We start from the raw sequence: 56,133 nt of genomic DNA on the forward strand, positions 1-56,133 counted from the left end.
TGACCGAACCGGAGCGGTCGGCGACCAGCGAACCGTTGTTACGGGTCACCAGCTGGCCGAACCACGGCTCGTGGCCCTCGTGGATCGAGTGGGCGATACCCGTACCGCGGGTGTTCGTCAGGAACTCCGTACGGAAGCCGATGAGGCCGCGGGACGGGACGACGAACTCCATGCGGACCCAGCCGGAGCCGTGGTTCGACATGTTGTCCATGCGGCCCTTGCGGACGCCCATGAGCTGCGTGACCGCGCCCATGTGCTCCTCGGGGACGTCGACCGTCATGCGCTCGACCGGCTCGTGCACCTTGCCGTCGATCTCCTGCGTGACGACCTGCGGCTTGCCGATGGTCAGCTCGAAGCCCTCGCGGCGCATCTGCTCGACCAGGATGGCGAGCGCGAGCTCACCACGGCCCTGGACCTCCCAGGCGTCCGGACGCTCGGTGTCCAGGACGCGCAGCGAGACGTTACCGATCAGCTCGCGGTCCAGGCGGTCCTTGACCTGGCGGGCGGTGACCTTGCGGTCCTTGACCGCGGACTTGGCGTCCGCGCCCTTGCCCGTGCCGCCGCGGCCGACCATCGGGGAGGTGTTCGTACCGATGGTCATGGAGATCGCCGGCTCGTCGACCGAGATCAGCGGGAGCGCGATCGGGTTCTCCGGGTCGGCCAGGGTCTCGCCGATCATGATGTCGGGGATACCGGCGACCGCGCAGATGTCACCCGGGCCCGCCACCTCGGCCGGCTTGCGGGTGAGCGCCTCGGTCATCATCAGCTCGGTGATGCGGACGTTCGACTGGGTGCCGTCACGCTTGATCCAGGTGACGGTCTGGCCCTTGCGCAGCTCGCCCTGCTCGACGCGGAGCAGCGCGATACGGCCGAGGAAGTTGTCGGCGTCCAGGTTGGTGACGTGGGCCTGGAGGGGCGCCTCGTCGTCGTAGACCGGGGCGGGGACGTGCTCCAGGATCGTGGAGAAGAACGGCTCCAGGCTGTCGCTGTCCGCGGGGACGGTGCCGTCCTCCGGCTTGGTCAGCGAGGCGATGCCGTCACGGCCGCAGGCGTAGACGATCGGGAACTCGATCTGGTCCTCGGTGGCGTCCAGGTCCAGGAAGAGGTCGTACGTGTCGTTGACGACCTCGTCGATCCGGGAGTCCGGGCGGTCGGTCTTGTTGATGCAGAGGATGACCGGCATGTTCGCCTGCAGGGCCTTGCGCAGGACGAAGCGGGTCTGGGGCAGCGGACCCTCGGAGGCGTCCACCAGCAGGACGACGGCGTCCACCATCGACAGACCGCGCTCGACCTCACCACCGAAGTCGGCGTGGCCGGGGGTGTCGATGATGTTGATCGTGATCGGGGCCCCGCCGTCCTTGGGGTGGTACTTCACCGCCGTGTTCTTGGCGAGGATCGTGATGCCCTTCTCACGCTCCAGGTCGTTCGAGTCCATCATGCGGTCGTCGAGCTGCTGGTGGGCGGCGAAGGCACCGGCCTGCTTGAGCATGGCATCGACGATGGTCGTCTTGCCATGGTCGACGTGGGCGACGATGGCGACGTTACGGATGTCGTGGCGCGTGGGCACTTCGGCGCTTCTCCCGGGATAGTGGATGGCGTCGCGTACGGCCTGGCACGCTCGCCTCGGCCGGGCGAAAACCTGCCACGGCCTTACCCCATGGTACGTCGCGTGGCGGGAACCGCCTGCCGGGGGGTCTGTCAAGAGGCCGGACGAATGAGAGGGGCCGGGTGCGGTGTGGGGTGCTCCGGCCGCCTGTCCTGCCTGTATTCATGCGGGTCAACGGGTGTCCACGACCTTGCCCGCCGGGGGATCCGGCGGGCAAGCGACTTGAGTCACATCTGAGCTTGGGATCCCGAGGTCAACCTGACAGGCACCCCTTTGTCACCACATCTTCTCCTGCTCTCCTCCTCGCGCCGCCCCTCCTCGCGTCACTTCTTCTTGTCCTTGGCGGCCGGGGGCTTCTTCCAACCGATGTCCTGGAAGCGGGGAGTCCCGAGCCCGAAGGCCCCCGCGTTGACCAGGGCCGGCTTGACGGCCACCAGCTCCGGGCGCTGGTAGAGCGGGACGGAGCCCGCGGCGGCCCAGATCCGGGCGTCCGCCTTGCGCATCAGCTCACGGGACTGCTCCTCGTCCAGCTCGCCGGCCGCCTGGTCGAAGAGCTGGTCGATGTGGTCGGTGCCGACCCGTGTGTAGTTCTGTTCGACGAGGAGCGAGCCGTCCGCGGCCGGCTCCGGCTTGGCGAAGATCGGCCGGGCGTCGGTGGCCGGGTAGGCGGTCGCCGGCCAGGAGTAGAGGGCCAGGTCGTACTGGCCCGAGGCGATGTGGTCCTTGAAGAAGCTCTCGTCGGCCACCTTGGTGATCTCGGTGTTCACGCCGATCTTCTTGAGCATCGCGGCGATCCGCTCGCCGACCGTCCGCAGGGACTCCGATCCGGGGCCCGACGGCAGGACGAAGCGCAGGCTGAGCGCCTTGCCGTCCTTCGCCAGCATGGAGCCGGAGGTCCGTACGGCCTGCTTGGCCGGGGGCGCGGAGCCCTTGGCGGGCTCGGCGGGCTCCGCCGCCTCGCCGTCGCGGGCCGGACTGCGCTTGCCGTCCTCGACGGCTCCCGCGGCGGCGGCCTGGGCGCGCAGGGCCGTCTCCTGCCCCTGCGCGAACGGCGCGGGGGCCAGCACCGGCGACCGGTCGGCGTCGACGATCTCGCCGTCGGGACCGTCGGCGGCGCCCTCGGCGAGGGCGCCGTCGCCGCTGTGCCCCTCGGGGCCCTCGGGGCGGCTGCCGCGTGCGCCTGGGCGGTCGCCGTTGCGCTCGTCGTCCTGGCCCACGATGTAGAGGCCGTCGTTGCCGGTGCCGGGGCCCGACGGGGTCTTCCCGTCGTCCTGCGGCGTGCTCTGCGGGCCGGCCTTCGCGCCCGGCGGCTCGGTGAGCTTGCCGCCCCGGCGCCAGCCCGCGTCCGCGAGGAGGGCCTGGGCCGCCTTGGCGTCCTGGCCGCCGAGGGCCTCGCTGTTGTCGGCGTACGCCCGCTGCCCGGCCAGTGCCAGGTGGCTGCCGACCGGCTTCGCGGGCAGGCCCAGCGGCTTCAGCACGATCTCGGCCAGCTCCTTGCGGTCCAGCACCCGGGCCACCGCCCGGCGGACCCGCTCGTCGGCCAGCGGGCCGCCGGAGCCGTTCATCGCGAGCTGCGTGTAGGCCGGCTCCAGGGACTTGCGGACGGTGAAGTTCCGCAGGGCCTCCTGCTCGTCGGCGTACCTGCTGACCGCCTCGGCGTGCTTCTGCCGGGTCGCCTGCTCCGCCTGGGCCTTCTCCTCGTCCGTGCCGAAGGCGGTCGCCCACGACAGGGTGGCCTCCGCGGCCGTCATCGAGGCGCCGGGGCCTTGGGCCGGGGCTCCGCCCGAGCCCGCGCCGCTCGCGCCCTGCTTCTTCGCATCCCGGTGGGCGAGTGCGATCCGGTCGGCGCCGGTACGGTCGATCTCCGCCATGTCGAGCTTGCCGGCGGCCAGCGCGGCCGGGCGCTCCGCCCGGGACACCGCCGTCAGGACCAGGGTGTCCAGCTTGGCCGGCCGGCCCCACCAGCGCGGATTGCGGTTCAGGGCGGCGGTGCCGGTCTTCTTGTCGATCGCCCCGAGGCCGAAGGGCCCGGCGGTGACCTTGAGGGTGCCGCGGGCCCCCTCGTTGAAGGCGTCCGGGGTGCCGGTGACCTGCTTGGGGTAGAGGGGACTGAAGAGGGAGCGCCAGTCCGCGTACGGCTTGGCGAAGGTGACCCTGACCTCCAGGTCGGTCTTGCCCCGCTCGATCTTCTCGATCCGCTCGTAGCCGGCGTTGCGTGCGGTCCAGTACGCCGAATCCTTGCCGTTCAGGGCCCGCCACTGCGCGACGAAGTCGGGGGCGCCGATCTCTCGGCCGTCGCTCCACACCGCCTGCTGGTTCAGCTTGTACAGGACGACCTGCTTGGGCTCCCGCTCGACGACCTCGGCCTTCTCCAGGTAGTCGGGATTGGCCACCGGCCGCCCCTTGGCGTCCATCACGAACAGGTGCGGCAGCACGGCCGCGGCGATCCGGTTGGTGGTGGCGTCCGCGTCGGCCTGGAAGGTGTTCAGCGTCTCCGGGAGGGCGTCCACCGCCCACCGCAGGACGCCCCCGTCGGCGACCTTGTCTCGGGCGGTCGCGGCGATGTCCTGTCCGGCTGCGACCGGACCGCCCTCGTCGTCACCCGCGCCGCAGCCCGTGAGGAGCGGCAGTGCGAGGACTCCCGAGGTCAGAAGCGCCAAGGACCTGCGCCTTCTCTGGGACATGGGTGGTACCTCCGGGGCGGGGCGTGGGGGAAGCATGATCACGTTCGGCGGTATATGGAGCTGATCACACCGGTTGCCGGAACCCACTGAAATCGACCGCCCGCCGCACCCCCAGCAGCCGCCTCACGCCACGCCGCGAACCCCACCCGTGCGGACCAATCCGGCTTGCGCGGCAAACAGGCATTCCCTCGGAAGAGGGATGACAATGGGGTCCAGGGAGGGGCGCACAGTTCACGCCTGCGCGCCCGCAATCGCTGCACGTCCCTTCACAACCGGGGACGTGAGGCGCGACACTCGCAGGCGCACATGAGCGTTGCCACCGCACCTGCGGAAGTGAGGGCAAATCATGTCCCTGCAAGACGATCTGAGTGCCGTACGGCGCAACCTGGACGAGCTGACCCGCAAGGTCGAGCAGCTGGAACAGCAGGCGAAGCGGCAGCAGCCGACGTCGTCGGGTGCGCCGGATCCGTCCCGGATGGTGACCATCCCGGACACGCCGTACGACACCGCGCTGTGGACGGACACCGACGACGAGGGCCTGGGCGCGCGCGACCGCCACGCCCCCTGACGCCGGACGCCCCGCCCCCAGCCGTACACAGCTCCAGCCGTACGACCCGCTCCCCCATCTGGCCCGGCCGCCCGAGGCGGCCGGGCCTCCTGGGCCACCCCTCATCACTCCTCCCGGAGTCCCCTTTGGCCACAGGCACACAACCACCCCAGCAGCGGCCCGGCGGCGTCCACGACGCCTCCCGGGCCGCGATCGCTGCCCGGCACCTGCGTACCGACCGGTGGTGGCTGGCCCCCGCCGGCACCGCGGCCGGGCTGCTCGCCTTCATCGTCTACTCGACCTGGCGGGCCTTCGCGAACGCCGACTACTACGCGGCCCCGTACGTCTCCCCCTTCTACTCCCCGTGTCTCGCGGAGAACTGCCAGGAGATGCGCGGCGGCCCCAACTGGGACCTCTTCGGCAGCTGGTGGGGCCTGTCCCCCGCACTGCTGATCCTGGTCTTCCCGCTCGGCTTCCGGCTGACCTGCTACTACTACCGCAAGGCCTACTACCGGGGCTTCTGGGCCTCGCCGCCCGCCTGCGCCGTCGCCGAACCGCACGCGGGCTACACCGGCGAGACCCGCTTCCCGCTGATCCTCCAGAACGCGCACCGGTACTTCTTCTACGCGGCGATCCCGGTCGCGGGCATCCTCACCTACGACACCGTGCTGACCTTTCGCGACGAGCACTACGAGTGGGGCCACATGGGCCTCGGGACGCTGCTGTTCCTGGTCAACATCACGCTGATCTGGGCGTACACGCTGTCCTGCCACTCCTGCCGCCACATCATGGGCGGCCGGCTCAAGCACTTCTCGAAGCACCCGGTGCGCTACCGGCTGTGGGGCTGGATCAGCCGGCTCAACTCCCGCCACATGCAACTGGCGTGGGCCTCCCTGGTCAGCGTGGCCCTGTGCGACTTCTACGTGTACCTGCTGGCCACCGGCGCGTTCACCGACCCGAGGATCTTCTGAGATGGCTCAAGTGGAACGGCAGCAGTGGGACGTGGTGGTGGTCGGCGCGGGCGGCGCCGGGCTGCGGGCCGCGATCGAGGCCCGCGAGCGCGGTGCCCGTACGGCCGTGATCTGCAAGTCCCTCTTCGGCAAGGCCCACACGGTGATGGCGGAGGGCGGGATCGCCGCCTCCATGGGCAACGTCAACGAGGGCGACAGCTGGCAGGTGCACTTCCGCGACACCATGCGCGGCGGCAAGTTCCTGAACCAGTGGCGGATGGCGGAGCTCCACGCGAAGGAGGCGCCGGACCGGGTCTGGGAGCTGGAGACCTGGGGCGCGCTCTTCGACCGCACCCCGGACGGGAAGATCTCCCAGCGCAACTTCGGCGGCCACGAGTACCCGCGCCTCGCGCACGTCGGTGACCGCACGGGCCTGGAGCTGATCCGCACCCTCCAGCAGAAGATCGTCGCCCTCCAGCAGGAGGACTTCAAGGAGTACGGGGACTACGAGGCCCGGCTCAAGGTCTTCCAGGAGTGCACGGTCACCAGGGTCCTGAAGGACGGGCAGAGGGTCTCGGGGACCTTCTGCTACGAGCGCGAGTCCGGCCGCTTCTTCGTCCTGGAGGCCCCCGCGGTGGTACTGGCCACGGGCGGGATCGGCAAGTCCTTCAAGACGACCTCCAACTCCTGGGAGTACACGGGCGACGGCCACGCGCTGGCCCTGCTCGCGGGCGCGCCCCTGCTGAACATGGAGTTCGTCCAGTTCCACCCCACGGGCATGGTCTGGCCGCCTTCGGTGAAGGGCATCCTCGTCACCGAGTCGGTCCGCGGCGACGGCGGCGTGCTGCGCAACTCCGAGGGCAAGCGGTTCATGTTCGACTACGTCCCCGACGTCTTCAAGGAGAAGTACGCCGAGTCGGAGGAGGAGGGCGACCGCTGGTACGAGGACCCGGACCACAACCGGCGTCCGCCCGAGCTGCTGCCGCGCGACGAGGTGGCCCGGGCTATCAACTCCGAGGTGAAGGCGGGCCGCGGCTCCCCGCACGGCGGGGTCTTCCTGGACGTGTCCACCCGGATGCCGGCCGAGAAGATCAAGCGGCGGCTCCCGTCGATGTACCACCAGTTCAAGGAGCTGGCGGACGTGGACATCACGGCGGAGCCGATGGAGGTCGGCCCGACCTGCCACTACGTGATGGGCGGGATCGCGGTCGACTCCGAGACCGCGGCCACCGTCGGGGTGCCCGGACTGTTCGCGGCGGGCGAGGTCGCTGGCGGGATGCACGGCTCGAACCGGCTCGGCGGGAACTCCCTCTCCGACCTGCTGGTCTTCGGCCGGCGGGCCGGGCTGCACGCCGCGCAGTACGCCGCCTCCCCCGCCGCGCGCCCGGCCGTCTCCCAGGCGCAGATCGACGCGGCCGCCGCCGAGGCGCTGGCTCCGTTCCACGCCGCCGAGGGCGCGGAGAACCCGTACACCCTCCACCAGGAACTCCAGACGACCATGAACGACCTGGTCGGCATCATCCGCCGGGCGGGCGAGATGGCCGAGGCCCTGGAGAAGCTGGCCGGCCTGCGCGAACGTGCCTCCCGGGCCGGTGTCGAGGGCCACCGCCAGTTCAACCCGGGCTGGCACCTGGCGCTCGACCTGCGGAACATGCTGCTGGTCAGCGAGTGCGTGGCCCGCGCGGCCCTGGAGCGCACCGAGAGCCGGGGCGGTCACACCCGCGAGGACTGCCCGGCGATGGAGCGGAGCTGGCGCCCGGTGAACCTGCTGTGCCGCCCGGTGGACCCGGTGCCACAGGATCCGGCGGCCGACCGGATCGAGCTCACCAGGGTCCGCACCGACCCCGTCCGTCCCGACCTGCTCGCGCTCTTCGAGAAGGAAGAGCTGGTCAAGTACCTCGCCGAAGAGGAGCTCTACGATTGACAATTCCCACTCCTCATGGGGAGGGGATCCCCACCCTCACGGGTGGGGTTTCCTGCTTCGACACGGACCGCCCCGACCGAGAGAAGGACTCTCGTTGAGGTCTTGCATCCGTTCCACAGGCAGTGACCGCCAGCCCGGTGGCCAGGAGATTCACAGCTGCGTTCTCGTCCCTGTCGTGGGCCGTTCCGCAGTTCCCACACGTCCACTCACGGACATCGAGGGGCATCTTCTCGGCAAGTGCCCCGCAGACGGAGCACAGGCGTGTGCTGGGGAACCAGCGGTCGATGGCGATCAACTCACGTCCGAACCAGGCGGCCTTGTACTCCAGCATGGTCCGCAGCTCACGCCAGGCCGCGTCATTGATGGCGCGGGCAAGCTTGTGGTTCTTGAGCATGTTGGTCACTCGCTCCCCGGTGGAGAGCGTGACCAGGGCCGTCAGCCCAGCATCAATACCGACTGCTGTCGTGGTGGTGGGCATCGACGCGGGGGTGTCCTCGCACAGCAGCGAAACGAACCAACGTCCCGCACTGTCCCGGGACACTGTGACCGTCGACGGCACCACGCCTACGGGCAAAAGCCGGGACCACACGATGGCGAGCGGCTCGGCCATCTTCGCCAGCACCAGCCGTCCGTCGGCATACCGGAACGCACTGCGCGTGTACTCCGCAGAGGCCCGCGACTTGCGCTTCGACTTGAACCGCGCAAACCACAGCATCACGCGGCGACCTTTCGCCGTTTCGCGACTCCGGGCCGCGGATGCGTTCCTCCCCGGGCCAATGCCGGGATTTCCCCACACGAGGAGAACGGGATGAGTACGTACGACGCGAGCTTCCGGATCTGGCGGGGCGACGCCGAGGGCGGATCGCTCAGGGACTTCACCGTCGAGGTGCACGACGGTGAGGTGGTGCTGGACATCGTCCACCGGCTCCAGGCCACCCAGGCCTCGGACCTCGCGGTGCGCTGGAACTGCAAGGCCGGCAAGTGCGGCTCCTGCAGCGCGGAGATCAACGGGCGGCCGCGGCTGATGTGCATGACGCGGATGTCGACCTTCGAGCGGTCCGAGACGATCACGGTCACCCCGCTGCGTGCCTTCCCGGTCATCCGCGACCTGGTCACGGACGTGTCCTTCAACTACGCCAAGGCGCGGGAGGTCCCGGCCTTCGTGCCGCCGGAAGGGGTGGCGCCGGGCGCGTACCGGATGCAGCAGATGGATGTGGAGCGCTCGCAGGAGTTCCGCAAGTGCATCGAGTGCTTCCTGTGCCAGGACACCTGCCACGTCGTGCGCGACCACGAGGAGAACAAGCCCGCCTTCGCCGGTCCGCGCTTCCTGATGCGGGTGGCGGAGCTGGACATGCACCCCCTGGACGCGGCGGCGGAGGCGGGCCTGGACCGCAAGCGCACCGCGCAGGAGGAGCACGGGCTCGGCTACTGCAACATCACCAAGTGCTGTACGGAGGTCTGCCCCGAGGGCATCAAGATCACCGACAACGCGCTGATCCCGCTGAAGGAGCGGGCGGTGGACCGCAAGTACGACCCGCTGGTGTGGCTCGGGAACAAGATCCGGCGCCGTTCCGACAGCGGGTCACAGCCCGCGACTCCGGGTGCGGAGGGGTGAATCCACCCATAATCTCCGATATGTGATTCCGCCGAGAAGCGAGACGAGAAGCAGGCCTCCGAGCAGGCCGTTCGCACGGGCCGGGCTCGCCCTCGCCACCGCGCTGCTGGGTTTCGGCGGCTGGGGCGTGGCCTGGGCGCCGCCCGTGCGGGCCGACGATCCCGTCACCCTTTCGCAGCAAGGCCAGATCACCGACCGGGTCGGCGCACTGGGTGACCGCAAGGCCGCGGTCACCGCGGCGCTCGACAAGCTGTACGCCGACCGGAAGATCCAGCTCTTCGTGACGTACGTGCGCGACTTCTCCGGGCGCTCGGCCCAGAGCTGGGCCGACGCCACCGCGGAGAAGAACGGCCTGGGCCAGAACGACGTCCTGCTGGCGGTCGCGACCGGGGCCCGCCAGTACGCGTACTCCGCCGCCGTCGACTCCGGTTTCACCGAGCAGCAGCTGGCGACCGTCGCGCGGACCGCCATCGAACCGGCCCTGAGGCAGAACGACTGGGCGGGCGCCGCCATCGGCGCGGCCAACGGCTACAACGCCGTGCTCGGCGGGCAGCCCGTACCCGCGCCCAGCATCACCCCCGGCCCGGCCGACCCCGGCGGTGAGCCGAGCGGTGAGAACGGGGCCGGGGACTTCGTGCTCCCGGTGGTCGCGGTCGGCGCGGCCGGAGCCCTCGGGGTGTACGCGTACCGCCGCCGCAAGCGAAAGGACGCCGTCATCGGCCCCGGCGGCCGCGGTACGACGACCGGGCCGGGCTGGCCCGAAGGAGCGCCGGACCGGCTCCCGCTGCCGGAACTGGACGCCAGGGCCAAGGCGCTGCTGGTGGAGACCGACGACTCCGTCCGCACCAGCACGGAGGAACTCGGCTTCGCCTCCGCGCAGTTCGGGGAGGAGACGGTCGTCCCGTTCACCGCGGCCGTGGAGTACGCGAAGGGCGAGCTGACGCACGCCTTCCGGCTGCGCCAGCAGCTCGACGACGCCTACCCGGAGGACGACGCGACCCGGCGCCGGATGCTGGACGAGATCGTCGCCCGGTGCGCCGAGGCCGGCCGGCGGCTCGACGCGGAGGCGGCCGGCTTCGACAGGCTGCGGGACCTGGAGAAGAACGCCCCGCAGGCGCTGGCCACCGTGGAGGAGCACTTCCGGGACCTGACCGGGCGCACCTCGACGGCCGAGGCGACCCTGACCGCGCTGACGCGCAGGTACGCGGACTCCGCGTCCGCGCCCGTCGCCGCCCATCCCGAACAGGCCGAGGACCGGCTGCTGTTCGCCACCACCCACCTCGGTGAGGCCCGCGCCGCGGTCGACGGCGGCGACAACGGCAGGGCTGCCGTGCACGTACGGGCCGCCGAGGGCGCCGTGGACCAGGCCGCGACCCTGGTCGACGCGGTGGAGCGGCGGGCGCAGGAGCTGGCGGAGGCGGCCGGGAAACTGCCGGGCGCGCTGAACGAGACGGAGACCGACCTCGCCGACGCGCACGGACTGCTCACCGGTACCGCGGAGGGCACCTCGACGGCGGACCTGAGCGGCCGCATCGGCCGGGCCGAGTCCGTACTGGCCGACGTACGGCGGGAGATGGCGGCCGGCCGGTACGACCCGATCGACGCCCTGCGCCGTGTCGAGGAGGCCGACGCGGCGCTGGACGAGTCCCTGTCCGGGGCGCGGGAGCGGGAGTCGGGCCGACAGCGGGCGGTCGCCCTGCTGGACCAGGCCATGCTCTCGGCGCGCAGTGCCGTCGGGGCGGCCACGGACTACGTCACCACGAGCCGGGGCGCGGTCGGCAGCCAGGCCCGCACCCGGCTGGCGGAGGCTGGGCGGCACCTGGAGCGGGCGGTGTCCCTGGCGGCCGCGGACCCGGCGGGCGCGCTGGCGGACGCGCAGCAGGCGGATGCGCTGGCACGGCAGGCGCAGCAGCTGGCGGAGCAGGACGTACGGGCGTACCAGGACCCGTACGGCGGCGGACGCGCGGGCGGCGGCCAGGGCGGCGCCGTACTCGGCGGGATCATCCTCGGCGAGATCCTGCGGGGCGGTGGGGGCGGCTTCGGCGGGGGCGGGGGCGGGGGCTTCGGGGGCGGTTTCGGCGGCGGCGGCCCCGGTTCCTTCGGCGGCGGCGGCACCCGCGGCCGGATGGGCGGAGGCGGTCGCTTCTGAACGCAACGGCACACCATCCCTCACCAGGAGCACCGGGAGAGACCCCTCATGAGCAAGCAGACCATCCTCGGCCGCGTCACCCAGCTCGCCAAGGCCAACATCAACGCGCTGCTGGACCAGGCCGAGGACCCGCAGAAGATGCTGGACCAGCTGATCCGCGACTACACGAACAACATCTCGGAGGCCGAGCAGGCGGTCGCGACGACGATCGGCAACCTCCGCATGATGGAGGCGGACCACAAGGAGGACGTGGAGGCGGCCGCCGAGTGGGGCGGCAAGGCGCTCGCGGCGAGCAGGAAGGCGGACGAGCTGCGGGCGGCGGGCTCGGCGGCGGAGGCCGACAAGTTCGACAACCTGGCGAAGGTGGCGCTGGGCCGGCAGATGCAGTCGGAGAAGGAGGCGAAGACGGCGGAGCCGGCGATCGCCGCCCAGACGCAGGTTGTCGACAAGCTCAGGTCCGGCCTGGACTCGATGAAGAACAAGCTGACGGAACTTCAGGCGAAGCGCGACGAACTGGTGGCCCGGGCGAAGACCGCGCAGGCGCAGAACGCGATGCTGGACGCCGTGAAGAGCATCGACGTGATGGACCCGACGAGCGACCTGAACCGCTTCGAGGAGAAGGTCCGCCGTGAGGAGGCCATGGTGATGGGCAAGCAGGAACTGGCCGCCTCCTCGCTGGACGCGCAGTTCGAGTCCCTGGAGGACCTCGGCAAGGCCTCGGAGATCGAGGCCCGCCTCGCCGCCCTGAAGGCCACCGCCTAGAGCTGTGACCGGGCCTCCTCGAACCGCGCCCCGGCTGCGGCCCGGACCTCGGCTTCCTCCATCGGGTCGTCGCGCAGCATCACGATCCGGTCCAGGGTCTCGGGGTGGTCCGGCGCTTCGGCGATGCCCAGCAGCCGTGCCTGCTCCTCGCAGTCCCAGAGCGACTCGGTGTGCGCGTAGTCCAGACCGCCGCGGTCGATGGCCGCGAGTGCTTCCAGATAGACGGGCCGCTCCCACGAGTGCGGGGTGTGCAGCCAGAACCGGCGCAGCACCGGCACCGCCTCGGCCGCATCGGGCCCGAACCGGGCGAGCCGCTTCGCGGTGCTGTCGGGGCCGCACCAGGCGCGCTCCCGCCACTGGTCGCGCAGTTCCGACACGAGCTCGGGGATCACCTCCGGCCCGAGGTGGTCGGCCAGTACGTCGGCACCCAGCCGGGCCAGCCACTCCCGCTCGTCCTGCGCCCACCGGCGCGCGGCCGGCACGGCGAGGGCGCCGAGGCCCTCGACCACCCGCGTGAGGGCGGGCAGCGAGCGCCTGCCGTCGGAGGTCCCGAGCGAGGGCACGAGCGGGATCAGCGCTTCGTCCGGTGCCCGGCGGGCCAGTTCGCGGAGCGCGCCGCTCTTCGTGCCGTCGCCGCTGCGGGTGTCGGCCAGCAGGGCGAGCAGCTCCTCGCCGCTGCGCTCATCCAGTGCCTCGGCGGGCAGGGCCGGGAAGACCCGTGTCTCGACCCCGAACCGGATCCACGGCTCGCAGGGCCACGGCAGGTCCTCCTCCGCGCGGATCCGGTACCGCGCGGCCTCTTCCAGGTCCTCCCACCATGCGACGGGCCAGCGGTCCGCGACCGACTCCAGTACGCGGATCCAGTGCGCGCCCTCGCGGACGTGGGCGCGCAGTCCCTCCCGGGCTTCGTCGCATCCGCCGAGCGCGAGCAGCTCCAGCACGTCGATCGCCCGCATGCACGCGTCCTCGTCCCCCGCCAGCTGCGCCACCACGGGCGCGGGTGACAGTCCCAGGTCCCGGAGCAGCCGCGCGTGGAACAGGCCCCGGTCGTCGACCCCGTCCCAGCGCCAGTCCCGCCGGATCACGTCGTACACCAGCGGTGCGGCCGCCGCAGGGTCCTGCCGGGCGCGTACGGCGCCCAGGCCGCGGCCGCGCTGGAGCAGCCCCAGCAGCGAGTCGTGGTGGGCGTAGCGGGTTTCGTCATCGTCGCTCATCGCCCCGTACCCTGCCCACCGCGCTGCGGGGCCGCCACCCGTTATCCGTACATGCTCAGCAGTTGCTCCGCCGACAGCTCCGTGACCGCCTCCGCGGCCGCGCCCGGGAGCGGGAGCTCGAACCAGACCGTCTTGCCGCGGTGGGTGCGGCGCGTGCCCCAGCCGGCCGACAGCAGGCCCACCAGCTGGAGGCCGCGGCCCCCCTCGTCGGTGTCGCGGGCCCGTCGGCGCCGCGGCTGCACGAGGTTCGCGTCCCACACCTCGCAGACCAGCGTCCGGTCGAGCAGCAGGCGCAGCCGGATCTCGCCCTCCCCGTACCGGAGGGCATTGGTGACGAGCTCGCTGACCAGCAGCTCTGTGGTGTCCAGCAGGCCCTCCAGGCCCCACGCGGGCAGCTTCGCCCGCGCCAGCTCCCGTGCGCGGCCCACCGACCGGGCCTCGCGGGGCAGTTGCCAGTCCCCCACCGCGTCGACCGGCAGGCCCTGCACCCGTGCCATCAGCAGGGCGATGTCGTCCTCCCCGTGCCGGGTGTCCAGGGTGTTCAGGACGTGGTCGCAGACGTCCTCCAGCGGGCGGACCGGATCCGCGAGGGCCTCGCGCAGCCCGCGCAGGCCCTCCTCCAGCGGGTGGTCGCGGGATTCGACCAGACCGTCGGTGTACAGCGCGAGCAGTGCCCCCTCCGGCAGGTCCACCTCGACCTCCTCGAACGGTTCCCCGCCCACCCCCAGCGGCATCCCGGGAGGTACCTCCAGAAGCAGCGCGGGGCGCGCCGCGCCGCCCTCGTCGGGCGGCTCGACCAGCACGGGCGGCATGTGGCCCGCGTTGGCGATCGTGCAGCGCCGTGTCACCGGGTCGTAGACGGCGTACACGCAGGTGGCGAGGTACACCTCGGAGCGGTCCGCGTCGCGCGAGTGCAGGGCGGCGCGCGAGGCCTGCTGGGATCCTCCGGGGGCCCCGAGGCCCCGGGCGATCTCGTCCAGCGCGGTCAGCACCTCCGCCGGTTCGAGGTCGAGCAGCGCCAGCGTCCGTACTGCGGTCCGCAGTTCGCCCATCGCGACGGCGGCCCGCAGCCCGCGGCCCATCACGTCGCCGACGACCAGGGCCGTGCGGTGGCCGGGCAGTTCGATGACGTCGAACCAGTCCCCGCCGACCTCGGTGGCCGCGTTCCCCGGCAGGTACCGGCAGGCGATGTCCAGGCCGGCCGCCTCCGGGTCTCCGGGCGGCAGCAGGCTGCGCTGCAGTATCAGCGCCCGTTCGTGTTCGCGCCGGTAGAGCCGCGCGTTGTCGATGCACACGGCTGCCCGCGCGGCCAGCTCCACCGCGACCGCCCGGTCCCGTTCGCCGAAGGGCTCGCTGCCCTTCGTACGGGAGAACTGCGCGAGGCCGACCACCGTGTCGTGGGCGACCATCGGCACGACCAGCGTGGACTGGACGAGGCCCTCCGGTCCGCCGCCCTCGATCAGCCGCGGTCGCGCCGTGCGCAGCGCGAGCGCGCCCGGCGAGGCCGCCGGATAGCGGTGGATCTCGCCTACGGAAACGGGTGCGCCCGTGCCCGACAGCGGGGCGTCCGAGACGGCCGAGGCGAAGGCGACGCGCCGCAGCGGCGCTGACGGGTGCCGCCCGGCGCCCAGCCCGGGCGGCAGTGAGGGCACCCCGGGGCCCTGCGGTCGCGCGGGCCGGTCGTCGTCGCCGAGCAGCAGCCCCTGGTAGAGGTCCACGGCGGCCAGGTCGCAGAAGCCGGGGACGGTGACGTCGAGGAGTTCGCGGGCGGTGGTCTCCAGGTCGAGGGAGTTGCCGATGCGGTGCCCGGCCTCGTTGAGCAGGGCGAGGTTGCGCCGTACCCCGGCGGCCTCGCGGGCGGCGAGGTGGCGGCGGGTGACGTCGGTGCCGATGCCCGCGACGCCGATGGGACGGCCGCTGCCGCCGTGTACGCGATAGAGGTTGATGGACCAGTGGCGGTCCTCCCGGCTGCCGGGAGCGGCCCCGGTGATCCGCAGATCGGTCACCGAGTCCCCGGTCTCCAGCACCCGGCGCAGGGCCTCGGCCATCCGGTCGGCCTCGTGCAACGGCAGGTAGTCGTGCACGGTCCGGCCCCGGTGCTCCTCGGCGGCGCCGCCGAAGACGGTGGCGAAGCGGCGGTTGGCGCGCTGCACGGTGAGGTCCGTACCGAACAGCAGGAAGCCGAAGGGAGATTGGCCGAATATGGCCTGTGAGGCCGCCAGATCGGATTCGATCCGCCGCAGCGCGCGTACGTCGACGACGACACACAGCGCGGCCCGCTCGGCGGCTTCGGTCTGGGTGGGCATCACGTAGATCTCGGCCACACCGTGTTCGCCGTCACCGCCCGGGATCCGGAAGGGGACGAGGCCGGTCCACTCCTTGCCGTCGAGGATCTCGGCGACGCGGCGGTGTCCGCCGGCGCGAAGCTCGGGCGGCATGAAGGCGTCGACCGGATCGCGGCCCACCGCTTGGACGGCGGTCAGCCCGAAGAGTTCCTCGGCGCGCAGGCTCCACTGGTCGATGAGCCCGTCGGGGCCGATCGAGAAAGAGGCGACCTTTATGTAGTCATATATCGAGCCAGGCGGACTGCTGTGCCACAAGGAGTCGTGCCATGCCTCCCCGGGCACCCTGGTCTGATGTGCCTGCGCAGGTATCTCGCTCACGCGACCGTCCCCTCCAGCTCACCGCAACCGGACCGGCCATGACCGCAGTATTCAGCACCACGGCCCCGGACGGCACGGCGTTCACGATCACAAAACGGTCCCGTTAGTTTCGAGCCACATCCGGTGATCGTCGGTCACCCTTCACCTTGTTACTCACCAGGAAGAGCCAACTCGAACCACACAGTCTTGCCCGACTTCCCGTGCCGGGTCCCCCAGCGCCTCGAGGAGGCGGCGACGAGATGCAGTCCCCGGCCGCCCTCGTCGTCGGGTCTGGCGACCCGCTCGCGGGGCGGATCCGGAAGCGGATCGGAAACCTCCACGAGCAGCGCGGGGCCGCTCCCCGCGCCGCCGGAGGCCGGATTCCGCCGTTCCAGACGGACGCCGATGGGGCCGGACGCGTACCGCAGGGAGTTGGTGACGAGCTCGCTGACCAGCAGGACGGTCACATCGCCGACGGAGTCCAGGCCCCAGTCGCGGAGGGTGCCACGCACGGCGTTGCGGGCTGTGCGGACGGCACCGGGCTCGGCGGGGAAGGCCCACTCGGCACATTCACCGTCTGTGTCGATCACGCCGATCACTTCCCGGGCCAGCAATGACCCCAGTCCGGTTCGTCGGGGACGAAAGGAGGACGAGACAGGGATTAATAGCGACATACCCGATATTTGGGGCGCCGTACCACTCGATCCCTCACGCACGGCGCACTGTGGCGCAGACGGCCTACAACGCGAGCGTCATGCGCCCCCCTGCGCCCTCGCCGCGCAGTCGGCGCCCGGCCTCGGCGACGGCGGGCCGGTCCTGGTCGAGCCAGTCCACCGACTCCAGTTCCTCCGGCCCCAGCCAGCGCAGCTCGTCGTGATCCTCCAGCGGCGCGGGCTCGCCGGAGACCAGGCGGGCGGTCCACACGTGCAGGACGAGACCGGGTTTCAGCGGCCATTCCCCCGGGATCCGCTCCAGCGGCTCGGCCTCGACGCCGAGCTCCTCGCGCAGTTCGCGCACCAGCGCCTCGGGTACGGACTCGCCGGGTTCCGCCTTGCCTCCCGGCAGCTCCCAGCGGCCGGCGAGCTCCGGGGGCGCGCTGCGACGGGCGGCCAGCAGGCGCCCCTCATGACAAAGGGCTCCGCCCACGACCACTCGTACAGTCATGGACGGAGCCTATGTCAACGCTGACGCTCAATTCATCGTGGCGGTCTGACCGATCCGCTCGACCCAGTAGAGCTGCTTGTGTCCCCGGTCGTCGAGGCTGTCGACGACCTTCTGGGCCTCGGCCCGGGTGGGGTAGCGGCCCACCCGGTAGCGGTTGCCGTTGTCGTCCTGACGTATGACGTGCCACGGGAGCAGTGCACCGCTGTCGTTCATCGCGTTTCACCCTCCGCCGGCGTACCTGCCCAGGAAACCGCATTGCGCATATGCCCGAGCTTACGCCCGGACTTTACGGAGCGGATACGGTTTTTCACGAAGAGATACCTGGCAGGCGTATGCATCCGGCCATGCGTACGAGTGGGCCGTGCGCTCCGGCTCGGAAACGGCGCACGGAAGGCCTCTGAAGGATCACCGCGCCGGACTCAGGGCGCCTCGCGACAGCCGTCCCCGCAGGTCGCGTCGAGCGAGCAGCACAGGGAGCGGATCCGCCCCGGTCACAGGACGGGGGCGAGTCCGGCCGCGATGAAGGTGGAGACGGCCTCGGCGCAGGTGCCGGACAGCCGGGGGAAGGCGAGGATCGAGACGGTGGAGGCGACTGCCATCGCGCCGAAACCTGCCGGGTCGACGGCGTACAGACGGGCGCGCTCGAACTCGATGCGGGGCGGGCCGAGTCCGAGCCGCTCGCCGATCAGCAGGCAGCCGGCGGCGACTGCGGCGATCCGGGCCACGGCGGCGTCGGCGTTCAACACCCCGGCAGGCGACAGCGCAAGCCCGGCCCGGTGCCCGGACTGCCGCCCGGCCAAGGTGTCTTGACTCACGATCGAGCCGGTCACCGCACCGGCATGTGGTACGCCAGGCGGTAGCGGTCCGCCGGGACCACCACGTCGGCCGTTTCCACCGCGCGGCCGGAGGCGAAGTAGGTGCGCCCGATCACCAGCACCACGTGCCCCGGGACCCCGCCCAGGAGGGAGATCTCCTCCGCCAGCCCGGGCCGGGCGCCGACCTCCTCCACCACGTTGTCCACGACGACGTCGATCGCGGCCATCCGGTCGACCACCCCGGACCCGCCCAGCGGGCCTTCCTCCGGCAGCATCACGGGGGTCCGGCCGGTCACGGCCAGCGGCTCCCAGGAGGTCGACAGCATCATCGCCTCCCCCGCGTCACGGAAGACGTACCGCGTCCGCATCACCCGCTCGCCCGGCTGGATGCCGAGCCGCTTGGCGATCTCCGCCGGGGCCGCCGTCTGCTCGCTGTTCGACTCCCAGGTGCCGCGCGCGCCGGAGTCCGCCTGCTCCTGGCGGAACGGCGTCGAGATGCCGCCCGTGCGGTAGCCGGAGCGCGCGACCCGCCGCGGCACCGGCTGCTCCCGTACGTACGTACCCGACCCGGACCGGCCCTCGACCAGTCCCTCCGCCATGAGTACCTTGCGCGCCTCCAGCGCCACGGTGTCGGAGACCCCGTACTCCTCGCGGATGCGGGCCTGCGAGGGGAGCCGGGCGTGCGGGGGAAGGGAACCGTCGACGATCTTCTGTCGCAGGTCCCCGGCCACGCGCAAATAGGCCGGCTGCTCACCGAAAGTCACTGGCCACTCCCATCAGCTTGACAGACAGCAACACCCTGGCAACCGACGGTTGTACATCGCAAGCAAGGGCCAAGGTTTCACCCGATGTGATGAAACCAGGTCACCCAAACCCGTTACCGCGCGTTACCTCGACGACGTCACGCGGCCTGCGCCGAGGGACCCCGGCCCGCCCCGCCCTCCGGGTTCCCCGAGGAATCCTCCAGCCACTGGGGAACCTCCGTCGACAGCCCGTACGCCCCGCGCAGCGCCTTTTCCGTTTCCAGGGACATCGCGCCCATGGCCCGGCCCAGCAGCTTGTCGAAGTCCGCCGCCGTCCTCGCCTGGGAGGTTCGCTGCCATGCCGCGCGGGCCGCCTCGATCTCCCCCAGCTGCGCCTGGACGGCCTTGCCCATCCCCGGCCGCGCCTTGTCGGCCTCCAGTACCTTCGCCTCCTCGCCCAGGGCCGCGTACACCTCGCGCGCCCACGCCTGGTGCTCCGGGAGGGCGTCCTCGGTCTCGTCCTCGGGCGGCCGGCCGACGAGGAACTCGACCGCGTTCGCCGCACGCAGGAAGGCCGACTGCTCGGGCTTCAGCATGGCCGCGTCCCGGCGCAGGCTGCCCCGCTGCTCCTCCTCGGTCGTACCGATCACGCACAGCAGCCGCCGGTCCCCCTGGCGCCAGGACTGGCGCGAGGGCGCGAAGTAGAACATGTCCGCGTAGGCGGGCAGCGCCCACGTGTCCATCGCGTACTCGTCCTGCGCCTTCCAGCACGCCTCCTCGGACGCGCGGTCCGCCTCGGCCGACTCGGGGCGGCCCTCCACCTCCGCCGCCTTCGACGCGGTGACCTCTCCGTGGTGCGCCTGCGCGCAGTCGACCCTGTACGTCAGGGGCCGCTCGGCCAGCAGGTCCCCGTCCGGGACGTTGAAGCAGTCGCCCGCCCGCAGGTCGTCGAGGTCGGTCAGGTCGCCCTCGACGTCGGCGAGTTCGCCCATCGCGTCGATCCGGTCGCGGACCGCCGCGCCGACCCGGTCGACCGTGACCGCCAGGACACCGGTCATCACCACGGACACCACCAGGCCCACGATCGCCAGCGCCTTGCCCCGGTGCCGCTTCTTCGCGATCTGCACGAGGGCCACGATGCCGAAGACGATGCCCAGCGGCGGCAGGCACAGCAGCCCGACCAGGAGCGAGGCGAGCGCGAAGCCGTTGAGCTCCGGCTGCGACTGCGACTGCGACTGCCCGTAGCCGGCGGGCGGCGCCCACACGGACTGCGGGGCGGGCGGGGGCCAGGAGTGGCCAGGTCCGGGGGGCGGGGTCGGCGGGGTGCTCACGGGGTGAGGGACTCCATCACAGGGGATGCGCGAACGAATTCGCGAATAGTACGCAGCGGGGGCGACCGCCCAGTCGGTCGCCCCCGCCTGTTCATCGCGGCTCGGCCGGTGTGCCCGGTTCAGGCGCTCAGAACTGGAGCGCCCACGAGTCGATCTTGCCGGTGTCGATGTTCGCGTTGTCGTTCACGCGCAGCTTCCAGACGCCGTTGGCCACCTCGGAGGAGGCGTTGACCGTGTAGGTCTGGTTGATGTTGTCCGTGCTGCCGCCGGCCCGGTTGTGCAGGGTGTAGGCGGTGCCGTCGGGGGCGATCAGGTCGACCTTGAGGTCACCGATGTAGGTGTGCTTGATGTCGACCGAAACGCTCAGCGCCGCCGGCGCGTTGCCGGAGACTCCGCTGACGGTGACCGGGGATTCCACGGTCGAGTTGTCGCTGATCGCGTAGTCCGCGGTGTTCTCGAAGCGCGGGCCGGGCGGGACGGTGCCGCCGGCGCCGACGTTGAGCAGGCGGTTCGGGGAACCGGTGCCGGGGCCGGTCACGACGTTCGGCGTGGCCGCGGCGACCAGGCCGTCCCGGACCTGGGCCGGGGTGCTCGACGGGTTCTGCGACAGGTACAGGGCCGCCGCGCCCACGACGTGCGGGGTGGCCATCGACGTACCGGAGATGGTGTTGGTGGCGGTGTCGCCCGTGCCCCACGAGGAGGTGATGGAGGAGCCCGGCGCGAAGATGTCCAGGATCGAGCCGTAGTTGGAGTAGCTGGCCTTCGCGTCGGTGTTGGTCGTGGCGCCGACCGTGATGGCCTCGGCGACGCGCGCCGGGGACTTGGTCGAGGCGTCGGTGGACTCGTTGCCCGCCGCGACGCCGTAGGTGATGCCGGAGGCTATGGAGTTGCGCACGGCGGTGTCGAGCGCGGAGTCCGCGCCGCCGCCGAGCGACATGTTGGCCACGGCGGGCTTGACGGCGTTGCGCGTCACCCAGTCGATGCCCGCGACGACCTGGGCGGTCGTACCGGAGCCGTTGTTGTCGAGCACGCGGACGCCGACGATCTTGGCCTTCTTCGCCACGCCGTACGAACCGCCCGCGACGGTGCCGGCGACGTGCGTGCCGTGGCCGTGGCCGTCCTGGGCCGTGTTGTCGTTGTCGACTGCGTCGTAGCCGTCGGAGGCGCGGCCCCCGAAGTCCTGGTGCGTCTTACGGACGCCGGTGTCGATGATGTAGGCCGTGACGCCCTCGCCGGCCTTGTCCGGGTAGGTGTAGCTCTGGTTGAGCGGGAGCGCCCGCTGGTCGATGCGGTCCAGGCCCCAGGACGGCGGGTTGGGCTGGGTGGCGTCGACGGTGAAGACGCGGTTCTGGACGACCGACTTGACCGCGGGGTCGGCGGCCAGCTTTCTGGCCTGCGCCTCGGAGACCTCGACGGAGTAGCCGTTGAGGGCCGCGCTGTAGGTCCGGTCGATCTTCGCCCCGTACCGCTTGGCGACGGCTTTGCCGCTGTCCGCGGTGGAGCGGGCGGCGGAGTCGTTCAGGGTCACGATGTAGCTGCCGGAGACGGTTCCGGCGGCCCCGGCGTTCTCGATCACGCCCAGCGGGGCGTTGTCGGCCGCGGAAGCGGGTAACGCGGCGGCCGTGCCGAGCGCGAGGGCCACGACGGCGGTCGCGCTGATGCCGGCGATCTTCCGGCGGGTGTGACGCATCACGGACATGTGAGGGGTCCTCCTCATAGGTGGTGCGTTGCGGGGGGTGAGGCGGTGCCGTACGCGCCGCACGGTCGCACGGACATGGCGAGATAGCCATGCTCATGACAAGCCATTCGGCTCAACGGGCTGCCGCCTCCGAAAGGTTGACGTACCGTCGTCACCGCCCACAAGAGGACGGCCAAGCCGTAACATCCGTGCCATACGCAGGCCATGATTGAGCAAAGGCTCCCCGCACATGACGCATGCACTCCCCGGTTACATCTGTCCCGAGGACGGCACCCGCGCGGACGTCCGGACCGCCCCGTGGTGCTGCCCGGTCTGCGGCAGCCCCTGGGACCTCGACTTCACGCCGGATCCGGCCGGCGCGCTGGAACCGACCGCCGGGCCGAACTCGATGTGGCGGTACGCGGCGGCGCTGCCGCTACCGGGGGCGTTCTCCGTATCACTGGCGGAGGGCCACACTCCGATGGTGCCGCTGGGCGAGCGGGTTCACGCCAAGCTCGACTTCCTGATGCCGACGCTGTCCTTCAAGGACCGGGGCGCGGTGATGCTCGCGGAGGTGGCCCGGCGGCTGGCCCCGCAACGGGTGGTGGCGGACAGCAGCGGCAACGCGGGGACCTCGGTGGCGGCGTACTGCGCCCGGGCCGGGCTGAGTTGTGAAGTTTTCGTGCCGGAGGGCACCTCGGAGAAGAAGACGGACCGGATGCGGGCGCACGGGGCGGCCGTACGAGTGGTCCCGGGCGGCCGCGAGGCCGCCGCTGCGGCGGCCCGGGCGGCCGCGGACGGGGCGGGGGCCTTCTACGCGAGCCACGTCTTCAACCCGTACTTCCTGCACGGCACGAAGACATACGTGTACGAGGTGTGGGAGGAGCTCGGCGGCCGGCTCCCGGAGGCCCTGGTCGTCCCGGTGGGCAACGGCACCCTGCTGCTGGGCGCCGCGCTGGCCGTGGAGGAACTGGCCCGGCGCGGGGTCAGGCCGCCGGCCCTGATCGCCGTTCAGGCGGAGGCGGTCGCCCCGCTGGCGCGGGCGTTCGAGGCGGGCGCGGAGGAAGCGGACCCGGTGGAGCAACGGCCCACCCTGGCCGAGGGCATCGCGATCCCGGCGCCGCCGCGGGCCCGTCAGATCCTGGCCGCGGTCCGCAAGTCCGGCGGCACGGTCCTGACGGTCCCGGAGGACCGCCTGCGCGCGGCCCAGCAGGACCTGGCCCGCCGCGGGCTCTTCGTGGAACCGACGGCGGCGGCCTGCTGGGCGGGGGTCGGCCCGCTGGCGCCGGACGACCCGCTGCGGGGCCGCACGGCGGTCCTCCCCCTGTGCGGCGCGGGCTCCAAGTAGGGCCCCGGCGCCGCGGCCCCCGCGAAGCCGTCCGGTACGGGGCCGTCCGGTACGAGGCCGCCGCCGGAGGTTGATGTCGGAAACTCGCGCGCCCCCACCGGGCCGTTCTGCTGAACTGGGCGCATGACCAGCAACCTTGACCTCGCCGCCCGGGCCCGCGCGTTCGCGGCGCTGCACACCCCCGCCGCCCCTCTCGCCCTGGCCAACGCCTGGGACGTCGCCAGCGCCCGCATCGTCGAGGCGGCCGGTGCGCCGGCCGTCGCCACCACCAGCGCCGGAGTCGCCTGGTCCCTGGGCTCCCCCGACGGCGACGCCCTGGCCCGCGACCGCGCCCTCGACCTCGTCGCCCGCGTGGCCGCCGCCGTCTCCGTCCCCGTCACCGCAGACATCGAGAGCGGCTTCGGCGCCGACCCCGCCGCCGTCGCGGAGACCGTCGCCGGGGTGCTGGCCGCCGGCGCGGTCGGCATCAACATCGAGGACGGCACCCGTGCCCCCGCAGAACACGCGGAGCGGGTGGCCGCCGCCCGCTCCGCGGCCGAGGCCGCCGGCGTACCGCTGTACATCAACGCCCGCGTCGACACGTACCTCAAGGGCCTCGGCGACCCCGCCGCCCGCCTCGACGAGACCCTCGCCCGCGCCGCCGCCTACCTCCGGGCCGGAGCCACGGGCGTCTTTGTGCCCGGCGTCACCGACCCGGCCACCGTCGCCGAGCTCGCCAAGGGCATCGACGCCCCGCTCAACGTCCTCGCCGGCCCCGGCGCCCCGGCCGTCGCGGAGTTCGGCGCCCTCGGCGTCGCCCGCGTCAGCCTCGGGTCCTGGGTCGCCGAGGCCGCGTACGCCGCGGCCCGCCGCGCCGCCGAGGAACTGGTCTCCGGCGGCACGTACGGTTCGCTCGCGGGCTCCCTCCCGTACGGCGAGCTGAACGGCCTGCTGGGGAGCTGATCGAGAGCCGGTCAACGGCTGAGAGGATCCGGTCCATGCGCATATCGACTCCGGTGGAGCCCAAGCCGACGGCCGCCCGACAGCACCGCAAGATCACGGGCGCCGTGTGGACGGCCCTCCTCCTCGTCTACGTCGTGTGGGGCTCGACCTACCTCGGCATCCGGATCGTCGTCGAGACCATGCCGCCCTTCCTCTCCGCCGGAGCCCGCTTCATCACCGCGGGCCTGCTGCTGACCGCCGCCGTCGCCTGGCGGTACGGACCGGCCGCGCTCAAGGCCACCCGCGCCCAGCTCGGCTCCGCCGTCCTGGTCGGCCTGCTGCTGATCCTCGGCGGCAACGGCCTGGTGGTCCTCGCCGAGACCTCCGTGCCGTCCGGGCTGGCCGCGCTGCTGGTGGCGGCGGTGCCGATGTGGGTGGTGGTGCTGCGGGCGAGCACCGGGGACCGGCCGCAACTGCGCACCCTGGGCGGGGTCCTGGTCGGCCTGGCCGGGCTCGCGGTGCTGACCAGCCCGGGGCTGAGCGGAGAGGTACGGCTGTCCGGCGTACTGATGGTGGTGGGCGCGTCGCTGCTGTGGTCGCTTGGCTCGTTCTCGGCGTCGAAGCTGAGCCTGCCGGGCAATCCCTTCACGGGCAGCGCGTACCAGATGCTGGCGGGCGGGCTGGCCGGGGTGCTGGTCGGCCTGGTGCGCGGCGAACACCGCGGTCTGGACCCGGCGGCCTTCTCCACCGCCTCCTGGCTGGCCCTCGGCTACCTGGTCCTGTGCGGCTCGCTCGTCGGCTTCACGGCGTACGTGTGGCTGCTCCAGGCCGCGCCGCTGTCGCTGGTGTCCACGTACGCGTACGTCAATCCGGTGGTGGCCGTCGCACTCGGCGCGCTGATCCTCGACGAGGCCTTGACCTGGCCGATCCTGCTCGGCGGCGCGATCGTGGTGGCGGCGGTGGGCGTGATCGTCAGTACGGAGCGGCGGAAGTAGGACGGCAGCCGGAGCGGGCGCTCAGCCCCGCGCGGCCCGCTCGTACAGCGCCTTCGCGCGCTCGTCGAACAGTGCGGCCGTGGAGTCCACGTCCGTGTCCCCGCCGCTCAGCACCCCGATGAGCCGGCCGGGCCGGACCGGGCCGCCCCGGTCGGCGATCCAGGGGCTGCCGCTGGTCCCCGTCCAGAACCCGGCGCAGCTGATGTACAGCATGTCGGGGTCGTCCTCGTCGTGGCGGGTCTGCGTCGTGCAGGAGACGGGCTTGTTCTGCGGGTTGTGCTCGGACTCCGGATAGCCGACGACGGTCACCTCGCGCTGGTAGCCGGAGGTCCACTCGGGAGTCGGGGCCTCGGAGCGGCCGCCCACGGCCTCCTGGACGCTGCGCCCGTCGTCGTCCGGGGCGATGGTGAGGAAGGCGAAGTCGGCGGTCTCCTCGCCCCACTTCGTCCAGCGCTCGTCCACGTGGATCGAGCTGACCTTCCACACCCCCAGCGGGTGGCTGCCCGAGCCCTCGCCGGAGAAGGCCGGGGCGAAGGCGAGCTCGCCGATGGCATGGCCGTCGTGGGCGACTTCGCCCGGCCGGCCGTCCTCGCCGGCCGGGGCCACGCAGTGCGCGGCGGTGGCGACGACATTGCCCTTCGGGCTGTCGACGACACTCGCCGTGCACCAGTGCTCGCCGTTGGCCGTGAGTACGCCGACGGTGGGGAAGGGGTGCACCGGGCGGTCGCCGGGCGCCTCGATGTACGCGACGGCGAACACCATCACGATCCCCGCGGCGGCGGCCGCCGATGCCCCCTTCACCACCTGGCTCACCGCACGCCGGGGTCGGGTGTCGGTGCCAGCATCTCCTTGCTGATCCACGCCAGTGCACCCTCCCTCATGCCGCGTACGTACGACTTTCCGTTGTGCTCACCATCCTGGATCACCTGCAGCGTGGTGTGCACGGGGCCCCTGCCGTAGTCCTTCATGAACTGCTCGGCCTTCTCCCGGCCGCTCTCCGCGGTGCCGATCTGGAAGTTGATGTAGACGTCCGGACCGCCGTCCTTGATCAGCTTCTCGGCGAGCTTCTCCGGGTTGTTCTCGTCCATGGCCTGCGTGTTTCCCTTCCACAGCGGAGAGTCGGGGACGATGTCCACGCCGCTCGCGATGGCCGCCTTGAAGCGGTCGGGGTACTTCAGGACGTGCTTGAAGGCGCCGAATCCACCCGCGGACGAGCCCATGAAGGCCCACCCGTCGCGGGAGGTGAAGGTGCGGAAATTGGCCTTCGTGAAATCAGGGATGTCTTCGACCATCCAGGTGCCCATCTTGGGCTCTCCGGGGATGTCCGAGGCGTCGAAGTGATGCTTGGTGTCGGCATTGTGCACCGGCATGATCAGGATGAACGGCAGGCTGGTGCCGGCCTTCGCCCCGTCGCTCACGGCCTTCTGGAGGCCGAGGCCGGGGCCCGTACCCCAGTAGTTCGTGGGGTAGCCGCGGCCGCCGGGCAGGGAGATCAGGACCGGGAAGGCGCTCTTGGCGTACCTCGGCTCGTCGTACTCCTTCGGCACCCACACCCACACGTCACCCGTGAAGCCGGACTTCGCCCCGGTGAGCGTGGTCCGGCCGATCTGGGTGCCGTCCGGGAGCCGGCTGGTGCGGATGAACGCGGCCTTGGGGCCGGTGGGCATGCGTACGCCCGGGCGGACGTCGGAGGCCTTGGCGGCCTTCTGCTTGACGTCGCCGTCGACCTTCCCGAAGGACACCGGATCCCCTATGTCCGAGAAGAGGCCGTACTTGTACGCGGCCGCGCCGCCACCGGCCAAGAGGGTGAGCGCGAGCCCACCGCTGATCAGAATCAGGCGCAGGCGCTTGGGGCGACGGCCGCCCTTGGTCGTGGGGCTGCCGTCGCCTTGCTGGTCATGCTGCACGGAATTGTCCCGTTCCTTCTCCGGCGCTCACTGCGGAGCGCGGGTCGGACCGATCGGTCCCCCTTACACCCCTTACAGAGGTATGAACGACGGGATGGGTTGCCTGGGACGGGGGTGAGGTGGTGAGCACCACGTGGCGCTCACCACCTGCCGTGCGCGCCGGGGATGCGGGGCCCGTACGGGCCTCGGTACGGGCCTACGTTCGGGCCCGGTACGGGCCTACGTTCGGGCCCGGTACGGGCCTCGGTGCGGGGGTCAGCCGGCGGTGTCGGGCTTGGGACCCTTGAGCACCTTGCTGATCGACTCCAGGGAGCCTTCCTTCATGCCCCGCACGTAGTGCCAGCCGTTGTGCTCACCGTTCTGGATGTCGCGGATGGTGATCTTGACCGGGCCCTTGCCGTACTGCTGCTGGAACTTCACCATCCGCTCCTTCCCGGTCTCCTTGGTGCCGATCTGGAAGTTGATGTGGACCTCGGGCCCGTTGGCCTCGATCAGCTTCTTGGCGAGGTTCTCCGGGTTGTTGGCGTCCATCTCCGCCTGGTGGCCCTTCCAGAGCGGGGAGTCGGGAACGATCTCGCCACCGCTGGCGATCACGGCCTTGAACCGGTCCGGGTACTGCAGGACCGTCTTCATCCCGACGAAGGCGCCGGAGGAGGAGCCCATGAAGGCCCAGCCGTCACGGGACTTGTACGTACGGAAGTTGGCCTTGGCGAAGTCCGGGACGTCCTCGGCGATCCAGGTGCCCATCTTGGGCTGGCCGGGGATGTCGGCGCCGTCGTAGTAGTACTTGTTGTCCGGGTTGAGCACCGGCATGACCACGACGAAGGGGAGGCTGGTGCCGGCCTGTACGCCCTCACTGATGGCCTTCTGGAGGCCGAGGCTGCGGTCGGACCAGTAGTTGGCCGGGAAGCCGTTGCCGCCGGGGAGCGCGATGAGCACCGGGAAGCCGCTCTTGGCGTACTTCGGGTCGTCGTACTCCTTGGGCGCCCACACCCACACGTCACCCGTGAAGCCGGACTTCGCGCCCGCGAGGCGGGTCTTGGCGATGATCGTGCCGTCGTCGAGCTTGGTGGTCTGCTTGAAGTCGGCCTTCGGGCCCGTCGGCATGAGCACGTCCGGGTCGCCGGAGGGCTTGGGGGACGGGGACCCGCTCGGGGAGGCGGCCTGCTGTTCCGCGGCGGGGGCCGGTGCGGGCTTGCCGAAGCTCACGTTCTCGCCGTTGCCGGAGAACCAGTCCAGCTTCCAGGCGGCGAAGCCGCCGCCACCGCCGAGCAGGACCACGAGGGCGACCACCGCGCTGATCCATATTCGACGGCGGGAGCGCTTGGGCTGTGGGCTCTGCGGGTAGTCGTGCACGAACTTCGCTCCGAACGGTCATGGCTGCCCCGGGGGCGGGGCAGAACGGCTGGGGCATCCCTAGGGGTGGGATGCACGAATCCCCCGGACAGTTCCAAATCCGAGCAAAAACATAGCGGGGTGCTCGGCGGAACGAGGGGTGTCTCAACGCTGGCCGTCGAGCACCTCTGCACACCGGCCGAGCAGCTGGACGAGCTGTTCCCGCTCCTGCTCGGTGAACTCCGCCGCGAGCGCCCGCTCCACCCGCACCGCACCGGAATCGGCCAGCTCCAGCGCCGCGCGCCCCTCGTCGGTGAGCCGGGTCTCCAGCACGTTGCGGTGCCACTCGTGCGGGGTGCGCTCGATGAACCCGCGCTCCTGGAGGTTCTTCAGCACGGTGTTCATCGTCGGCGGGGTCACCCCGCACAGCCGTGCGAGCGCGGCGGCGGAGATGCCGGGCTTCTCGTCCAGCCAGAGCAGCGCGGCGTACTGCGGAACCGTCACCGCTGCCGGCTTGCACGCTGCGCTCTTCGCCGCGAGAAGTGCCTGCTCGGCGCGCTTGAGGTGCGCGCCGATGCGCTCCGCGGGGGCCATCGAGGTCATTCCCGCATCCTACGACCCTTGCATGCATTAGAGCTCTAATCTACATTCGCCTTCACATACTCAGCAGAGGACACACATGATGATTCGCTCGATGAAGCGGCGGCAGCGGATCCCGGCCACGGCGATGGCCCTGACGGCAGCCCTCGCCGGGGTGCTCGCCGGCGGAGCGGTCCCCGCCCAGGCCCAGACCCAGGCCCGGACCCTCGCCGGTGACGTCCGCGTCTCCATATCCACGGCCTTCACCCTGCCCGGCGCGAAGGTCTACCCGGAGGGCATAGCCACGGACCCCCGTACCCACACGGTCTACGTGGGCTCGTACGCGGACGGAACCGTCTACCGCGCCCGACCCGGCCGGCCCGAGGCCGAGGTCTTCCTGCCCTCCGGCACCGACGGCCGCCACACGGCGAACGGCCTGCGCGTCGACGCCCGGGGCCGTCTGTGGGTCACGGACTCCACCACCGGCGTCTCCGTCTACGACACCGCGACCGGGGACCGCCTGGCGCACTTCGAGGTGGGCGGGACCTCCCCCCGCTTCGTCAACGACCTGACCATCACCCCGGACGGCACCGCCTACCTGACGGACAGCGTCCGCGGGGTGGTCTACCGCGTGACCCCGGCCCAGCTGGCCGCCGGCAGCGGCACCCTGACCGAGGCGTACGACCTCACTCCGGCGCTTCGCCCCCGGCCCGGGGGCCCGTTCAGCCTCAACGGCATCGTCTCGGACCGGTCCGGCCGCTACCTGCTCACCGTGGACATGCCCGCGGGCGACCTCTACCGCGTCGACCTGCGCACAGGCGCCGTCCGCCGCGTCGACCTGGGCGGCGCCGACATGAAGGCCGCCGACGGCCTCGACCTCTCCCCCGACGGCACCCTGCGCGTGGCGCACAACACCACCAACTCCCTGACCCGCTGGCGGCTCAGCCAGGACGGCACCCGCGCCCGCCTGCTCCACACGGTCACGGACCCGTCCCTGCAGATCCCGACGACCCTGGCCCACACCGCGGGCCGCACCCTGGTGGTCCGCTCCCAGTTCGACAAGATGCCCCCCGGCTCCGGCACGCCCACCACGTTCACGATCGCCTCGGTCCACGGCCTGTAGGGGCCGCCCCCGGGAGAGCTTTGCGCGAGACGGCCTCAAGCACCCCTCCGCAAGTACGCGGAGGCCGGCATCCCGCACTACTGGTGCATCGAGGACGAGGACGGGGCACCGGTCGTGCACGTCTACGAGCGCGACGAACCGACCGGCGCCTACGCCCCCGCCGGCATCTTCCGGGGCACCCTCCAGCGCCCGGTGCCGTTCGAGATCAGCCTGGACCTCGACAAGCTCACACCGCCGCGAAGCAGCTGAAAGGTCAGCACCAAGTCAGCACGGGAATGCGGAAGGGGTCGGACCCGCCAGAGTCCGACCCCTTCTGACCTGCATTTGACGCAGCCATCCAACCTGCAGTAACGAGATGACTACACATTGAAGCGGAACGTTCAGCACAGAGCTCTCACCTGCGGAAACACGGTTTCTGGCGATCTCATCCAGCACCAATCCAGCAGCACCGTGCGAGTGCATCCAGCACGAGCGATGGAGCGCCACCGACCCGCCGCGCACATTGTGTACACATAGGACACTCGGTACCCTTGGGCGCATGACGCAGCCACTGCCCATAGAGTCCATCCGCGACGTGCGCGCTCACCTGGCAGAAGTCGTGGAGCGCGCAGACCGCGACGACGTGCCCACTGTGATCACACGCCGAGGCAAGGAAGTCGCTGCTGTGGTGTCCATCGAGATACTGCGCAAGTACCAGGAATGGGAAGAGCGCGAGATCAACCGGATCATCGACGAGCGCATGGCCAACCCGGTACCCGGCATCCCGATCGAGGACATCATGAGGGAGACGCTGGCGCGCAGTGAGTGAGTACCGGACCGTCTTCCGACCCGAAGCTCAGGCAGAGCTGCGCAAGATCCCCCGCGACATGGCGCTCCGCATCCTGGCCAAGCTGACCGAGCTGGAAAGCGACCCACTCGGCTTCAACACCACCGCACTCGTGTCCCAGCCCGAACGCCGCCGCCTACGTGTGGGTGACTATCGCGTCGTCTACACGATCGACAACGGTGAGCTGGTGGTATGGATCGTGCAGGTCGGACATCGCTCCACCGTTTACGACACCTGATCCTGCGCCAGGAACAGCTGCGATCGGTCAGCATCCGCTGGCCGCCTCCTCGCCGCACTTCGGCTCCCCCAGGCCGGCGACCGGGAAGTCCTGGACCGCCTACTCACCACCGCCGCCCGCACTGTCCCCGACGGATACCTCCCGCACGTTCCAGACGAGGAGGCCTCCGGCTTCCAGCCGATGCTCGAACTGTCTGCCGAGTAAGGCCGACCCCACCAGACCGGGTCAGCGCCCCGTCGCGCTACACCGGGGGCGAGGGCCGGGCCTGACCACCGCTGACGCGACGTCAGAATATCCAGCACCGATCCAGCACGGGGACGACGAAGGGGTCGGGCTCACCGAAGCCCGACCCCTCCTGACCTGCATGCTCGACGAACTACCTAGCATGCAGTGACGACACGACTACACGTTGAAGCGGAACTCCACCACGTCGCCGTCCTGCATGACGTAGTCCTTGCCCTCCATGCGGGCCTTGCCCTTCGCGCGGGCCTCGGTGACCGAGCCGCACTCGACCAGGTCCGCGAAGGAGATGACCTCGGCCTTGATGAAGCCGCGCTGGAAGTCGGTGTGGATCACGCCGGCCGCCTCCGGGGCGGTGGCGCCCTGCTTGATCGTCCAGGCGCGGGTTTCCTTCGGGCCGGCCGTCAGGTACGTCTGGAGGCCCAGCGTGGCGAAGCCGACTCGGCCGAGGGTGGCCATGCCCGGCTCGTCCTGGCCGACGGACTGGAGGAGTTCGAGGGCCTCGTCGTCCTCCAGCTCGATGAGCTCCTGCTCCAGCTTGGCGTTCAGGAAGATCGCCTCGGCCGGGGCGACCAGCGCGCGCTGTTCGTCCTTGAAGGCCTCGTCCGTCAGCTCGTCCTCGTCCACGTTGAAGACGTAGAGGAACGGCTTCGTGGTCAGCAGGTGCAGCTCGTGGAGGAGGTCGCCCTGCTCCGTGCCCTTGGTGATGCCCTTGGAGAAGAGGGTGTCGCCGGCTTCGAGGATCTTCTTGGCCTCGCCGACGGCCGCGAGGACCGCGACCTTCTCCTTCTGGAGGCGGGACTCCTTCGTCAGGCGCGGCTCGGCCTTCTCGATGGACTGGAGGTCGGCGAGGATCAGCTCGGTGTTGATCGTCTCGATGTCGTCCTTCGGCGAGACCTTGCCGTCGACGTGCACGACGTTCTCGTCCTTGAAGGCACGGATGACCTGGCAGATCGCGTCCGACTCGCGGATGTTGGCCAGGAACTTGTTGCCCAGGCCCTCACCCTCCGAGGCGCCGCGGACGATGCCCGCGATGTCGACGAAGTCGACCGTCGCCGGGAGGATCTTCTGGGAGCCGAAGATGCCCGCGAGGACCGCGAGGCGCGCGTCCGGGACGCCGACGACGCCGACGTTCGGCTCGATCGTGGCGAACGGGTAGTTGGCCGCCAGCACGTCGTTCTTGGTCAGGGCGTTGAACAGGGTCGACTTGCCGACATTCGGCAGACCGACGATTCCGATCGTGAGCGACACGTTGGCGACTTCCCGTAGCTGGAGGGGGCGGCGGCCCGGAGGTGGGCCACCGGACAGTTTACTTTCCGATGAGCGGCGGTCGATGTACGCGTGTCCCCACACGGATACCGCGCTCCCCGCGCCTAGCGTGGTGGCGTGGAGCAATACAGGACGCGACCGGCCCCTCACCCCCAGCGACCCCCGGCCCAGCGACGGGGGCCCCGGCCCGCGGCCGTGCCTGCCCAGGGCGGCGGCCGCCCCCTGCCCGCGCTGACCCGCCGGCTGCCCCAGCCCCGGCTGACCGGGCTCGGCGGCGGGCTGTTCAGTTGCGTCGCCATGATGCTGGCCGGCGGGATCTGCTGGCTGCTGTTCGACTCCTCGCTCTTCGTCTACGGGCTGCTCTTCGTGCCCGTCGCGGCCGCCACCGCCCTGTGGGTGCGCCCTGCCGACCTGATCACCGCCCCGATCACCGTCCCCATCGCCTTCGCCGCCGGGGTGTGGCCCATCTCGGGCGGCTCCGGCGGCTTCGGCGGGCAGCTGATGGGGCTGGTGTCCGCCCTGTCCCTGCACGCGGGCTGGCTGTACGCGGGGACGCTGGCCGCCGCCCTGATCGCCGTGGTGCGCAAGGCCGTCCTCATCGGCAGGCGGCGTGTGCCCCGGAGGACGGCCTGACCGCCCGGCCCTGCCCCTTCCCTTCCCTAGACCTTGGCCGCCATCGCCGCTCCCACGATCCCCGCGTTGTTCTGGAGCCTGGCCGGGACGATCTCGGCCCGGATGCCCTCGATCAGCGGCAGGAACTTCTCCGGCTTGCGGCTGACGCCGCCCCCGATGATGAAGAGGTCCGGGGAGAACAGCATCTCCACGTGCGCGAGGTACTTCGAGAGCCGGCGCGCCCAGCGCTCCCAGGTGAGGTCCCCGTCCTCCTTGGCCTTCACCGACGCCCGCGTCTCCGCGTCGTGGCCCTTCAGCTCCAGGTGCCCGAGCTCCGTGTTCGCCACCAGGCGCCCGTTCGTGAACAGGGCGCTCCCGATGCCCGTGCCCAGGGTGAGCATGATGACCGTGCCGCCGCGGCCGCGCCCGGCCCCGTACGTCATCTCCGCGACCCCCGCCGCGTCCGCGTCGTTGAGGACCGTCACCGGCAGCCCGCCCAGCTCGCGCGTGAGCAGCGCCCCCGCGTCCATGCCGACCCATCCCTTGTCGACGTTGGCCGCCGAACGGGTGATCCCGTTCGTGACCACGCCCGGGAAGGTGACCCCGACCGGGCCCGACCAGGAGAAGGCGCGGACCACCTCCGCGACGCAGCCGGCCACCCCCTCGGGGGTGGCCGGCTGTGGTGTCAGTACTTTGTGGCGCTCCTGCGCCAGATCGCCGCGGTCCAGGTCCACGGGCGCGCCTTTGATCCCTGAACCGCCGATGTCCACACCCATGATCTGCATGGACATACCGTACGAAAGGAGTTACTTGTCGGCGACCAGTTCCGCGGCTTCGGCGCGCAGGTCGCGGCGCAGCTCCTTCGGCAGCGAGAAGACGATCGATTCCTCGGCGGTCTTGACGATCTCCACGTCCGCGTAGCCGCGCGCCGCCAGCCACTCCAGGACCTCCTCGACCAGGACCTCCGGAACCGAGGCCCCCGAGGTCAGGCCGACCGTGGTGACGCCCTCCAGCCAGGCCTCGTCGATCTCGCTCGCGAAGTCGACCAGGTACGCGGCGCGCGCGCCCGCGTCCAGCGCGACCTCGACCAGGCGGATCGAGTTCGAGGAGTTCTTCGAGCCGACCACGATGACGAGGTCGGAGTCGGCGCCCATCGCCTTTACCGCGGCCTGCCGGTTCGAGGTGGCGTAGCAGATGTCGTCGCTCGGCGGCGAGACCAGCAGCGGGAACCTGGTCTTCAGCGCGTCGACCGTCTCCATCGTCTCGTCGACCGAGAGCGTGGTCTGCGACAGCCAGACGACCTTGGACTCGTCGCGCACCTCGACACCGGCGACGTCGTCCGGGCCGTCCACGATCGTGATGTGGTCCGGGGCCTCGCCGGAGGTGCCGATGACCTCCTCGTGGCCCTCGTGGCCGATGAGGAGGATGTCGAAGTCCTCGTTCGCGTACCGGATGGCTTCCTTGTGCACCTTGGTGACCAGCGGGCACGTCGCGTCGATCGTCGCGAGCTTGCCGCGCGCCGCCTCCTCGTGCACCACCGGCGCGACGCCGTGCGCGGAGAACATCACGATGGAGCCCTCGGGCACCTCCTCCGTCCGCTCGACGAAGATGGCGCCCTTCTTCTCCAGCGTCTGGACGACGTACTTGTTGTGCACGATCTCGTGCCGGACATAGACCGGCGCGCCGTACTGCTCAAGGGCTTTCTCGACGGCGATCACGGCTCGGTCCACGCCCGCGCAGTAGCCGCGGGGCGCGGCGAGCAGGACACGGCGGGAAGCGGGAGCAGGGGCGGGAGCAGTCATACGCTCCATCGTACGGGGGTCTCCAGGAGGCCGGCGGTCGGCCGTACGGCACACACTTGAGCGGAGGACCCGAACGATTGTCCCGCCCATCGCCCGGAGGACGGATGGCGTCCGCTACGGATTCCGGTACGCCGGCACCCACCGCCCTGCGGCGGAGCCTCGGCTTCCGGGACCTGGTGGTCTACGGGCTGCTCTTCATCGCTCCCATGGCCCCGGTCGGGGTCTTCGGCACCCTGGACGCGAAGTCGCACGGCGCCGTGGCCCTCGTATACCTCGTGGCGACCGTCGCCATGGCCTTCACCGCGTTCTCGTACGCCCAGATGGTGCGGGTCGCCCCGCAGGCCGGTTCGGTCTTCACCTACGCCCGCAAGGGCCTGGGCGAGGGTCCCGGCCTGATCGCCGGGTGGATGGCGATGCTCGACTACCTGCTGATCCCGGCGGTCGCGTACCTGTTCTCGGGGATCGCGATGAACGCGCTGGTTCCGGAGGTCTCCCGGTGGGTGTGGACGGCGCTGGCCGTCGGGGTCACCACGTTGCTGAACCTGTGGGGGGTACGGGCGGCCGCCCGCGTGGGCTTCGCCGTGCTGGCCATGGAGATCCTGGTGCTGCTGGTCTTCGTGGCCGCCGCGGTCACGGTCCTGGTCCGGGACGGGGCGCGGCGCGGCTGGCTCTCCCCGCTGACCGGCGACGGCTCGCTCGGTTTCTCGGCGGCGGCCGTATTGGGCGCAGTGTCGGTCGCCGTGCTCTCGTACCTGGGCTTCGACGCGATCGTCTCCTTCGCGGAGGAGGTGACGGGGGCCTCTGAGCGGGTGGCCCGGGCGGTGCTGTTCTGCCTGGCGCTGGCCGGGGTGCTGTTCTTCGTCCAGACCTACCTCGTGGCGCTCCTCGATCCCGTCACCGCGGCGGAACTGGCGGCCGATCCGGGGCAGCAGGGCCCGGCCTTCTACGACGCGGTGGAGTCCTCGGTCGGCTCGTGGCTGCACGACCTGGTGGCGGTCAGCAAGGCGGTCGGGGCGGCCTTCGCGGCGCTGGCCGGGCAGGCCGCGGCCGGGCGGCTGCTGTTCGCGATGGCCCGGGAGCGGCGGCTGCCGCGCGCGTTGGCGCGGACCTCGGACGGCACTCCGCGGCCGGCCCTGCTGGTGGCGGCCGCCATCACCCTGGTCGCGGCGGTGTGGGCGGCTCGGCGCGACGACGGGCTCGACCAGCTGGTGTCCGTCGTCGACGTCGGGGCGCTGGTGGCCTTCACGCTGCTGCACGCCTCGGTGGTGGGCTGGTTCGTCGTCCGGCGCCGGGAGGGCCCGCCGAACCTGTGGAAGCACCTGGTGGCCCCGGTGCTGGGCGCGGCGGTGACCGTCGCGGTGATCGTCGAGGCCTCCTGGACGGCGCAGCTGGTGGGTACGGTGTGGCTGGCGGCGGGGCTGTGCCTGCTCTTCGCCCAGCGCGGGCGGCGCGGCGAGGGCGCCCCTGCGGACCGGACCGGACGACCGGCCTGACGACCGGCGTTGATGACCGGCCCTGTACCGGCCTGACGACCGGCCTGACGACCGGCCTGACGACCGCCACCGACGGCCGTCGGGATCCCGACACCCGCGGCGGAGCCTGAGACGCTGTCAGCGACGCCCGTTAGCCTGCGTGCATGGGACTCAATACGTCGGCCGAGGCGCCGCTGCCGGTAGGGCAGGTGTCCCGGCTCATCGGGGGCTGGATCGAGCGGCTCGGCCAGGTGTGGGTGGAGGGGCAGATCACGCAGCTCTCGCGGCGGCCGGGAGCGGGGGTGGTCTTCCTGACGCTGCGCGACCCCTCGCACGACATCTCGGTCAGCGTGACCTGCTTCCGCCAGGTCTACGACGAGGTCGCGGACGTCGTCTCGGAGGGCGCGCGGGTCGTCCTGCTGGCCAAGCCCGAGTGGTACGCCCCGCGCGGGCAGCTGTCCCTGCGGGCCACGGAGATACGGCCGGTCGGCATCGGGGAGCTGCTGGCCCGGCTGGAGCGGCTCAAGCGGTCCCTCGCCTCGGAGGGGCTGTTCGCGCTGGACCGCAAGAAGCCGCTGCCCTTCCTTCCGCAGCTGATCGGGCTGGTGGTCGGGCGGGCTTCGGCGGCCGAGCGCGACGTGCTGGAGAACGCCCGGCGCCGCTGGCCGGCGGTCCGCTTCGAGGTGCGCAACGTCGCCGTCCAGGGGGTCCACGCGGTGCCCCAGGTGATCCAGGCGGTCAAGGAGCTCGACGACCTCGACGAGGTCGACGTGATCATCGTGGCGCGCGGCGGCGGCAGCGTGGAGGACCTGCTGCCCTTCTCCGACGAGGAGGTCGTACGGGCGGTCGCGGCGGCCCGTACCCCGGTCGTCTCGGCGATCGGCCACGAGCCGGACTCGCCGCTGCTCGACCTGGTCGCGGACCTGCGGGCCTCCACGCCCACGGACGCCGCGAAGAAGGTGGTCCCGGACGTGGGCGAGGAGCTGGAGCGCGTACGCCAGCTCCAGGCCCGGGGGCTGCGCGCGGTGAGCGGGCTGCTCGACCGGGAGGAGCGCGGCCTCGCGCACGCCCTCGCCCGGCCGGTCTTCGTCCACCCGCAGCGGATGGTGGAGACCCGCGAGGACGAGCTGGAGGCGCTGCTGGCGCGCGGCCGGCGGACGCTCGGGCATCTGCTGGACCGGGCCGACTCGGAGCTCGCGCACACCCTGGCCCGGGTGGTGGCGCTGTCCCCGGCCGCGACCCTGGAACGGGGCTATGCCGTCCTGCAGCGGGCGGACGGGCACGTGGTGCGTTCGCCCGAGGAGGTCTCGGCGGACGAGGTGCTGCGCGCGCGGGTCGCGGAAGGTGAGTTCTCGGTACGGGTGGTCGCGTCCGAGTAGCCCGCGGAAGGCCGCAGACGCGACACACCACCGCAATCAACACGTCGCACTACACACATAGGTTGGATGAGGGAATGGCAGAGGCCGAGACGGCGCTGGGGTACGAGCAGGCGCGTGACGAGCTCATCGAGGTCGTCCGCAAGCTGGAAGCGGGCGGGACGTCCCTGGAGGACTCCCTCGCGCTCTGGGAGCGCGGCGAGGAGCTGGCGAAGGTGTGCCGGCACTGGCTGGAGGGGGCGAGGGCCCGGCTGGACTCGGCGCTCGCGGCGCGGGACTCGGCCGATTCGGCCGACAGGGAGTGATGCCGGTCACGGGCAGGGGCATTTAGTTGAATGTTCACCTACTTTCGCCGTAGAGTCTGGGACATCGCTTCACCCCCGTATGGAAGAAGGCTTTCCGATGTCTCTCGTTCTTGACTCCGCCGCGCAGGACCTGCTGTTCCGCGAGGCCCGCACGGCCAACTCGTTCTCCGACGAGCCGGTCACCGAGGAGCAGGTCCAGGCGATATACGACCTGGTGAAGTACGGCCCCACCGCCTTCAACCAGACCCCGCTGCGCATCACCCTGGTCCGCTCCCCCGAGGCCCGCGAGCGCCTGGTGAAGCACCTGGCCGAGGGCAACCAGGCCAAGACCGCCGCCGCCCCGCTGGTCGCGATCCTCTCCGCGGACAACGAGTTCCACGAGGAGCTCCCGCAGCTGCTGCCGCACTTCCCGCAGGCCAAGGACATGTTCTTCGCCGAGCGCCCGGTCCGTGAGCAGTCCGCCCTGCTCAACGCCGCGCTGCAGGCCGCGTACTTCATCGTCGGCGTCCGCGCCGCCGGCCTGGCCGCGGGCCCGATGACCGGCGCCGACTTCTCCGGCATCCAGAAGGAGTTCCTGGACGCCGACCACACCCCGCTGATGATCGTCAACATCGGCAAGCCGGGCGAGGACGCCTGGTTCCCGCGCTCCCCGCGCCTGGAGTTCGACGAGGTCGTCACCACCGTCTGAGCCGAGCGGGCCGGCCGAGCCGGCCCGGCACAGCGAAACGGCCGCGCCCCCCGGACACCGGGGGGCGCGGCCGTTCTCACGTACCGCCGAAGGGGCTACTGACCCTGCTGGCCCTGCTTGAACTCCAGCGCCGCCGCCATGGCGCCGAGCTGGTCGAAGGAGGCCGTCCCGGTGACCACCGTGACGTGACCCTGCTCCTGCTTCACGAGGGCGTCGTACTTCTCGCCCTCCCAGCGCTCCCACGCCGCGTCGCCGACCTGCTGGGTCTGCCCGGTGGACTTCGCCTGCTGGGTGATCTTGCCGAGGTTCTTGCCGGAGGTGTCCGTGGACTGCTCCACCGCCACGTACTGCTTGCCCGGGTCGAGGAAGCCCAGGTGCCAGGCGTTGGCGTTCTTGCGCTGGTACGACACCGAGGTCGCCCGCCACTCCGCCGGGAGCCCCACGGGGGCTGCCACGGGGTACGGGGCGGCGCGCCGGGCCGTGAGCGTCTCCACCCGGTAGTCGACCGTGTGCGTCGGATCGGCGTTCTCGTCATGCGGGATGAAGAGATAGATCCCCGCGACCACGACGCCGATCAATGCCAGCGACCGGACCATGTCCCAGATCGTCTGCTTGCCTTTCATACCTGCCACGGCACCATCGTCCCGCATCGCCGGGAGCGATCTCCGCCGGGGGTGGGGCCCGGGCGGCGGCACGGGGCGCCCGCCGGGGCGCAAGATGTCCGCTCAGGCCAATCGGCTGACCGATATTCCGCTCATACGTGACCCGCCCTGCTCAATATGTCGACGTACCGATAGAGTTCCAGTCACCCTCACATCCCGGCCGTCGTCGTACAGAAAGGTGCGCTCCGATGACCGAGCACAACCTGCCGCCCCAGCTCGAAGTCTCTCCCGAGGCCCCCGACCGCAACCTCGCCCTGGAACTCGTCCGGGTGACCGAGGCCGCCGCCATGGCCGCGGGCCGGTGGGTCGGACGCGGCGACAAGCTCGGCGCCGACGGCGCCGCGGTCAACGCGATGCGGACCCTGATCTCCACCGTCTCGATGAACGGCGTCGTCGTCATCGGCGAGGGCGAGAAGGACGAAGCGCCCATGCTCTTCAACGGCGAGCGGGTCGGCGACGGCACCGGCGCCGAGGTCGACATCGCCGTGGACCCGATCGACGGCACCACCCTGAACGCCAAGGGCATGCCGAACGCCATCGCCGTGCTCGCCGCCGCCGACCGCGGCACCATGTTCGACCCGTCCGCGGTCTTTTACATGGAGAAGCTCGTCACCGGCCCCGAGGCCGCCGACTTCGTCGACATCAACGCCCCCGTCTCGGTCAACATCCGGCGCGTCGCCAAGGCCAAGAACATGGCCGTCGAGGACGTCACCGTGGTCATCCTGGACCGCCCCCGCCACGAGGGCATCGTCAAGGAGATCCGCGAGACCGGCGCCCGGATCAAGTTCATCTCGGACGGCGACGTCGCCGGGTCGGTCATGGCCGTGCGCGAGGGGACCGGCGTCGACCTGCTCCTGGGCATCGGCGGCACCCCCGAGGGCATCATCTCGGCCTGCGCCATCAAGTGCCTCGGCGGCACGATCCAGGGCAAGCTGTGGCCGAAGGACGAGGCCGAGCGCCAGAAGGCCATCGACGCGGGCCACGACCTGGACCGCGTGCTGCACACGAACGACCTGGTGTCCGGCGAGAACGTCTTCTTCGTCGCCACCGGCATCACGGACGGCGAGCTCCTGCGCGGCGTCCACTACCGCTCGGAGACCGCGACCACGTCCTCGCTGGTCATGCGCTCGAAGTCGGGCACGATCCGGCAGATCGACTCGACGCACCGCCTGTCGAAGCTGCGCGCGTACAGCGCGATCGACTTCGACCGCGCCCAGTAGGCGCACAGGCGGGCACAGCGAGAGGGGCGGTCACCGTGTGCGGCGGTGACCGCCCCCTGCCGTGTCCTGTACCTCGCTACGGGGCTGCGCGCTCCCGGCGTACGCGGCGGACAGGCCCTAAGGGCTGTCCCGTAATCCCCGGCGGGCGCACGACGCCGGCTACGGCACCTCGCCGCGTTGTCGGAACGCCCGAATACGCCCAGTATGGGGGCGCCCCTCCGCCTTGCGATGCACCGCATCCGACGCCGTGCGCTGACCCACCGGGGATTACGGGACAGCCCTTAGACCGCGCGGTGGAGGGCCAGGAGCAGCCGCCACAGGTGGTCCGCCAGCGCGGCCGGATCCGCCGGGACGGCGCCGTGCAGCCAGTCCGCCAGGACGCCTGTGAAGGTGGCGGCCACCGCCGACGCGACGAGATCGGAGTGCGGGGCGCCCGCCGCCGTGCGCTCGGCGTGCGCGCGGGCGCGCAGCTCCCGGTGGAGGCGGTCGCCGAGCGGGCCGCCGCCGCCCGGGAGGAGCAGCGTTCGGTAAAGAGGTGCGCGGTCCGCCGCGTCCGCCAGGAACGCGGCCAGCGCGGCGGGAGGCCGCGCCGGGGGAAGCGACCCGGGGCCCGTCTGCCAGGTGTGCAGGGCGTCGACCGCCGCGTGCACCACATCCGCGCAGGCGTCCACGGCGAGCGCGGTGAGGTCCTCGTAATGGAGGTAGAACGTGGCGCGGCCGACCTGCGCCCCGCGGACCACGGCCGAGACGCTGACCTCGGCGAGCGGCTTGTCCGCGCACTCGGCGAGCAGGCTCTCGCGCAGCCGTGCCTTCGTCCTGGCCGTGCGCGGGTCCGGCGCGCGCGAGGCCGGCTCGCGCGGCTCCTGGGGGCTCACGCGGCAAGCAGCGCCGCGCCGAGGGCGAGAGCCGCGGGCAGGGCCTGCGCGAAGAGGATCCGGCGGTTGGCGGTCGCGGCCCCGTACACCCCGGCGACGATCACGCAGACGAGGAAGAAGACCTGCGTGGCCAGCGAGTCGGTGACGAGCGCCCAGACCAGCCCGGCGGCCAGGAACCCGTTGTAGAGGCCCTGATTGGCGGCGAGCGGTGCGGTGAGCCGGGCGGTTTCCGCATCGAAGCCGTGCAGCGCGCGTCCCGGCGGCCGCTGCCACAGGAACATCTCCAGGACCAGGAAGTACACGTGCAGTGCGGCCACGAGGCCGGTCAATATCTGAGCGACCGTGTGCATGGCCGCCTCCACTTCTCAAGGCTTCTCAAGGGACTGGATTTCCTGGACAACTGTACAGGAAATCCAGTCCCCGATGTCCTGCGCAGCCACCCCCGGCCGGGTCAGTCCTCCCGGACGGAGATGGCCGAGACCGGGCAGGCCCGGGCGGCCTCCCGGACCAGCGCGCTCCCGGCGCCGTCCGCGCGGCCCGGGAGCAGCTCGCTGAAGCCGTCGTCGTCCTGGGTGAACACCCCGGGCGCGGTCAGTGCGCACTGGCCCGCGCCGATGCAGACGCCGGTGTCGATGTCGATGTGCAGCCGCCGGTCCGACACGGCCCTCACCACGCCACGGGGAGTTCGACCATCCCCTGGATGGTGTCGCCGGGCTTGAAGGGGATCCGGTCGGGCTCGGCCGCCAGCCGCAGTCCGGGCAGCCGCTCGAAGAGGGTGCCCAGCGCGATCTCCATCTCCGCACGGGCCAGGTTCTGGCCCAGGCACTGGTGGATGCCGAAGCCGAAGGCCAGGTGGTGGCGGGTGGGCCGGTGCCAGTCCAGCGCGTCCGGTTCCTCGAAGACGGAGTCGTCGCGGTTGATGACGGAAGTGGAGAAGACGACCCCGTCGTCGGCGCGCACCGTCACCCCGCCGACGGCGATGTCCTCGGTCGCCACCCGCAGCATCCCGTCGGCGATCGACAGGAACCGCATCAGCTCCTCCACGGCCGAGGAGATGAGCGTCGGGTCGGCCCGCAGTTCGGCCAGCTGCTCCGGGTGGCGCAGCAGGGTGAACGTACCGAGCGAGATCATGTTGGCGGTCGTCTCGTGCCCCGCCACCAGCAGGATCACGGCGAGGGCGACCAGCTCCTCGACGTCGATCTCGCCCGTCTCCAGGCGCTGTGCGATGAGCTCGTCGAGCAGCCCGTCGCCGGGCTCCCGGCGCTTGCGCTCGATGAGGCCGACGAGATAGTCGTCCAGCCGACGGCGGGCGTCCTCCACGTCGGCCGGCTCCGGGCCGCGCAGCAGCCGCCGCGACTGTCCCTCGAAGAACTCGTGGTCCTCGTACGGGATCCCGAGCAGGGCGCAGATCACCATCGACGGCACCGGCAGGGCGAAGTCACCCACCAGTTCGGCCCGCGGGCCGGCCGCCACCATCTCGTCGATGAGCCGGTCCACGGTCTGCTGGATCCGCGGCCGCAGGGCGGCCGTCCGCTTCAGGGTGAAGCTGGGGATCAGCATCCGGCGCTGGACGTTGTGCTCGGGGTCGTCGACCCCGAGCAGTGCGGCGCGCCGGTTCTGCAGCCCCTTGAACCGCCTGGTCGGCGCCGGGAAGGCCGCGTTGCGGCGGTCGGCGGAGAGCCGGCCGTCGGCGAGCAGGGCACGCGCCTCGGCGTGCCCGGTGACCACCCATACGGAGCGGCCGTCGAAGAGGGTGACGCGGGAGAGCGGCCGGCTCTCCCGCAGGGGTTCGTAAGCGGCCGGTGGGTGGTAGGGGCAGGTTCGGTCCTGAGGGAAGGCAACTGTCTCTGACATGGAGCACCTCGCAAGCGATGGTTCCGTCTCGCCGGACTCCATTACATGCCTGAGGCACCTATCCCACCTATGCCACTTTCGGCCAGATCACCCGAGTTCGCCCACAGGGCCCAACCGGCGGCCCGGCCCCCAGGGGCGGCCTCAGAGGTGGGCGTCCAGGAACGCCCGGAACTCCTCGCGCGTCATGGGTCCGGCCTGGCTCGCCACCGCCTCACCGTCCTTGATGAGCACGGCGGTCGGCGCGCCGGTCACGCCGTAACGCCTGGTCGGCCCGGGGCAGCGGGTCATGTCGGTGCGGACGGCGGTCAGCCGCGCCCCGTACTCCTCGGACAGCTCGCCGACGAGCGCGTCCATCGCCCGGCACGCCTCCAGGGCTTTCGGCCAGGTTCCGCAGAAATAGGCGAGAACCGGCCCCGGCGCCATGGAGAGGATGAAATCGAACTCCTGGTTCTCCAGTGGCTGGTGTACCCGACGTGCCATGCGTGCCGCTCCTCGCTCCCACGCCTCCCGCGACCGGGAGGCGGCACCCATCATCGCCGCTGCACGCGGCGGACGATTGTCAGTGGTGCCTGTGAAGCTTGGAGGCATGGACGACAGGATGCTCCGGCGCCGGGTCTACGGCGCCGACCACGACGACCCCGACCCCGGCCCCCGCCCCGGCCACGTCTACGGCGAACTCGTGGGCGGCCCCCTGGACGGGCTCCTCCTCGACGTCACCGGCTGGAGCCCCCCGCAGCTCGCGGAGGAGGCCCGACTGGCCACGGAGATAGGGCGCTACGGGGCGGGCGGGCGCGCCCACTACCGCCGCCGGGCGGGCGATCCGGGGCGCTGGGACTGGACGGGCGACAGCCGCTGACCGGATCCGGGCCGGTCAGGGGGGCGGGACCGGGGGTCCAGGGCCGGGGGTCGACGGGGTGGCCGGTCAGCGGGCCGCGGCGCCGCGGCTCACCTTCCGGGCCCACAGCACCAGCGGCACCTGGAGCGGCAGCCGGCCGAGCGCCACGGCGCGCACGGCGGAGGAGCTGTGGCGCGCGTCGGCGGCCATCTTGACGTTCGCCGGGAACACGCCGACGAAGAAGGCGGCCGCGGCCATCGCGGCCGCCTTGCGGGTCCGCGGATGGGCGACCCCGGCGGCGAGTGCGAGCTCGGCCACCCCGCTCGCGTACGTCCACCCGCGCGGGCTGCCCGGCAGCGAGCGCGGGACGATCGCGTCGAACTTCTCGGGCACGGCAGCGTGCGCGACCGCCGCCCCGGCCAGGAGACCGGCGAGCAGGAGCGGCGAGGAAGGCGTGCGCGGCATGGGGGGACCTTTCGGAAGCGGCCGGGGCCGCGATCCTACTCACGAGTAGGGGCGCGCCGGATCGCCCCTCCGGAAAATTCTCCGAAGAATCTTCGAGGAGCTGTCGATCCGGGCGCCTCCCGTTCGACGCAGGGGTGAGAGGCGGGGAGAGCCCCCGCCGCTTCCGACCGAGGAGTCACCATGCCGCGCTTCCTGACGATGATCCGCATCAACGAGCAGGACCTGCCCCCCGAGAAGTTCCCGCCGGAGTTCGAGCAGCGCATGGGCGCCCTGTTCGAGGAGATCACCAAGGCCGGGGTCATGCTGGACACCGCCGGCCTGCTCCCCACCGCCGAAGGGACCCGGCTCAGCTGGTCCGGCGGAAAGATCAGCTACACCGACGGCCCCTTCACGGAGACCAAGGAGGTCGTCGGCGGCTACTCCCTGACCCAGTGCAAGGACAAGGCCGAGGCCATCGAGTGGACGAAGAGGTTCCTGGAGATCCACCCGGCGGAGTGGAACGTGAGCGCCGAGGTCAGGGAGATCCAGGAGATGTGATCCGCGCCGCGTTTGCCCTGCCACGTCACGGCTGCTCTGATGGGTGGCCGTGACGGCAGTGAGTACGGCCCAGGCGGTCGAAGCGGTGTTCCGGATCGAGTCCGCGCGCATCATCGCGGGCGTGGCCCGGATCGTGCGGGACGTCGGCATCGCCGAGGAACTCGCGCAGGACGCCCTCGTCGCCGCACTCGAACAGTGGCCGCAGTCCGGCGTCCCGGACCGGCCGGGCGCCTGGCTCATGGCCACCGCCAAGCACCGCGCGGTCGACCTCGTGCGCCGCAAGGAGACGTACGCGCGCAAACTCGCCGAGGTCGGCCGGAGCCTGGAGGACGTACCCGCCCCAGGCGAACCGGCCGACCCCGACGACATCGACGACGACCTGCTGCGGCTGATCTTCACCGCCTGCCATCCGGTGCTCGCGACCGAGGCCCGGATCGCACTCACCCTGCGCCTGATGGGCGGGCTGACGACCCAGGAGATCGCCCGCGCCTTCCTCGCCTCCGAGTCCACCGTCGCCCAGCGCATCGTCCGGGCGAAGCGGACGCTCGCCACCGCCGGCGTGCCCTTCGAAGTCCCGTACGGAGCCGACCGCGAGGCACGGCTCACCTCGGTCCTGGAGGTCATCTACCTCGTCTTCAACGAGGGCTACTCGGCCACCGCCGGCGAGGACCTCGTCCGCCCCGCCCTGTGCGAGGACGCCCTGCGGCTGGCCCGCGTCCTTTCGGCCCTGATGCCCAAGGAGCCCGAGGTGCACGGCCTGGCCGCGCTGCTGGAGTTCCAGGCGTCCCGCATGGCCACCCGTACCGGACCCGAGGGGGAACCGGTCCTGCTCGCCGACCAGAACCGGGCCCGGTGGAACCGGATGCTCATCCACCGGGGCATCGAGGCCATGCGCCACGCGGGCAGCGGCCCGTACTCCGTGCAGGCCGCGATCGCGGGCTGCCACGCGGCGGCCGTCCGCTACGAGGACACCGACTGGCCGACGATCGCCGCCCTGTACGGGAGGCTCGTCACGCTCGTCCCGTCCCCGGTGGTGGAGCTCAACCGGGCGGTGGCCGTGTCGATGGCCCAGGGACCGGAGGCGGCGCTGCCGCTGGTCGACGCGCTGGCGCAGGAACCGGGCCTGCGCGCCTACCACCTGCTGCCGAGCGTGCGGGGAGACCTGCTGGAGCGCCTCGGCCGGCCGGCGGAGGCCCGCGCGGAGTTCGAGCGGGCTGCCTCGCTCACCCGCAACGCGCGGGAGCGCGCCCTGCTCCGCAGCCGCGCGGCCCGCCTCTGACCGCGGATCCGCCTCGCCTCGGTCCTCGGCCCTGTTGAGCCCGCCGGCCCGATCCGGCGCCGACCGCGGCGCGCGACCGGCCCCCCGGGGCCGGGCCCGCAGTTCAGCCGTGCCGGGCGAACGCGGCCACGTCGAGCGGCGACCCCACGGGCCGGCGCTGCGGGGTCAGCGCGACGGGCCGGCGGAACCCGCCCGAGCGGGCGATCTCCTGGACCGTCAGGCGCAGCGCCTCCTGGAGGTCGCCCATGGTGCGGCGGGCCGCGACGGTGTCCACGTACAGGGAGTTCATGTGCATTCCGTCGGCGTCCCGCTGGAACCACGAGCAGGCCCCGTTGGCCCGCGCCGACCACACGTGGGTGGCGGGCCGCCACTCGTCGTGGCGGTCGGCGCCCCGGCACTTGCGCATGTCGATGTACGAGAAGAAGTTCACCGGGTACGGCCACGAGCGGGCGGCGAACTCCTCGGGCGCCAGCAGCTCCCACGCGCGGACGAACGGCACGTCGATATGGCCGATCATTTCGGTGAATCCGGCTCGCACCGCGGCCATGACCTGCGCGAAGTCCCGGCCGGGGGAGGCGTCGAACTCGATGGGCATGGTGTTGACGAACCAGCCCACCGAGTCCGCCCAGCCTTCCCGGCCGCGCTCGCTGACCGGCATCAGGCCCCGGTAGACGCCGGGACCGCCCGCCTCGCGCAGGCACACCGCGACCGCGGCGAGGACCCCCATGAACGGCTTGCCGCCGACCGCCAGGCAGGTCTTCTCGAACACCTCCGCCTCGCCCGCGTCCAGCAGCACGGAGGCCTCGTTGACGATCGGGTACATCCGGCCCTGTTCCACCCCGAGGTCGAGCGGGAAGCGGGGGAAGAACTCGCCGCCGCGCGCGATGAACTCCTTCCAGTGGCCCAGGCGTTCGTCGCCGGCGTCGATGGAGAGGTAGCGGCGCCGCTGCTCGTCGGCGAAGTCGAGGTAGCTGGGGGCGACCGGCGGCAGCCCGCTGTCCTCCCCGCGGCACAGGGCCTCGTAGGAGGTCAGTACCTCGTGGACGACGATCGGCATCGACATGCCGTCGCACACGATGTGGTCGAAGGCGAGATAGACCGTCGCGGAATCCTCGCGCAGGACCGCGCCCATGGTGAACAGCGGCCAGGACAGAGTGTCGATGCTCCGCTTGAACCGCTCGACGAGGAAGTCCCGCAGCAGCTCGGAGGTCTCGAAGGCGCCCACGGGCTCTGCATCCAGGGCGAGTTCGGCGGGGTCGAAGGGCTCACAGGCCAGTTCCCCGGCCAGCCTGCGGAACGCACACCTGAGCACCTCGTGCCGCTGGACGAAGGCCAGTAGGGCGCGGGCCAGGGCCGGTTCGTCCAGCCTTCCGGCCACTTCGAAGGTGACCGCGATCCACGACGCGACGGGGTCGTCGGCGGCCCGGCTCTCCTCGGCGACGGTGAAGTGCTTGTCCTGGTTGAAGGACGCCTTCCTGCCCGCCGCGTCATCCGGGCCGTCGCTGTCCGCCGCCGCCGTGGACCGCAACCGCCACTCGACCACCCGACCGGGTGCCACCTGGTGCATTTCCAGAGGAAATTGCCGCATACCGTCATCCCTTCGCCCCCGAGTCAACCCCAAGGCCCCTAACGACCCCCGACCCGGGGAAGTGACGGAATCCGGTCCCGCGGGTGTCCCTCAGGCGTCGTCCCCGGCCCCGGCCTCGGCTCCGTCCTTGTCCGCTTCGTCGCGGCGCACCTCGATGTGGTCGGCGGCGAGGTCGACGGCCACGCGCTGCTCCATGCCCAGGGCCTCCAGGAACTTCTGCGGGAGCTGCACGCGGCCGGTGCGGTCCAGCATCACGTACTCGCGCTCGCTCACCGACTCCGCGCCGTGCTCGTCGGTGACCGTGCGGCGCAGGACCTCGCTGCTGGTGCGGCCGTCGCGGATGGCCACGGTGCGGCGGACCTCGCCCGCGACGAGCGGGTCGTGGGTCACGATGACCACGGTGGCGCCCAGTTCGCGGTTGACGGTGCGGAAGGCTTCGAAGATGGCGGCGCCGGTCTCGGAGTCGAGCTCTCCGGTGGGCTCGTCGGCGAGGAGGACCTCGGGATCGTTGGCCATGGCCACGGCGATCGCCACCCGCTGCTGCTGGCCACCGGAGAGCTCGGCCGGCCGGCGGCCGGCCAGGTCGGTGATCTCCAGGGCTTCGAGGAGGTCGCGGACGCGGCCCGCGCGGCGCGCGGCGGCGCCCCGGGAGGCCCGGCCCCTCAGCTGCATGGGGAGGGCGATGTTCTGGGCCGCGGTCAGGAAGGGCAGCAGATTGCGGGCCGTCTGCTGCCAGACGAAGCCCACCGCCTCCCGCCGGTAGCGCAGCCGGTCCTTCGCGGACATCTCCAGCAGGTCGTAGCCGCCGACGGTGGCGGTGCCCGCCGTGGGGACGTCCAGGCCGGCCAGGATGTTCAGCAGGGTGGACTTGCCGCTGCCGGAGGCACCGACCAGGGCCACCAGGTCACCCTGGGCCACGGTCAGTTCGAGCCCCTGCAAGGCCTGCACCTCGACCCCGTCGGTGCTGAAGATGCGCACCAGACGGTCGCAGGCGATGGCCGTGCCCGCCCCGGTCGTACGGGGCGCGGCGGCGGCCAGGGCCTGCCTGCGCAGTTCTTCGTAGGTCGGCTGGTCGGTGTTCACCGCTGGTCTCCCGCTCTCAACTCGGTGGTGATCTGTCGCCTGCCGGATATCGCGGCCTCCGCGAGCACGCCCGCGGTGACCAGGGCCGTCAGGCCCAGCACCTGGGTCAGCACGGGCCGCGCGGCGAGCCGCAGCCCGGCCGGCACCTTCTCCCCGACCAGCGCGGACAGGTCCACGGCCGGGCCGAGCAGGGCCACGGCGGCCAGCGCGACCAGCCCGCCGCCGAGGGCGGCGACCAGCGCCTGCGGCAACGCCTCGGCCAGGATCAGGGCCACGCCCTGCCGGGGACGCAGGCCCATGGTGCGCAGCCGCGCCAGCAGCGCCGCCCGCTCGGGCGCCGCGCGGACGAGGGTGAGCAGGACGGACAGGAGGGCGAAGCCCGCGGTGGCCGCGACGGCCGCCCAGAACAGCCGGCCGGCCGCGTGCTGGAGGGGTTCGCCGGCGAGTGCCGCGACGGAGGCGGCGCTGGTCTTGACCGTGTAGTGGTCGGCCGTCGCGGCCGCAGCCGCGGTGCGGATCAGCTCGTGCAGCCGGGTCTCGTCGACGGGCCCGGTCGCGAACCACCGGTTCGGGCGGGCGGTCTTGGGGATGTGGGCGCCGGCCGGTCCGGCCGGGAGCACGACGGTGGAGCCGCCCGGACCCGCCACGGCGGGCGTGCCGTCGACCACACCGGCGGCCCTGACCGCGACTTCGTCGCTGCCGATCCGCACCCGCAGGGTGTCGGCGACGGCCCGCGCGGCGAGGTCGCGGCTCAGCAGCGCGGGCACGGGTGCGTCGGGGGCGCCGCCGGCGAGCAGCGCCGGGTCGAACCGGCCGCGCCCCACGGTGCGGGCGAGTTCCGCGTACGCCTCCGGCTCGGCGACGACCACCGTCACCTGGGTGGAGCCCTCCTTGGTGCCGAAGAGGAAGGTGTAGTCGTCCGTCCATACGGGGACGGACGTGCGTACGCCGGGCAGCGCGGCGGCGGCCCGGATCAGCTCCGGCGCGAGGGTGCCGGCCGCGGGCGCGATGACCTGGGCGTCGCCGCCGACGGTCTGCCGGACCGCCTGCAGCCGGGCGGTGTCCACCGAGCTCAGCACCGTGGCCCCGAAGCCGCCCGTGGTGACCGCGAGCAGCAGAGCGACCAGCGGCAGCACCGGGACGCGTGCCCGGCCGCCCGTGCCCCGGGCGGCCCGGGCCAGCCCCAGGAAGCCGATCAGGCCGGATCCCCGGCCCGCCGCCCGGGCCATCGCCCCGACGGCGGCGGGCAGCAGCCGGGCCAGGACGAGCGCGCCGGACAGCGCCAGCAGCAGCGGGGCGGCGACCACCAGCGGATCCAGTCCGCCGCCGGCGGGGGCGACCCCGCGACGGCGCACCTCGAACACGGCCGCGGCGGTGGCGGTGAGCACGAGCAGCTCGGCGACGAGCCGGCGGCGGGGGCGCGGCCGCCTCGGCGCGGACAGCAGCACGGCGGCACGTACGGGGAAGGCCAGCAGCGCCAGGAGGGTGACGGCCGACGCCCCGGCCAGCGAGGCCGTCAGGCGCGGTGTCGGCAGCAGCAGTACGGCGAGCCAGGTGGCCAGCGCGGCGGCAGGCAGCACGGTGACGGCGGCCTCACCGAGCACGCGGCCCACGACGGTACGGCGTGAGCCGCCGCGTGCGAGCAGCAGCCGCAGTTCGGCCTCGCGCCGGTCCCCGGTGAGCGCGGCGGCGAGGCAGAACACGACGAGGGCCACCCCGGCGACTCCGGCCGTGCCGATCGCGGCGAGTGGTGCGGCGGCCTGGCGACGGGCCTCGGCCTGCTTGAACAGCTCGGGCAGGCGGGAGTTGATCCGCAGCTCGGGGCGCTGGGTGGCGCGTGTCAGCTGGGAGGAGGTGGGGCCGGCCACGTAGGCGGCGATCTCCCGGGTGACGGCGGGCAGCCGGTCGGCCCGCAGGACCGCGGTGTCGACCGGCAGCCGCCAGAAGTCCTCGGCGCCCTCGCCCCAGGCGGCGAGCGGGTCGAGGCCGTCAGGGCCGACCAGGGCGGCCGTCTGCCAGTACAGCTGGGGCACGACGGTGGGAGTGAAGGCCTGGCAGGCCTTGGTCAGGCAGGGCAGGTCGGTCCAGTAGACGTCCGCCGGGTCGGCGGCGTCGTAGAGGCCGACCACCTCGGCCCGGGCCGTACCGGCGGTGCCCGGTACGGATTCCAGCACGGTGCCGAGCGGGACCCGAAGGGTCTCGGACGCCTGTCGTGACAGCGCGACCTGGACCGGGGCGTCGGGGGCGGCGCCGCCCGGCCAGCGCCCGGCCACGAGAGACACGTGCGCGGCGGCCTCGGGCAGGCGGATCAGCGTGAGCCGCGGGTCGATACCCTCGGGACGGGGCAAGTCGGGGTTGGTGAGGCTGCGCGGCTTCACACCCTGGGTGCCGTGCACCGGACCGCTCGGGTCGAGCCTGAAGGACCCGCCGGTACGCGAACGCAGCGTGGCGAGTACGGAGTCCAGCTCCTGCGGGCTCTGCCGACCGTACCGGGCGGGCGCGGTGGCGAGCAGGCTCGTCGGGCCGGGGCCCCGGTCGTGCAGGAAGGAGCGCAGCGCCTGGTCGGAGCCCCGGTCGACGGCGCGCGGCAGGGCGGCCGCCAGCAGGACGGCGACGAAGGCGAGGGCGGCGCCGAGCAGCGCGGTCAGCGGCGCGGCGCGCAGCCGGGTCCGTACCCAGGGCGCGGGGCGGGTCCCGCGCCCGTCGGCGGCGGTCGGGGCCGGGCGGGTCACATCTCCTCCAAGAGGCGCAGCCGTTCGGCGGAGCCCCGGACGGTCCGGTCACGGCGGCCGCCGAACACGGCCGACAGCAGCGGCACCGCGGCGACCGCGGCGGCCATCAGCAGGGTCTGGGCGGCAGGCAGGTCCACCAGCACCCCCGGCACCGGCCGCCGAGCGGCCGGCGTCAGCACCACCAGCGGAACCACCATGTGGACGATGGCGGCGCCGAGCCCCAGCCCGACGGCGGTCCCCAGGCCCACCAGGACACCGCTCTCGGCGGCGGCCGTCCGGCCCAGCCCGCGGCGGGGCGCACCGAGCGCCAGCAGCACGGCGAACTCCCGGGCCCGTTCCCGCCCGGTCGCCGCGGCGGCGGCCCCGAAGCCGATCGCCGCCAGCACCGCGCAGGCCACCGCGAGGGCGGCGAGCGCGCTCTGGGGGCCCGCGCTCAGCGGGTCGTCCAGCAGGGCGGCGGCCACTTCCTCGCGCAGCTCCACCTGCTGCGACCCGGCCGCGGAGCGCAGTGCGGCGGCGGCCTGCGCGGGGACGGGGTCGTCTGCGGTGGCGGCCGGCAGCCACCACTCGCCGGGAGCGGGCAGCTCCCGCGCACCGTCGGCGGCCAACAACCGCCCGGCGGTGGCCAGATCGACGGCCAGCGCGCTGTCACCGGCCACCGGCAGGGAGCCGACGGCCGCGGTGATCCGCACCGGCACGGTCGCGCTGCCCAGGGGCACGGGGACCAGATCGCCGACGGACGCGCCGACGGCGGCGAGGTACCCGCGGGTGGCGATGCCGGGCACCTCGGCCGCGGGAGCGCCGCCGGGGAGCAGCCCGAGCCGGACGCCGCCGAGGGTGTCGGAGCCGCCGCGGTAGCGCAGCCGCAGCAGTGCGGGGCCGCCCTGTCCGCCTTCCGCGCCCGGCAGCAGCTCGGCGACGGCAGCGCCGCTGGTCAGAGCCGGGGCGCTCAGGGTCCAGGGAGACGTGCCACCGGGGACGGGCAGGGCCTCGCCGTGCGGGCTGTCGGCGACGGCGAGCCGGCGTACGGTCAGCTCCCCGGTGAGATCCCGCGGGCCGGGCGCCACCCCGTCGTCGGAGAGGCCGGGGCCGTGCTCCTCCATGGCGTACGAGAACACCAGCCCGGCCAGGCTCAGCGGCGCGGCGGCGGACCCGAGCGGGGCCCCGGTGAGCGCGTCCAGGTCCACCGATACGGTCGCTTCCCCTGCCTCGGGCAGCTGGAGCATCGGCGTCCGGAAGGTGAGGCCGAACCGGTCGCGCAGCAGCAGACCCAGGCCGGGGTGGCCGCCGATTCCCGGCGCCCGTACCGCCACGTCCACGTCGATGCGCCGCGGCCGGCCGGGCAGCGCGATGCCGCCAGCGCCCGTGCCGCCGTCCATGGCGAGAGGCTTGAACAGCTCCCGCATGGCGCGCCCGTCCCGCAAGTCGGCGCGCAGCGGAACCCGTTCGGCCACCCCGGCGGCGTCCAGCGCGAGCACCTCCCCGGCGCGCCCGCCCGGCAGCTCCTGCTTGGCACGGATCACCGGGATCACCCGCTCGCCGCCGGGCAGCGACGCGTAGCGTCCGCCCCGGCCCGGCGAGGCCAGTTCGCTGCCCGATATCCGCAGGCCACCGGCGGTGGCGAAGTCGGCCTGGTCGCGCTGGGACGCGGACCAGGCGGTGTGCTGGCCGAGCGCCAGGACCCCGCTGGACACGGCGAGGACCAGCAGCAGCACGGGGCCCGTGGCCCGCCCGGGCCGGCGGGCGAGCTGCCAGCCGACCAGTGCCGGGCCCAGCCCGCGGCCGCGCGCGGCCAGCCGCCCGCCCAGCCGCGCGGCGAACGGCAGCAGCCGCAGCACCAGGAGGGTGCCCGCGCACAGGGCCAGGGTCGGCGCGGCCACCAGCACGGGGTCGACGCCGAGTCCGGCGCCCGCCCCGGCCGGGGCGGGCCCGTGGCCGCTGTACTGCGCCAGCTGCTGGTAGGCGAGGACGGCGAGCGCCACCAGCGCCAGGTCCGCTCCGGACCGGGCGGCCCCCGCGACGAGGGCCTGACGGCGGCCGCTGCGGCGCAGGGCTGCGGCGCCCGCACCGCGCAGTACGGCCGGAAGCGCGGTCAGGGCCACGCACCCGAGGGCGCAGGCGGCCGCGACGGGCCACAGCAGCCACCCCCCGGACGTGTCGAACGGGACCCGCGACAGCGGGCCGAAACCGCTGAGCAGGTCCAGCAGGGGCGGGGTGAGCAGCGGTGCGAGAACGGCGGCGGGCAGGGCGAGGAGCAGCGACCCGGCGGCGCCGAGGGCGCCGAGCCGTCCGCGTGAGGCGCCGCGCGCGGTGAGCAGGACGCGCTCGGGTTCCTGGCGGTCCGTCAGCAGGTGTGCGACCAGCAGCAGAGCGGCCGCGGCGAGGACGGCGAGCTGGAGCGCGCCGACCAGCAGGGAAGAACGGGCGACGAGTTGAGCGGAATCCAACTCGCCGAGTAAGGCCGGGAGTTCGCTCCTGACTTGGAGACCGGCGGGAATCTTGACGCCGGCTCGCGCCGGGCCGTCGGCCAGTGGCGCCGCGCGTTCGCGCAGGGCCTCGGCCTCTGCGGGGCGCACGGCGGCGAAGTCGGGGGTGAGGAGCGAGGCGCGGCTGTTCTGCGCGAGCCCGCCCGTGGTGAAGGCGCTGCCGTCGACGAGCAGCGGGCCGTAGGTGGTGAAACTGCCGACCTGGACCTCGCGGCCGCCGAGCGGGTCGAGCCGCCAGTACGCGGCTCCGGGATCGGCCGCCTGGTACACGCCGGTGACCAGCACGGTGAGCGCGGCGCCGCCGTACCGGTCGTCCAGGTGCAGCTCGGCGGGGAGCGCGGCCTCGGTCAGTCCGAGCCGGACCAGCGCCGCCCGGGGCACGGCCACCGGCAGCCGGGACGGGTCCGCGCCGCCCGGTCCGCCCGCCGCCTGCGGCCATTGGCCCGCGAGGAGCCGTACGCGGTCCCGGTCGAGGGAGGCGAGCAGGGTCAGGTCGGCGTCCTTGCCGGGCGCGCGGCCACCTTGCAGGCCGTACGGACGGCTGCGCGCCACCGACTCGACGCCGAACGGGATCCCGCCGAACAGCTCGCCCGCGAAGGCCCGTACGGCCCCGTCGTCCCCGGGGCGCGCCGACCCCGGATGCTCGTCGGTGACGAGGACGGTGGCCCGGGCCCGGCCCGGTCCCTGGAGCGCCTGGCGCAGCCCCGCCTCGCCCACGCCGCGGGTGAAGGCGAACAGCGCCGTCAGCACGGTCGTGGTGATCAGTACGGTGAGCAGCACGGCAGCGGCGAGCGGCAATCGCCCGCGCAGCCGGCGCACGACGAAGCCGAGCATGTGCCTTGTTCCTCCCCCGTCCGGACCTCTGGCACCGGATAGCGGACGATGCTGTCAGATTCGAACGCACAGGGGAAGGGACTTGCGTGCAGGATGTGACGGATGAGCAAATTCGATGGACGGTGCTCCACGGGGCGTCCGTCGGCCGATCCAAGTCTCAGGGGGAGCGCACAACATGACGCAGCAACAGGACGGCACGGCGGCGCCCATGGTCGTGGTGGACGACGTCCACCGGAGCTTCGGCAGCGGCCCCCGGGCCGTACACGCCCTGCGCGGCGTCTCGTTCGAGGTGCGCCGCAGCGAACTCACCGCGCTCAAGGGCCGGTCGGGCTCCGGCAAGACCACCCTGCTGAACCTGGTCGGCGGCCTCGACACCCCGACCGCCGGAACCGTCCTGCTCGACGGCACCCCGCTGGCGGGCCTGGACGAGTCGGGGCTGCTGGGGCTGCGCCGCGAGCGGATCGGCTTCGTGTTCCAGTCGTTCGGCCTGATCCCCGTCCTGACCGCCGCCGAGAACGTCGGGGTCCCCATGCGGCTGCGGAAGATCCCCGCCCGTCGGCGCGAGGAGCGCGCCAGGACGCTGCTCGCCCTGGTGGGCCTCGCCGACCACGCGGGCCAGCGCCCCGGTGAACTCTCCGGCGGCCAGCAGCAGCGCGTGGCCGTGGCCCGGGCCCTGGCGAACGAACCGGACCTGATCATCGCGGACGAACCGACCGGCCAGCTCGACTCCGAGACGGGGCGCTCGATCATGCGGCTGCTGCGGGCGGTGGTGCGCAGCGAGGGCGTCACCGCGCTGGTCGCCACCCACGACCCGGCCCTGATC

51 protein-coding genes and 2 pseudogenes (2 of these 53 cut by a window edge) are annotated in these 56,133 nt (G+C 72.3%); 23 read left to right on the top strand and 30 right to left on the bottom strand.

Features of this window, described 5'->3' with window-relative positions:
- On the bottom strand, positions 1–1,567 hold the 5' portion of the coding sequence (typA, locus tag ACFYOB_RS31660) for a translational GTPase TypA (RefSeq protein WP_388565706.1). 338 nt of this gene lie to the left of the window's left edge; only the first 1,567 of its 1,905 coding nucleotides appear in the window; the start codon lies at positions 1,565–1,567; the stop codon falls past the left edge of the window.
- Between the two features lie 362 nt (positions 1,568–1,929).
- Positions 1,930–4,326 carry an ABC transporter substrate-binding protein gene (locus tag ACFYOB_RS31665; protein WP_388565896.1) on the bottom strand — a complete coding sequence of 799 codons (2,397 nt, stop codon included), beginning with the start codon at positions 4,324–4,326 and terminating at the stop codon, positions 1,930–1,932.
- Positions 4,327–4,636: 310 nt separating this feature from the next.
- Between ACFYOB_RS31665 and ACFYOB_RS31670 the strand changes: the two genes are divergently transcribed.
- The 3 genes from ACFYOB_RS31670 to ACFYOB_RS31680 all read left to right on the top strand — a co-directional run bounded on the left by ACFYOB_RS31670 (position 4,637) and on the right by ACFYOB_RS31680 (position 7,711).
- Positions 4,637–4,858, top strand: a complete 222-nt coding sequence (locus tag ACFYOB_RS31670) for a hypothetical protein (protein ID WP_388565709.1) — start codon at positions 4,637–4,639, stop codon at positions 4,856–4,858.
- Between the two features lie 125 nt (positions 4,859–4,983).
- Entirely contained in the window at positions 4,984–5,808 is an 825-nt protein-coding gene (locus ACFYOB_RS31675; protein WP_388565711.1) for a hypothetical protein, read from the top strand.
- Between the two features lies 1 nt (position 5,809).
- The gene (locus ACFYOB_RS31680) at positions 5,810–7,711 is read left to right on the top strand and encodes a fumarate reductase/succinate dehydrogenase flavoprotein subunit (RefSeq protein WP_388565714.1); all 1,902 of its coding nucleotides are present in this window, start codon (positions 5,810–5,812) and stop codon (positions 7,709–7,711) included.
- Positions 7,712–7,724: 13 nt separating this feature from the next.
- On the opposite strand, the pseudogene ACFYOB_RS31685 reads toward ACFYOB_RS31680, so the two are convergent.
- A pseudogene (locus ACFYOB_RS31685) lies at positions 7,725–8,417 on the bottom strand (RNA-guided endonuclease InsQ/TnpB family protein); the annotation flags it as partial.
- Positions 8,418–8,519: 102 nt separating this feature from the next.
- On the opposite strand from ACFYOB_RS31685, the gene ACFYOB_RS31690 reads away from it, so the two are divergent.
- The 3 genes from ACFYOB_RS31690 to ACFYOB_RS31700 all read left to right on the top strand — a co-directional run bounded on the left by ACFYOB_RS31690 (position 8,520) and on the right by ACFYOB_RS31700 (position 12,237).
- Complete coding sequence (locus tag ACFYOB_RS31690; protein ID WP_388565717.1) at positions 8,520–9,326, top strand: succinate dehydrogenase/fumarate reductase iron-sulfur subunit; 807 nt, start codon at positions 8,520–8,522, stop codon at positions 9,324–9,326.
- A 103-nt stretch (positions 9,327–9,429) separates the two neighbouring features.
- On the top strand, positions 9,430–11,475 hold the full coding sequence (locus tag ACFYOB_RS31695; RefSeq protein ID WP_388565898.1) for a TPM domain-containing protein: 2,046 nt from the start codon (positions 9,430–9,432) through the stop codon (positions 11,473–11,475).
- Between the two features lie 48 nt (positions 11,476–11,523).
- Positions 11,524–12,237 (top strand): PspA/IM30 family protein, encoded by a 714-nt coding sequence (locus tag ACFYOB_RS31700; RefSeq protein WP_388565720.1) that lies wholly within the window; start codon positions 11,524–11,526, stop codon positions 12,235–12,237.
- Here the strand turns inward: ACFYOB_RS31700 and ACFYOB_RS31705 are convergent.
- The 9 genes from ACFYOB_RS31705 to ACFYOB_RS31745 form a co-directional block, all read right to left on the bottom strand.
- Positions 12,234–13,451 carry a hypothetical protein gene (locus ACFYOB_RS31705; protein ID WP_388565722.1) on the bottom strand — a complete coding sequence of 406 codons (1,218 nt, stop codon included), beginning with the start codon at positions 13,449–13,451 and terminating at the stop codon, positions 12,234–12,236. The genes ACFYOB_RS31700 and ACFYOB_RS31705 overlap by 4 nt on opposite strands.
- Before the next feature lie 41 nt (positions 13,452–13,492).
- Positions 13,493–16,114, bottom strand: coding sequence for a SpoIIE family protein phosphatase (locus tag ACFYOB_RS31710; protein ID WP_388565725.1), 2,622 nt, complete (start codon positions 16,112–16,114; stop codon positions 13,493–13,495).
- Positions 16,115–16,263: 149 nt separating this feature from the next.
- Entirely contained in the window at positions 16,264–16,692 is a 429-nt protein-coding gene (locus tag ACFYOB_RS31715; RefSeq protein ID WP_388565901.1) for an ATP-binding protein, read from the bottom strand.
- Between the two features lie 139 nt (positions 16,693–16,831).
- Entirely contained in the window at positions 16,832–17,257 is a 426-nt protein-coding gene (locus ACFYOB_RS31720; RefSeq protein WP_388565728.1) for a (deoxy)nucleoside triphosphate pyrophosphohydrolase, read from the bottom strand.
- Between the two features lie 27 nt (positions 17,258–17,284).
- On the bottom strand, positions 17,285–17,470 hold the full coding sequence (locus ACFYOB_RS31725; protein ID WP_328927454.1) for an SPOR domain-containing protein: 186 nt from the start codon (positions 17,468–17,470) through the stop codon (positions 17,285–17,287).
- A 278-nt stretch (positions 17,471–17,748) separates the two neighbouring features.
- On the bottom strand, positions 17,749–18,003 hold the full coding sequence (locus ACFYOB_RS31730; protein ID WP_388565732.1) for a hypothetical protein: 255 nt from the start codon (positions 18,001–18,003) through the stop codon (positions 17,749–17,751).
- Between the two features lie 80 nt (positions 18,004–18,083).
- The gene (locus tag ACFYOB_RS31735; protein WP_388565735.1) at positions 18,084–18,836 is read right to left on the bottom strand and encodes a GntR family transcriptional regulator; all 753 of its coding nucleotides are present in this window, start codon (positions 18,834–18,836) and stop codon (positions 18,084–18,086) included.
- A 137-nt stretch (positions 18,837–18,973) separates the two neighbouring features.
- Positions 18,974–20,146, bottom strand: coding sequence for a DUF4190 domain-containing protein (locus ACFYOB_RS31740; RefSeq protein WP_388565738.1), 1,173 nt, complete (start codon positions 20,144–20,146; stop codon positions 18,974–18,976).
- Positions 20,147–20,273: 127 nt separating this feature from the next.
- The gene (locus tag ACFYOB_RS31745) at positions 20,274–21,845 is read right to left on the bottom strand and encodes a S8 family serine peptidase (protein WP_388565741.1); all 1,572 of its coding nucleotides are present in this window, start codon (positions 21,843–21,845) and stop codon (positions 20,274–20,276) included.
- Positions 21,846–22,074: 229 nt separating this feature from the next.
- Here ACFYOB_RS31745 and ACFYOB_RS31750 point away from each other — a divergent pair, with 229 nt between their 5' ends.
- The 3 genes from ACFYOB_RS31750 (at position 22,075) to ACFYOB_RS31760 (ending at position 25,088) form a co-directional block, all read left to right on the top strand.
- Positions 22,075–23,172: a pyridoxal-phosphate dependent enzyme gene (locus tag ACFYOB_RS31750; protein WP_388565744.1), complete on the top strand. Its 1,098-nt coding sequence runs from the start codon at positions 22,075–22,077 to the stop codon at positions 23,170–23,172.
- Positions 23,173–23,295: 123 nt separating this feature from the next.
- On the top strand, positions 23,296–24,114 hold the full coding sequence (locus ACFYOB_RS31755) for an isocitrate lyase/phosphoenolpyruvate mutase family protein (protein ID WP_388565746.1): 819 nt from the start codon (positions 23,296–23,298) through the stop codon (positions 24,112–24,114).
- A 35-nt stretch (positions 24,115–24,149) separates the two neighbouring features.
- A complete protein-coding gene (locus tag ACFYOB_RS31760) occupies positions 24,150–25,088 on the top strand; it encodes an EamA family transporter (protein ID WP_388565749.1) in 939 nt (312 codons plus the stop codon).
- A 21-nt stretch (positions 25,089–25,109) separates the two neighbouring features.
- Here ACFYOB_RS31760 and ACFYOB_RS31765 read toward each other — a convergent pair whose 3' ends face one another.
- The 4 genes from ACFYOB_RS31765 to ACFYOB_RS31780 all read right to left on the bottom strand — a co-directional run bounded on the left by ACFYOB_RS31765 (position 25,110) and on the right by ACFYOB_RS31780 (position 28,933).
- Positions 25,110–25,892, bottom strand: a complete 783-nt coding sequence (locus ACFYOB_RS31765; protein WP_388565751.1) for a trypsin-like serine peptidase — start codon at positions 25,890–25,892, stop codon at positions 25,110–25,112.
- 5 nt (positions 25,893–25,897) lie between these two features.
- Complete coding sequence (locus ACFYOB_RS31770; protein WP_388565753.1) at positions 25,898–26,995, bottom strand: alpha/beta hydrolase; 1,098 nt, start codon at positions 26,993–26,995, stop codon at positions 25,898–25,900.
- A 255-nt stretch (positions 26,996–27,250) separates the two neighbouring features.
- Complete coding sequence (locus tag ACFYOB_RS31775) at positions 27,251–28,351, bottom strand: alpha/beta hydrolase (RefSeq protein ID WP_388565755.1); 1,101 nt, start codon at positions 28,349–28,351, stop codon at positions 27,251–27,253.
- A gap of 144 nt (positions 28,352–28,495) precedes the next feature.
- The gene (locus ACFYOB_RS31780; protein ID WP_388565758.1) at positions 28,496–28,933 is read right to left on the bottom strand and encodes a MarR family winged helix-turn-helix transcriptional regulator; all 438 of its coding nucleotides are present in this window, start codon (positions 28,931–28,933) and stop codon (positions 28,496–28,498) included.
- A 91-nt stretch (positions 28,934–29,024) separates the two neighbouring features.
- Between ACFYOB_RS31780 and ACFYOB_RS31785 the strand changes: the two genes are divergently transcribed.
- The 4 genes and pseudogenes from ACFYOB_RS31785 (at position 29,025) to ACFYOB_RS31800 (ending at position 31,096) form a co-directional block, all read left to right on the top strand.
- On the top strand, positions 29,025–30,032 hold the full coding sequence (locus tag ACFYOB_RS31785) for an SMP-30/gluconolactonase/LRE family protein (RefSeq protein WP_388565761.1): 1,008 nt from the start codon (positions 29,025–29,027) through the stop codon (positions 30,030–30,032).
- A 45-nt stretch (positions 30,033–30,077) separates the two neighbouring features.
- A pseudogene (locus ACFYOB_RS31790) lies at positions 30,078–30,281 on the top strand (Uma2 family endonuclease); the annotation flags it as partial.
- A 289-nt stretch (positions 30,282–30,570) separates the two neighbouring features.
- Positions 30,571–30,840 (top strand): type II toxin-antitoxin system Phd/YefM family antitoxin, encoded by a 270-nt coding sequence (locus ACFYOB_RS31795; RefSeq protein WP_030713854.1) that lies wholly within the window; start codon positions 30,571–30,573, stop codon positions 30,838–30,840.
- Entirely contained in the window at positions 30,833–31,096 is a 264-nt protein-coding gene (locus ACFYOB_RS31800) for a type II toxin-antitoxin system RelE/ParE family toxin (protein ID WP_388565763.1), read from the top strand. The genes ACFYOB_RS31795 and ACFYOB_RS31800 overlap by 8 nt, the downstream gene beginning before the upstream one ends.
- A gap of 402 nt (positions 31,097–31,498) precedes the next feature.
- Here the strand turns inward: ACFYOB_RS31800 and ychF are convergent, their stop codons facing one another.
- Positions 31,499–32,587, bottom strand: coding sequence for a redox-regulated ATPase YchF (ychF, locus tag ACFYOB_RS31805; RefSeq protein WP_388565765.1), 1,089 nt, complete (start codon positions 32,585–32,587; stop codon positions 31,499–31,501).
- A gap of 135 nt (positions 32,588–32,722) precedes the next feature.
- Between ychF and ACFYOB_RS31810 the strand changes: the two genes are divergently transcribed.
- A complete protein-coding gene (locus tag ACFYOB_RS31810; protein ID WP_388565767.1) occupies positions 32,723–33,238 on the top strand; it encodes a DUF6542 domain-containing protein in 516 nt (171 codons plus the stop codon).
- Positions 33,239–33,264: 26 nt separating this feature from the next.
- On the opposite strand, the gene ppgK is transcribed toward ACFYOB_RS31810, so the two are convergent.
- Both ppgK and ACFYOB_RS31820 read right to left on the bottom strand, forming a co-directional pair.
- A complete protein-coding gene (gene ppgK / locus ACFYOB_RS31815; RefSeq protein ID WP_388565769.1) occupies positions 33,265–34,002 on the bottom strand; it encodes a polyphosphate--glucose phosphotransferase in 738 nt (245 codons plus the stop codon).
- Between the two features lie 21 nt (positions 34,003–34,023).
- Positions 34,024–35,028, bottom strand: coding sequence for a 4-hydroxy-3-methylbut-2-enyl diphosphate reductase (locus ACFYOB_RS31820; protein ID WP_388565771.1), 1,005 nt, complete (start codon positions 35,026–35,028; stop codon positions 34,024–34,026).
- Positions 35,029–35,123: 95 nt separating this feature from the next.
- On the opposite strand from ACFYOB_RS31820, the gene ACFYOB_RS31825 reads away from it, so the two are divergent.
- The 4 genes from ACFYOB_RS31825 (at position 35,124) to ACFYOB_RS31840 (ending at position 38,860) form a co-directional block, all read left to right on the top strand.
- The gene (locus ACFYOB_RS31825; RefSeq protein WP_388565773.1) at positions 35,124–36,512 is read left to right on the top strand and encodes an APC family permease; all 1,389 of its coding nucleotides are present in this window, start codon (positions 35,124–35,126) and stop codon (positions 36,510–36,512) included.
- Positions 36,513–36,655: 143 nt separating this feature from the next.
- The gene (gene xseA, locus ACFYOB_RS31830; protein ID WP_388565775.1) at positions 36,656–37,870 is read left to right on the top strand and encodes an exodeoxyribonuclease VII large subunit; all 1,215 of its coding nucleotides are present in this window, start codon (positions 36,656–36,658) and stop codon (positions 37,868–37,870) included.
- A gap of 74 nt (positions 37,871–37,944) precedes the next feature.
- Complete coding sequence (locus tag ACFYOB_RS31835) at positions 37,945–38,172, top strand: exodeoxyribonuclease VII small subunit (RefSeq protein WP_388565777.1); 228 nt, start codon at positions 37,945–37,947, stop codon at positions 38,170–38,172.
- Between the two features lie 97 nt (positions 38,173–38,269).
- A complete protein-coding gene (locus ACFYOB_RS31840) occupies positions 38,270–38,860 on the top strand; it encodes a malonic semialdehyde reductase (RefSeq protein ID WP_388565779.1) in 591 nt (196 codons plus the stop codon).
- Positions 38,861–38,955: 95 nt separating this feature from the next.
- On the opposite strand, the gene ACFYOB_RS31845 is transcribed toward ACFYOB_RS31840, so the two are convergent.
- Positions 38,956–39,483 (bottom strand): DUF4245 domain-containing protein, encoded by a 528-nt coding sequence (locus tag ACFYOB_RS31845; protein ID WP_388565904.1) that lies wholly within the window; start codon positions 39,481–39,483, stop codon positions 38,956–38,958.
- 227 nt (positions 39,484–39,710) lie between these two features.
- Here ACFYOB_RS31845 and glpX point away from each other — a divergent pair, with 227 nt between their 5' ends.
- Positions 39,711–40,742 (top strand): class II fructose-bisphosphatase, encoded by a 1,032-nt coding sequence (gene glpX / locus ACFYOB_RS31850; protein ID WP_054221849.1) that lies wholly within the window; start codon positions 39,711–39,713, stop codon positions 40,740–40,742.
- Between the two features lie 281 nt (positions 40,743–41,023).
- On the opposite strand, the gene ACFYOB_RS31855 is transcribed toward glpX, so the two are convergent.
- The 5 genes from ACFYOB_RS31855 to ACFYOB_RS31875 all read right to left on the bottom strand — a co-directional run bounded on the left by ACFYOB_RS31855 (position 41,024) and on the right by ACFYOB_RS31875 (position 43,951).
- Positions 41,024–41,617 (bottom strand): TetR/AcrR family transcriptional regulator, encoded by a 594-nt coding sequence (locus ACFYOB_RS31855; protein WP_388565783.1) that lies wholly within the window; start codon positions 41,615–41,617, stop codon positions 41,024–41,026.
- Positions 41,614–41,967 carry a DUF1304 domain-containing protein gene (locus tag ACFYOB_RS31860; RefSeq protein WP_388565786.1) on the bottom strand — a complete coding sequence of 118 codons (354 nt, stop codon included), beginning with the start codon at positions 41,965–41,967 and terminating at the stop codon, positions 41,614–41,616. The genes ACFYOB_RS31855 and ACFYOB_RS31860 overlap by 4 nt, the downstream gene beginning before the upstream one ends.
- 101 nt (positions 41,968–42,068) lie before the next feature.
- Entirely contained in the window at positions 42,069–42,263 is a 195-nt protein-coding gene (locus ACFYOB_RS31865) for a ferredoxin (protein WP_388565907.1), read from the bottom strand.
- A gap of 20 nt (positions 42,264–42,283) precedes the next feature.
- Positions 42,284–43,471, bottom strand: a complete 1,188-nt coding sequence (locus ACFYOB_RS31870; RefSeq protein ID WP_388565788.1) for a cytochrome P450 — start codon at positions 43,469–43,471, stop codon at positions 42,284–42,286.
- Positions 43,472–43,612: 141 nt separating this feature from the next.
- The gene (locus ACFYOB_RS31875; RefSeq protein WP_388565790.1) at positions 43,613–43,951 is read right to left on the bottom strand and encodes a thioredoxin family protein; all 339 of its coding nucleotides are present in this window, start codon (positions 43,949–43,951) and stop codon (positions 43,613–43,615) included.
- A gap of 106 nt (positions 43,952–44,057) precedes the next feature.
- Between ACFYOB_RS31875 and ACFYOB_RS31880 the strand changes: the two genes are divergently transcribed.
- Complete coding sequence (locus tag ACFYOB_RS31880) at positions 44,058–44,327, top strand: hypothetical protein (protein WP_388565792.1); 270 nt, start codon at positions 44,058–44,060, stop codon at positions 44,325–44,327.
- A gap of 66 nt (positions 44,328–44,393) precedes the next feature.
- Here the strand turns inward: ACFYOB_RS31880 and ACFYOB_RS31885 are convergent, their stop codons facing one another.
- Positions 44,394–44,771 (bottom strand): hypothetical protein, encoded by a 378-nt coding sequence (locus ACFYOB_RS31885; RefSeq protein WP_388565794.1) that lies wholly within the window; start codon positions 44,769–44,771, stop codon positions 44,394–44,396.
- A 180-nt stretch (positions 44,772–44,951) separates the two neighbouring features.
- Here ACFYOB_RS31885 and ACFYOB_RS31890 point away from each other — a divergent pair, with 180 nt between their 5' ends.
- Positions 44,952–45,308 (top strand): YciI family protein, encoded by a 357-nt coding sequence (locus ACFYOB_RS31890; protein ID WP_388565796.1) that lies wholly within the window; start codon positions 44,952–44,954, stop codon positions 45,306–45,308.
- A 58-nt stretch (positions 45,309–45,366) separates the two neighbouring features.
- Positions 45,367–46,587: an RNA polymerase sigma factor gene (locus ACFYOB_RS31895; RefSeq protein WP_388565911.1), complete on the top strand. Its 1,221-nt coding sequence runs from the start codon at positions 45,367–45,369 to the stop codon at positions 46,585–46,587.
- A 103-nt stretch (positions 46,588–46,690) separates the two neighbouring features.
- On the opposite strand, the gene ACFYOB_RS31900 is transcribed toward ACFYOB_RS31895, so the two are convergent.
- The 4 genes from ACFYOB_RS31900 to ACFYOB_RS31915 form a co-directional block, all read right to left on the bottom strand.
- Entirely contained in the window at positions 46,691–48,175 is a 1,485-nt protein-coding gene (locus ACFYOB_RS31900) for a condensation domain-containing protein (protein ID WP_388565798.1), read from the bottom strand.
- A 90-nt stretch (positions 48,176–48,265) separates the two neighbouring features.
- Positions 48,266–49,258, bottom strand: coding sequence for an ABC transporter ATP-binding protein (locus ACFYOB_RS31905; RefSeq protein WP_388565800.1), 993 nt, complete (start codon positions 49,256–49,258; stop codon positions 48,266–48,268).
- Positions 49,255–51,990 (bottom strand): hypothetical protein, encoded by a 2,736-nt coding sequence (locus ACFYOB_RS31910; protein WP_388565802.1) that lies wholly within the window; start codon positions 51,988–51,990, stop codon positions 49,255–49,257. Before ACFYOB_RS31910 ends, ACFYOB_RS31905 begins: the two co-directional genes overlap by 4 nt.
- On the bottom strand, positions 51,987–55,310 hold the full coding sequence (locus tag ACFYOB_RS31915; protein WP_388565804.1) for an FtsX-like permease family protein: 3,324 nt from the start codon (positions 55,308–55,310) through the stop codon (positions 51,987–51,989). Before ACFYOB_RS31915 ends, ACFYOB_RS31910 begins: the two co-directional genes overlap by 4 nt.
- A gap of 175 nt (positions 55,311–55,485) precedes the next feature.
- Between ACFYOB_RS31915 and ACFYOB_RS31920 the strand changes: the two genes are divergently transcribed.
- Positions 55,486–56,133, top strand: the 5' portion of a protein-coding gene (locus ACFYOB_RS31920) for an ABC transporter ATP-binding protein (RefSeq protein ID WP_388565807.1). It continues 81 nt past the right edge of the window; the window shows 648 of its 729 coding nt (coding positions 1–648); the start codon lies at positions 55,486–55,488; its stop codon lies beyond the right edge, outside the window.

Source organism: Streptomyces sp. NPDC006463 (assembly GCF_042870715.1).
Taxonomy (GTDB): Bacteria; Actinomycetota; Actinomycetes; order Streptomycetales; family Streptomycetaceae; genus Streptomyces.

What these genes read in the sequence shown, in the direction of transcription:
- ACFYOB_RS31845 (WP_388565904.1), bottom strand. Translation starts at nt 39,483, where the DNA reads ATGAAAGGCAAGCAGACGATCTGGGACATGGTCCGGTCGCTGGCATTG.
- ACFYOB_RS31900 (WP_388565798.1), bottom strand. Translation starts at nt 48,175, where the DNA reads ATGCGGCAATTTCCTCTGGAAATGCACCAGGTGGCACCCGGTCGGGTG.
- ACFYOB_RS31870 (WP_388565788.1), bottom strand. Translation starts at nt 43,471, where the DNA reads ATGTCAGAGACAGTTGCCTTCCCTCAGGACCGAACCTGCCCCTACCAC.
- ACFYOB_RS31795 (WP_030713854.1), top strand. Translation starts at nt 30,571, where the DNA reads ATGACGCAGCCACTGCCCATAGAGTCCATCCGCGACGTGCGCGCTCAC.
- ACFYOB_RS31780 (WP_388565758.1), bottom strand. Translation starts at nt 28,933, where the DNA reads ATGACCTCGATGGCCCCCGCGGAGCGCATCGGCGCGCACCTCAAGCGC.
- xseA (WP_388565775.1), top strand. Translation starts at nt 36,656, where the DNA reads ATGGGACTCAATACGTCGGCCGAGGCGCCGCTGCCGGTAGGGCAGGTG.
- ACFYOB_RS31915 (WP_388565804.1), bottom strand. Translation starts at nt 55,310, where the DNA reads ATGCTCGGCTTCGTCGTGCGCCGGCTGCGCGGGCGATTGCCGCTCGCC.
- ACFYOB_RS31820 (WP_388565771.1), bottom strand. Translation starts at nt 35,028, where the DNA reads ATGGAGCGTATGACTGCTCCCGCCCCTGCTCCCGCTTCCCGCCGTGTC.
- ACFYOB_RS31885 (WP_388565794.1), bottom strand. Translation starts at nt 44,771, where the DNA reads ATGCCGCGCACGCCTTCCTCGCCGCTCCTGCTCGCCGGTCTCCTGGCC.
- ACFYOB_RS31745 (WP_388565741.1), bottom strand. Translation starts at nt 21,845, where the DNA reads ATGTCCGTGATGCGTCACACCCGCCGGAAGATCGCCGGCATCAGCGCG.
- ACFYOB_RS31835 (WP_388565777.1), top strand. Translation starts at nt 37,945, where the DNA reads ATGGCAGAGGCCGAGACGGCGCTGGGGTACGAGCAGGCGCGTGACGAG.
- ACFYOB_RS31840 (WP_388565779.1), top strand. Translation starts at nt 38,270, where the DNA reads ATGTCTCTCGTTCTTGACTCCGCCGCGCAGGACCTGCTGTTCCGCGAG.
- ACFYOB_RS31760 (WP_388565749.1), top strand. Translation starts at nt 24,150, where the DNA reads ATGCGCATATCGACTCCGGTGGAGCCCAAGCCGACGGCCGCCCGACAG.
- ACFYOB_RS31680 (WP_388565714.1), top strand. Translation starts at nt 5,810, where the DNA reads ATGGCTCAAGTGGAACGGCAGCAGTGGGACGTGGTGGTGGTCGGCGCG.
- ACFYOB_RS31875 (WP_388565790.1), bottom strand. Translation starts at nt 43,951, where the DNA reads ATGGCACGTCGGGTACACCAGCCACTGGAGAACCAGGAGTTCGATTTC.
- ACFYOB_RS31725 (WP_328927454.1), bottom strand. Translation starts at nt 17,470, where the DNA reads ATGAACGACAGCGGTGCACTGCTCCCGTGGCACGTCATACGTCAGGAC.
- ACFYOB_RS31665 (WP_388565896.1), bottom strand. Translation starts at nt 4,326, where the DNA reads ATGCTTCCCCCACGCCCCGCCCCGGAGGTACCACCCATGTCCCAGAGA.
- ACFYOB_RS31755 (WP_388565746.1), top strand. Translation starts at nt 23,296, where the DNA reads ATGACCAGCAACCTTGACCTCGCCGCCCGGGCCCGCGCGTTCGCGGCG.
- ACFYOB_RS31700 (WP_388565720.1), top strand. Translation starts at nt 11,524, where the DNA reads ATGAGCAAGCAGACCATCCTCGGCCGCGTCACCCAGCTCGCCAAGGCC.
- glpX (WP_054221849.1), top strand. Translation starts at nt 39,711, where the DNA reads ATGACCGAGCACAACCTGCCGCCCCAGCTCGAAGTCTCTCCCGAGGCC.
- ACFYOB_RS31705 (WP_388565722.1), bottom strand. Translation starts at nt 13,451, where the DNA reads ATGAGCGACGATGACGAAACCCGCTACGCCCACCACGACTCGCTGCTG.
- ACFYOB_RS31825 (WP_388565773.1), top strand. Translation starts at nt 35,124, where the DNA reads ATGGCGTCCGCTACGGATTCCGGTACGCCGGCACCCACCGCCCTGCGG.
- ACFYOB_RS31670 (WP_388565709.1), top strand. Translation starts at nt 4,637, where the DNA reads ATGTCCCTGCAAGACGATCTGAGTGCCGTACGGCGCAACCTGGACGAG.
- ACFYOB_RS31720 (WP_388565728.1), bottom strand. Translation starts at nt 17,257, where the DNA reads ATGACTGTACGAGTGGTCGTGGGCGGAGCCCTTTGTCATGAGGGGCGC.
- ACFYOB_RS31860 (WP_388565786.1), bottom strand. Translation starts at nt 41,967, where the DNA reads ATGCACACGGTCGCTCAGATATTGACCGGCCTCGTGGCCGCACTGCAC.
- ACFYOB_RS31690 (WP_388565717.1), top strand. Translation starts at nt 8,520, where the DNA reads ATGAGTACGTACGACGCGAGCTTCCGGATCTGGCGGGGCGACGCCGAG.
- ACFYOB_RS31785 (WP_388565761.1), top strand. Translation starts at nt 29,025, where the DNA reads ATGAAGCGGCGGCAGCGGATCCCGGCCACGGCGATGGCCCTGACGGCA.
- ACFYOB_RS31890 (WP_388565796.1), top strand. Translation starts at nt 44,952, where the DNA reads ATGCCGCGCTTCCTGACGATGATCCGCATCAACGAGCAGGACCTGCCC.
- ppgK (WP_388565769.1), bottom strand. Translation starts at nt 34,002, where the DNA reads ATGCAGATCATGGGTGTGGACATCGGCGGTTCAGGGATCAAAGGCGCG.
- ACFYOB_RS31750 (WP_388565744.1), top strand. Translation starts at nt 22,075, where the DNA reads ATGACGCATGCACTCCCCGGTTACATCTGTCCCGAGGACGGCACCCGC.
- ACFYOB_RS31880 (WP_388565792.1), top strand. Translation starts at nt 44,058, where the DNA reads ATGGACGACAGGATGCTCCGGCGCCGGGTCTACGGCGCCGACCACGAC.